This window comes from Micromonospora sp. NPDC051924, assembly GCF_055586005.1.
Map to the genome: position 1 here is coordinate 57,672 of NZ_JBVJJA010000026.1, position 50,335 is coordinate 108,006.

Here is a 50,335-nt window from a genome sequence, read left to right on the forward strand (position 1 = left end):
TCCGCAACGACTCGGCCCGCCAGCTGCGCGCCGGGCACAGCCGCACCGTCGCCATCGTCGTGCTGGACGTGGCCAACCCGTTCTTCACCGACGTGGTGCGCGGCGCCGAGCAGGTGGTCGAGGAGGCCGGCGCCATGCTCGTCGTCTGCAACAGCGGCGAGGACAACGCCCGGGAACGCCGGCACCTGGAACTGCTGGAGGAGCAGCGGGTCCGCGGGGTGCTCATCACCCCGGTCGGCCACGGCCGCCAACCGAACCTGGACAAGCTCGTCGACCGCGGCATCCCGGTGGTGCTCGTCGACCGGGGCTCGGGCCGGGCCAGCCGCTGCTCGGTGGCCGTGGACGACGTGCTCGGCGGCCGGCTGGCCATGGACCACCTGCTGGAGCAGGGCCACCAGCGCATCGCGTACCTCGGCGGCCCGTTCTCCATCGCCCAGGTCGCCGACCGGCACGCCGGGGCCGCCGCCGCCCTCGACGAACGCGGCGGCGGCGCCGATCTGCGGGTGGCCACCACCACCAGCCTCACCGTCGCCGCCGGGCGGCGCGCCGCCGAGGAACTGCTGGCCCTGCCCGCCCGGCAGCGGCCCACCGCCGTCTTCTGCGCCAACGACCTGATCGCCCTCGGCGTGCTGCAGGAGGTCACCGCGCGGGGCCTGCGGGTGCCCGCCGACCTGGCAATCGTCGGCTACGACGACATCGAGTTCGCCGGCGCGGCGGCGGTGCCGCTGTCGTCGGTGCGCCAACCCCGCGAGCAGCTCGGCCGCACCGCCGCCCAACTCCTGCTCGAGGAGGCCGCCGCCGGCGAGAAGCACCGGCACCGGCACGTGGTGTTCCAGCCGGAGCTGGTCGTACGCCGCTCCAGCGAGCAGCCCCGACGCACCCGGCGCTGACCGCGCGGGCGGCCCGGCACGACGACGCCGGCCGCGCCCCCCGCGCGGCCGGCGTCGTCGGCGTGCTCAGGTGGCGGAACTGCTGACGAACCGCCAGGTGCCCGCGCCGACGGTGTGCACGAGGTAGCCGTCCGCCATCCGCCGGGCGGTCACCAGGCCGCCCGGGGACGCCTCCACATCCTCGGCCCGCGCCGCGGGCACGTGCACCTCGGCGGTGGCGCCCACCGGCACCTGCACGGTCAGCTCGAACGTGCCGTCCTCGATCCGCCAGGCCGACGAAGCCCGGCCGCGGACCGTGTCCACCGCCGCCGACGCGGCGGACACCTCGGCGCGAGCGTCCGGCCGCACCACGACGCGTCCCCAGCCGTCGGCGACCGGGCGCAGGCCGGCCACGTGCTCGTAGAGCCACTGCACCACGGTGCCGTGGAAGTAGTGCTGGCGTGAGCGCGTCGACGTCGGCCACATCTCCCACATGGTGTCGGCGCCGTTCTCCACCCAGTAGCCCCAGCTCGGGTAGGTCCGCTGCAGGGCCACCCGGGCGGCCACGTCGGCGTGGCCGTGCGCGGTCAGCACCGGCAGCAGGACGCTGGTGCCGAGGCAGCCGGTGTTGAGGTGCCAGCCCCGGTCGCGGATGTCGGCCACCAGGTTGTCCACCACCGCGCCGACCAGCTCGTCGGGCACCAGCCCGAACGCCAGCGGCACCGCGTTGGAGGTCTGCCGGTAGCCGGGGTCGCGGGAGGTGCGGTAGAGGCCGCGTGCCCGGTCCAGGAAGGTCTCGTTGAGCCGGTCCCGCAGCCCGGCGGCCGCGGTACGGAACCGGGCGGCCTGCGCGTCCTGGCCGGTCAGCTCGCCGACCTCGGCGGTGGCCAGCAGCGCCCGGTGCAAATACGCGGTGGCGGTGAGCCGGGTGTCCTCGGGCGGGTTGCCGCCGGTGCCCGGCGACAGGTAGTCCCCGAGGGCGGTCACGGCCAGCCCGTCGCGCAGCCGGCCCAGCTCCCACTCCAGGTAGTCGGCCACCGGCTGCCAGTGCTGCCGCAGCAGCCGGTCGTCGCCGTACCACCGGTGCATCTCGCGCAGCAGGAACGGGTAGACGGTCGTCCACTCCGGCGCCGGGGCCAACTCCTGGTAGCCCCAGCCGCCGCTGGGCACGATCACCGGCACCTGCCCGGAGGAGACCTGGCTGTCGCGCAGGTCGCCGAGCCACTTGGTGAAGAACCGGGACAGGTCGAGCAGGCCCGCCATGGTGGGGGCGGCCACCTGCGCGTCACCGGTCCAGCCGTTCTTCTCGTACATCGGGGTGTCGGTGGGGATGCCGTGCAGGTTGCTGCGCACCGTCCGGCGCATCATCTGCTCGAACCGCTCGAACAGCGGTTCGCTGCACCGGAACTCGCCGACGTCGCGGACGTCGGAGTGCACCACCCGCATGGTGACGGTGTCCGTGGTCGCCGCGCCGGGCAGACCGTCGAGCTGGACATACCGGAAGCCCTTGTAGGAGAAGCTCGGCTCCCACACCTCCTCGCCACCGCCCCGGGCGACGTACTCGTCCTGCTGGAACCGGGCGCTCTGCACGTTGCCGTTGGCCGCCTCGACGGTGCCGTCCGCGCGCACCTTCTCGCCGTACAGGATGCGGATGGTGGTGCCGGCCGGGGCGGAGACGCGCAGTCGCACCCAGCCGGCGGTGGTCCGGCCGAAGTCGGCCACCCACACGCCGCCGCGGGGCGAGGTGAGGGTGACCGGGGCGACGGACTCGACCACCCGGATCGGCTCGTGCTCCTGGGCGCGCAGCGTGCCGGCCGGGGCGTCCAGGACGCTCGCCCCCGCCCAGTCGGAGTCGTCGAACCCGGAGGTCGACCAGCCCGCCGGCTCCTGCCGGGCGTCGTAGGTCTCCCCCGCGTACAACGAGTTGGACCGGGTGGGGCCCGAGGTGATCCGCCAGGCGTCGTCGCTGACGATCTCGGTGCGTGACCCGTCAGGGTGCGCGACGACGAGGCGGGCGAGCAGTCGGGGCTCGCCGTGCCACGGCGGCTGGTGCCAGCGCCACACGTTGCGGGTGGTCATGCCGTAGAAGCCGCGGCCCAGCTCGGCGCCGAGCACGTTCTGCCCCTCGGCGAGCAGGTCGGTGACGTCGTGCGTCACGTACAGGACGGTGTCGTCGTAGTCGGTGAACCCGGGGTCCAGCACCGCGTCCCCGACCCGCTTCCCGTTGAGGTGCAGCACCTGGTAGGCGAGTCCGCTGACGTACAGCCGGGCGTTGACCACCGGTTTGGTCAGCCGGAACGCGCGGCGCAGCAGCGGTGCGGGTCGCTCCTCCACCGGCGGTTCGATGCCGCTGCCCCACGGCCCCTGCCCGTACGGGGCGAGCACCACCACCGGCGACCAGGCCGAGTCGTCGTGCCCCGGCTGCTCCCAGCCGGACTCGAGGGTGCCGGTGGTCCGCCAGCCGGCGTCGGTGACCAGCACCAGCTCGCGGCTGTCGGCGGTGCGCACGACGAGCTTCGCGATGAGGCCGCCCGGGTTGACCGACGCGCCGGCCCGGTTGGTGGCGATCGCGGCCAGCACCAGGTCGCCGCCGACGGCCTTGCGGGCCGGCTCGGTGACGTCCACGATCCGGGCGGTGCGCCAGCCGTCGGTCTGCTGGGGTGCGGACAGGGTGAGCTGCCCGGCGAGGTAGGCGGTGAAGTCGTCGTCGGCGCTCATGATCAGCCGGGCGGACGCGACGTCGAGCCCCGCGGGCAGGGCCAGCCGGCCCCGGAACCAGCGCGGGCCGACGGGTGCGTTGTTCACCGTCGCGCCGGGTCCCCACACCCAGGACGCGCCAGCCAGGTCCAGGGCCCGGGGTTGGGGCACGGTGACGTTGCCGCCCCACGGGCCCTGCCCGTACGGGGCCAGCACGGCCACGCCGGTCCAGCCGGTGTCGTCGTACCCGGCCTCCTGCCAGCCGGGGCGCTCGGTGTCCGTGCTGCGCCAGGTGCCGTCGGTGACCAGCAGCAGCCGCTCGCCGGAGGTGGTCGTCACCACCAGCTTGGCCAGCAGGCCGGCCGGATTGACCGAGGGGCCGGGCCGGTTGGTGGCCACCGCGGCCAGGGTGAGCGTGCCGCCGACGGCCGCGCGGGCGAGTTCGGTGACGTCGGCCAGCTCGGCGGTCTTCCAGCCGTCGGTCTGCTGCGGGGCGTACAGCACCTGCCGCCCGTCGAGGTAGGCGGTGTAGTCGTCGTCGGCGGTGACGACGAGGTACGCGGCCGCGATCTCGACGCCGGCGGGGAGGGCGAGCCGGCCCCGGAACCAGCGGGTGCCGGCCGGCGCGTTGCCGGCGGTGGCGCCCGGGGTCCAGATCCACGACACGCCGGCGAAGTCCAGCGGCGCCTGCTCGAGGTCCGGCTGCGCGCCGACCCAGCGGGCCGCGCCGAAGCCCTCGTCGCGCAGGCCGGTCTCGAACCAGGTCGGCGTGCTCCAGCCGCTCTCCCGGCCGGCGCCGTCCCAGAGCCGTACCGTCCAGTGGTAGCGGGTGCGCGCGGCCAGGGGCGGGCCGGCGTACGGCACGCCGACGGATCGCGCCGAGGCCACCCGGCCGGAGTCCCACACGTCGGCGGCGTCCGGGGTGAGCCGGTCCGGGCTGCTGGCCACCAGCACCTGGTACGCGCTCTGGGTGGCGCCGTGGCCGAGGGCGGTGCCGGTCCAGGAGAAGCGGGGCTGCGCGACGTCGGTGCCGAGGAGCTGGTCGGCGTACTCGGTGCGGGCGCGGCCGACCGCGAGCGGGCCGGCGCCGGTGCCGGGATCCGGGGCGGCCGTCGCGGCCGGCGCGGCGGTGGTCGCGCCGAGCGCCACGGCGCCCGCTCCGGCGACGCCCCAGCCGAGCAGCGACCGGCGGCTGACCTCCGTACCCTGCGGCGGGACCGGTGGGGGTGTCTGCGCCATGGATTTCTCTCCTCGAGGCGATGGTGGTGTGGGTCAGGACGGCAGGGGCGCGGACCAGACGTCGGCGACGGACGGGTCGTAGCCGTCCCCGGTGTCGCGGAACCGCACCCGCACCACGCCGTCGCGGGTCGCGTCCGGCAGGTCGACGACGAACTGGTAGGTGACCGAGCCGACGCCGCCGTCGGTGCGTCGCCAGGAGCGGGCGTGCGCCACCACCCCGTCGACGACGACCTCGTAGTCCTTCAGCTGCGCCTGGTCGTACGTCTCGACGGCGCGCAGCACGAACGGTTCGCCGGGCGCGACGGCGAGGTCGAACTCGAACCAGCCGCCGGGGTAGCTGACGTTGGTGTAGCGACGGGTCAGCCCGGCCTCGGTGTTGGTGCCCGAGTAGGTCGAGGCGGAAAGGTGGTGCGCCTGCTCCGACGCGGCGTCGCCCAGGTCGACGTGGTCGTACGCGTCCGGCGGCGGGTTGGTGAACCGGACCGGGACCGCGAGCGTGCGGCGTTCCGCCTCCGTCCCACCGGTGGCGAGGGTGACCTGCGCCGGCCCCTCGGTCACCGTCACCGGCGCGGTGAGGACGGTCGACACGGTGGTCTCCGCGCCGGGGGCGAGATCGTATCCGATCGCGCCGGGCGCCACGTGCCAGCCGTCCGGCGCGGTGGTGGTGAGCCGCCCGGTGACCGGTACGGTGGCCCGGTTGCGCAGCACGGCGGTGACGGTCGTCGCGGCGGCGGGGGCCACGGCGGTCGGGGTCGCGGAGGCCGACACGATGACCACGGCCGGGGCGGTGGTGATCGTGCCCGCGACGGGCAGGGTCGCGGTGCCGCCCTGGTGGCGGTAGCCGGCGGACCCGTCGAGGGACACGGTCGCCGGCGACTGCCCGGCGGGGATCCGCAGCTCGTAGCGGTGAATCACGGTGGCGCCGGGGGCGACGGTGGTGGCCTGGTCGCCGACCGGGGTCACCGTCCAGCCGTCGGGTGCGCGCAGGGTGGTGGTCACCCCGGTCAGCGGTTCGGTGCCCCCGTTGGCGACGACGACGCCGGCGGGCACGACGTCGCCGGGCAGCCGCTCGCCGACCGGCAGGTCGAGCTTGACCACCGCGCCGACCAGGGCCGAGGATGCCGCGGAGAGCCGCTGGTCGACCCGGGCGAGCAGGGTGCTGAACCGATCGGCGCGCGCCGCGTCGAGCCGACCGACGCCGACCTGGGTACGCAGCCAGCGATCCAGGTCGGCGGCGGTGGCCAGGGCCCGGTGCACGTCGGTGGCGGCGGCGACGCTGTCGCCGGCGAGGTAGGCCGTCCGCGCCTCGCTCGTCTCCTCGGCGAGCTTGCCGAGCTGGGCGCGCAGGTGTTCGACCACCGGTCGGCCCAGGTCCGCCGCCAGCTCGTCGGTCAGCGCCGTCGCCGCCCGTACGGTGTCGGCGGCGTCGCCCAGGTCGCCCAGCACCCGGTCGACGGCGAAGGAGTAGGAGCCGGATCCGATCTCGTAGACGGCGACCGCGCCGTCCATCTGGACGAACCGCACGCCGTCGGCCTCGTCCGCCGGCCGCCCGCCCTCGGTGACCGCGTGCCGGCCGGGCGCCGGGATGCGCACGGTCGCGGTGGTGTTCCCCGGGACGGTGAGGCGCAATCGCATGTCGCCGCGGGCGTCGAGGCTCCAGTCGCTGCCGATGACCCCCTGGGCCGCCCGGTACGACGCCCGGGCCGAGGTGAGGCCGCCGCCCGGCTGGGGCGCGAAGGTGAGGTGGGCGTAGCCGGGGTTGTCGGGGTCGGGCTGGATGCCGGCGACGGTCCGGTACATCCAGTCCCCCACCGCGCCGTAGGCGTAGTGGTTGAAGGAGTTCATCGACACGTCGCCGAAGCTGCCGTCCGGCATGATCGAGTTCCAGCGTTCCCAGACCGTGGTGGCGCCCTTGCCGATCTCGTAGCCCCAGGACGGGTAGGTGTCGTTGAGCAGCAGCCGGTAGGCGACGTCGCCGTGTCCGGTGTCGCTCAGCGCCGGCAGCAGGTCCGGGGTGCCGAGGAAGCCGGTGGACAGGTGCCAGTCGTGCCGGCGCACGTTGGCGACGAGCCGGTCGGCGGCCTTGGCGCGCACCGGCTCGGGCAGCAGGTTCATCCCGATCGCCAGCACGTACCCGGTCTGGCTGTCGCCCTGCACGGTGCCGTCGTCGGCGACGTACGTGTCCACGAAGGACTGGCCGATGTCCTTCGCCAGCGCCGCGTAGCGGGCCGCGTCGGCGTCCCTGCCGATGGCGGCGGCCATCTCGCCCAGCAGGCGGATGCTGTACGCGTAGTAGGCGGTGCCGATGACGCCGGCGGGTGTCGGGTCGTCGAGGTTGAGCCAGTCGAGGTACGGGCCGGCGTTGGTGCGCCGGTTGCCGGAGCTGGTGCTCTGCAGCCAGGACGCGTACCGCACCATCGACGCGTAGTGCTCCTCGATGACCCGGGTGTCCCCGTAGCGCTGCCAGAGGGTGTACGGGACGGTGATGCCGGCGTCGGCCCATCCGGTCGCGCCGTCGCCGCAGCAGGCGCGCGGCGCGACGTCCGGGTACGCCCCGTTGGCCGACTGCGCGTCGCGCAGGTCCTGCAGCCACTTGCTGAGGAACGTCAGGCTGTCCATGTTGAACGTCGCGGTCTCGGCGAAGACGTTGATGTCGCCGGTCCAGCCGAGCCGCTCGTCGCGGGCCGGGGTGTCGGTGGGGATGGACAGGAAGTTGCCGCGCTGGCCCCAGGTGATGTTGCTGTGCAGCTGGTTCACCATCGCGTTGGAGGTCTCGAACTCGCTGGTGAGCCCGCCGTCGGTGTGCATGACCAGGCCGGTGACGGTGGCCAGGTCGGGGGTGCCCGGGAAGCCGGTCAGCTCGACGTAGCGGAAGCCGTGGAAGGTGAACGCCGGCTCGTAGACCTCCGCGCCGGCGCCGCGCAGCGTGTACCGGTCGGTGGCCCGGGCCGAGCGCAGGTTGGCGGTGTAGGCGGTGCCGTCGGGATTGAGCACCTCGGCGTGCCGGATGCGCACCGTGGTGCCGGCCGGGCCGTCGACCTTCAGCCGGACCTTGCCCACCATGTTCTGGCCGAGGTCGAAGATCCAGGTGCCGGGGGTGGGCTGGGTCAGGGTCCGGGCCGGCAGCTCCTGCACCACCCGCACCGGCGGGTCGGCCTGCGCGACGATCGGACCGGTGGCGCCGGGGTCGTCGACGGTGGCGGGTGACCAGCGGGCGTCGTCGAAGCCGGGTGCGTCCCAGCCGGCCGGCAGCCGCCGCGCGTCGTACATCTCGCCGTGGATGAGGTCGGTCTGCAGGAACGGGCCGGGCGTGGCGCGCCAGGAGCCGTCGGTGCGGACCGTCTCGGTGCGCCCGTCGGTGTAGTCGATGACCAGCTGCGCGCTCAGGTGCGGCCGGGACCCGTAGTTGTCGGTGCCGAACCAGGCGATGGTCCCGGCGTACCAGCCGTCGCCGAGCATCGCCCCGAGGGCGTTGTCCCCCTGGCGGAGCTGGCTGGTCACGTCGTACGTCTGGTACTGCACCCGCTTGCGGTAGTCGGTCCAGCCGGGCGCCAGCTCGTGGTCGCCGACCCGCCGGCCGTTGACCGACAACCGGTAGACACCGAGCGCGGTGGCGTAGACGCGGGCGCGGGCGATGTCCCCGTCGACCCGGAAGCCCCGGCGCAGCAGCGGGTTCGCGTCCAGCGCGGTGAGCATCGCCTCGGTGTCGCCGGTGACCCGCAGGCCGCCCGTGGTGGGGGTGCCGCCGCCGAACGGGTTCTCGCCGTCGGTGAGCGGGGCGGCGAAGAGGGAGTCGCCGCCCCGGGTCACGGAGAAGTCGGAGAAGACGCCGGTCTCGCTCCCGCTGGTGCGCAGGCCCACCGAGCCGCCGGCGTGGGCGGCGTTGCGGGTGACGTCGACCTGGGTGCCGTCGACCCAGGTGGTGAAGGTGTCACCGGCGGCGGTGATGCGCAGGGTGTGCGGGGCGGTCAGCGTGTCGGCCGGCACGACCGCGCCGAGCGGCACCTCCTTGAGCACGCTCCAGGCGCCGTCGACCCGGACGTGCGGGCGCAGTTTCGCGGTCCCGCCGGTGATGGAGAACTGCCACATGTAGGCGTTGGCGGGGCCGTGGGCGCGCAGGAAGATGCCGGCCGCGTCCCGTTCCAGGCGCACGGTCGTCTGCACGGTGTAGTCGGTCCAGGTATCGGTGGGTGGCGGCAGCCCGATCCAGTCGCCCTGCCAGCCCTCGGCGCCCCGTACGCCGGTCTCCCAGGAGGCGGGGGCGCTCCACCCGGAGGTGCGGCCCTCGGTGTCCCACACCCGGACCTGCCAGACATAGCGGGTGCGCGGCCGCAGCGCCGAACCGGCGTAGGCGACGAGGGTGCTCTGCCGTGACCTGACCCGGCCGCTGTCCCAGACGTCGGCGTCGTCGAGGCGGGCCGGACTGGTGGCGACCCGTACCTGGTAGGACTCCTGGATCACGCCCCGGGCGGCGGACTCGATCCGCCAGCCGAGGCGGGGCCGCGCCACGTCCAGCCCGATCGGGTCGGTCGCCCGTTCGGTGGTCAGCCCGACCGCCGCGAGCGGTGCGGCCGCCGGCTCGGCGGCGGCCACCGGGCCCGCCGTCACCGCCGTCGGGGTCAGCCCGAGGATCAGGGCGAGAACCGTGGCGAGCACGGGTCGGCGCCGCGTCGTGAGCGTCATGGTTCTCACCCTTCTGGGTGCGGCGGTCCGCACCGATCTCGTGGGCGGCGTCCGGGCCGGTCGGTGGCCGGGACGGGGTCAGCGGGGCTGGGCGGCGGCGTCGGCGACCGGGTGGAAGCTGGACCGGCCCGAGCCCACCTCGAACACGGCGCGGCCGTCCTCGATCCCGACGAAGGTGGCCCTGCTCGGACCGGCCGCCCGGTAGGACGTCCCGTCGCCGAGCGGCAGGGCGACCCGGGCGGTGACGTTGACCGGCACCTCGAGGTCGACCTGCAGGCCGGCGCCGGTGCGCCGCCAGTCGAGGCGCACCGGGCCGCGTTGGGTGGGCACGGTGCCGGCCGCGTGGTCGAGCCCGGTCGCCGGCGGCGCCACGTCGACCACGGCGGCGCCCGGGCTGGCGGTGCGGACGCCGAGCAGGGTCTCCTGCACGTCGACCAGGGCCTGCGAACCCCAGCCGTGGGACTGGCTGAAGTTGGTGCCGGGGTCGAGGGTCCACGCCTCCCAGGTGAAGGTGCCGCCCTGGGCGAGGATGTTCGCCCAGCCCAGGTCGTCCGGGTCGGTCAGCAGCCGCAGCACCGCGTCGGGCCGGCCGGCGTCGGCGAGCGCCCGGAGCAGCCAGTGCGCGGTCATCGGCCCCTGCTTCATGCCCATCGCCGCGAGCCGGTCGGCCAGCGCCGGCAGGTCGGCGCGCGGGGCCACGCCGTGGGCGATGGCGTACGAGGTGGCGTGCTGGCCGGCGTGGCCGCTCTGCTCGCCGGTGGCGGACAGGCCGTCGACGTAGCTGCCGTCGGCGCGGCGCAGCCGGGCGTTCATCGCGTCGGTGAGGTCGCCGGCCCGGCCGTCGTACGTGCCGACCTCGGCGGCGGGCCGGCCGAGCGCCTCGGCCATCCGGGCGGTGGTGCGCAGCACGTCGACGCCCTGGGCGTTGATGGTGGTCCGGGCGGCGGCGCTCATGTCGTAGCCGAACCGCCCGGGCTCGGGCCAGTCGACGATGCCGTAGCGGTAGGCGCCGCTGCCTCCGGCCAGCTCGGTGACCAGGCCGGCGGTCGGACCGGTGGCCGGGATGTGGCGCAGCACGTAGTCGGCGGTGTCCCGGACGGCCGGGTACGCCTCGGCGAGCAGTGCCCGGTCGCCGGTCTCGGTCCAGTACCGCCACACCCAGTCGACGAACATCAGCGAGTAGTCGGGGATGTCCCGCTTGCCGTCGCCGTTGGGGTAGACGGCGTTGTAGCGGCCCCGGTCGTCGCCGGTGGTCCAGTAGCGGGCGGCGGAGCGGAGGAACTCGCGGATGGCCTGCTGGGTGGCGTCGCGTTCGCCGAAGGCGCCCATGGTGGCGTACGAGATGTTCGCGGCGTCGCCGAGGAACTGGCCCTTCTCCCGGGTGGGCGTGTCGACGAACGCCTCTTGCACCGAGTACAGCGCGGAGCGCCTCAGCATCGTCCACACCGCGTCGAGGGTGGCGTCCGAGCTGGTGAAGGTGGCCTCCCGGCCGGCGGGAACGTCGGTGTGCACGACGACCGCGGAGATGTCGTCGAGCGTGATGTCCTCACCGGCGTCGGGGATCTCCAGGTAGCGGAAGCCGAGGTGGGTGAAGGCGCGGAACTCCTGCGGACCGTCCTTCTGGACGTACGGAAAGCTCATGTTGGTGCCCTGCGACTGCAGGGTGGAGGTGGCGACCCGGCCGGTCTCGGTGAGGGCGTAGCCGGCCCGCACGGTGACCGTGCGCCCGGCCACGCCGGCGTCGAACCGTACGGCCGGGCGGGCCGGGATGACCACGCCGAAGTCGGCGACCACCGTGCCGTCGTCGGCGGTGCGCAGCGCCACCGGGGCGACGGTGGTCTCGGCCAGCCGGGTCTCCTGGCCGATCAGGTGCGGGTACGTCGCGTTCGGGTGCGCCCCGACCACCTCGGGCGCGGTGAACGGCGCGACGCTGTCGTCGTAGCCGGGTCGGGTCCAACCGGTCACCTCGGCGCGCGCGTCCTGCCGCTCGACCCGGTCGCCCTCGCCGTTTCGGCGTTCGGCGCCGGCGACGAACCGGGAGTCCCGGGCGACCCGCCACGAGCCGTCGGTGACGAACACCTCCCGGGTGCCGTCGGCGTGCTCGACGACCAGCTTCATCAGCAGGCCGCGGGCGCCGGCGGGGCGGCCCTGGCCGCTGCCGTACCAGTGGTAGCGCACCCCGATGGCCAGCGGCTCGCCGGCGCGTACCAGGTCAGTGACGTCGGCTGCCTGGTAGTAGTCCTCGCCGGGGTAGCCGAAGGAGGTGCCACGGTCGGCGCGGGTGCCGTTGAGGTACAGCTCGTAGGTGTGGTCGGCGGCGGTGTAGGCGCGGGCGCGGACCACCGGGCTGTCGTTCGGGTGCACGTCGGTGCGGGCCAGGGTGTAGTCGTCGGCCTCGGTGGTGGCGCGGCGGATCCAGTTGGCGCCCTCCCACTGGGCGTCGGAGATGCCCGTCTCGAAGGCGCCGGTGCCGGGCGGGGACTGCTGGCCGGTGCGGTCCCAGGTGCGGACCGTCCACTCGTACGCCGCGCCGGCGCGCAGGGCGGGCCCGCCGTAGGGCACATAGGACTGCTGCGCGGAGGCGACCTTGCCGGAGTCCCACACCAGCTCGCCGCCGGCCGCCGTGACGGTGATCCGGTAGGCGGTCTGGGTCTCCCCCGGGTCGACGTCCCGGGGCGACCAGCCGAAGCGCGGGGCGCCCTCCACATTGAGTGGCCGGGTCCGGTCGTCCACGGTCAGCGCGGCCGGCGCGTCGGGGGCGTGGCCCGGGTCGGCCAGCGCCGGTGGGGCGCCGGCGACGACCGTGGCGAGAACGATCACGGCCGCCGCGACCACGGTGGCCCGGGACCGGAGCAGCGGCTGGGGTTCGGGGATCCGAGGGGTCACGCCTGCCTCCGCCGTCATGAATCGTTTCAGGCAGGCTACGTGGCGATGTTTCCCATGTGAAGACATCCTTCGTGGCCGGATCCGGACACGGCACCCGCCGCCACGTGGTGACCGGGCCCACACGGAAATTCGTCAGTCTGAACTTGTCAGTTCAGACTGACTATCTAGGCTGGGAGCCGTGCCTGGGACTCCCGATCCGACCGGTGGCGCGAGCGACGACCTTGCGCTCGTCGCCGCCCGTGACCTTGTCGTCGTGTTCAGCCGGCTGCGTCGGCGCCTGCGCGAGCTGCGCGGCGAGGACGGGCTCAGCCCGTCGCAGACCGCCGTGCTGAAGCGCCTCGAGGAGAGCGGCTCGGCGACCGCGAGCGAGCTGGCGGCGGCCGAGCGGGTGCGTCCCCAGTCGATGGCGGCCACGGTGGCCGTGCTCGTCGACCGGGGCCTGGTCCGCCGCGACCCCGATCCCGACGACGCCCGCCGCCAGCGCCTCGCGCTCACCCACGCGGGCCGCGCCTGGATCAGCGACACCCGCCGCCTGCGTGACGAGTGGCTGGCGACGGCGCTGCGGGAAGAACTCACCGGCGCGGAGCTGGAGACGGTCATCCGAGCGCTCGCCCTGGTGGAGCGGGCGACCCTGCGATGAGGGCCGCCACCACGCCGGAAGCCCGCAGCGCCCCGGCCGGCTTCGACCGCCGGTTGATCGCGCCGATGGTCCTCGGCGCGGTGCTGAACCCGCTCAACACCTCGATCATCGCGGTCGCGCTCGTCCCGATCGGGCGGGCGCTGGACATTCCCACGTCCCAGACCGCCTGGCTGGTCTCCGCGCTCTATCTGGCCACCGCCATCGGGCAGCCGGTGGCGGGCCGGCTGGTCGACGTGCACGGACCTCGGCGGCTCTTCCTCGCCGGCACGGTGCTCGTCGGGGTCGCCGGCGCCCTGGGCTCGCTCGCCGCCGACCTGCCCGTTCTCGTCGCGGCGCGGGTGCTGCTCGGGCTGGGCACCTGCGCCGGCTACCCCGCCGCGATGTACCTGATCCGCGCCGAGGCCCGGCGCACCGGCCGGGACAGCCCCAGCGGCCTGCTCACGGTGCTGGCGGTGTCGAGCCAGACCGTCGCGGTCGTCGGCCCGACGCTGGGCGGCCTGCTGATCGGTCTCGGTGGCTGGCGGGCGACCTTCGCAGTCAACGTCCCGCTGGCGCTCGCCGCGTTCGCGGTCGGCTGGCGGCGGATGCCACGGTCGGCGCGGGCGGCGACCCGCGAGCCGGTCGGCCTGGACGTGCCGGGCATCGTCCTGTTCGCCGTGACGCTCGGCGCGCTCCTGCTGTTCCTCATGGAGCCCACGGTCGCCGACCTCCGGCTGCTCGTCGGCGCCGTGGTCGCGGGCACCGGCTTCGTGGTGCGCGAACTCCGCGCCCCGGTCCCCTTCGTCGACCTGCGCGTGCTGGGTGGCAACCTCGCCCTGATCGCGACGTACGCCCGCCAACTGCTCGCCGGCCTCACCATGTACGCCGTCCTCTACGGCGTCTCGCAGTGGCTCCAGGACGGTCGTGGGCTGTCGCCCGCCCAGGCCGGCCTGCTCCTGCTCCCGCTCAGCGGCTCCGCCCTGCTGGCCTCCGCGGTGACCGGCCGGCGCCCGGAGATCAGGGCCAAGCTGGTGGTCGGCGCCGCCCTGCAGGTGGCCGGCTGCGCTCTGCTGCTCGTCGTGGGCGGCACCACCCCGGTGTGGTTGCTGGTGCTGCTGGTGGTGTGCTTCGGGATCCCGCAGGGCCTGCTCAGCCTCGGCAACCAGAACGCCGTCTACCACCAGGCGGACCCGGCGCGGATCGCGTCGTCGGCCGGGCTGCTGCGCACCTTCGCCTACCTCGGCGCGATCGGCGCCGCCGCCGCCACCGGCGCCTTCTTCGGCCCCCGCGCCAGCACCCCCGGCCTGCACGAGCTCGCCTGGTTCCTGCTGGCCGGCGCGGTCACGCTGCTGGTCCTCACCCTGCTGGACGGCTCCCTGCGCCGCGTGAGGGCCCGGCCCGCGTCAGATCACCCCGAGCACGCACTCCCGGAGGAACACCGATGACCCTCACCCTCGACCCGGCTCGCACCGCCCTGCTGGTGATGGACTACCAGCCGCTCCTGGTCGCCCGGATCCCCGACGCCGCCGCCCAGCTGGACCGCGTCCGGGCCGCCCTCGACGTGGTCCGCCGGCACGGCGGCCAGGTCGGCTACGTCCGGGTCGGCTTCGCCGACGAGGACTACGGGCGGGTGCCCGAGCACAGTCGCTTCGCGGCGCTCGCGCGGCAGCTGGGACCGGCCCTGCACGCCGACGCCCCCGGTACGCAGGTGCACGGCGACCTCGCCCCACAGCCGGGTGACGTGCTGGCCCGCAAGTCCCGGGTGGGCGCCTTCTCCACCACCGACCTGCACGAGCAACTGCGCGGCCGCGGCGTCGACACGCTGGTGCTCGCCGGCTGGAGCACCAGCGGGGTGGTGCTGTCGACCGTGCGGGAGGCCGCCGACCGCGACTACCGCGTGGTAGTTCTCGCCGACGGGTGCGCCGACCCCGACCCGGAGGTGCACGCGTTCCTGCTCGACCGGGTCTTCCCCGCCCAGGCCACCGTCGCCACCGTCGCCGACCTGGCCCCGGCCCTGGCCGCGGCCCGGGTCTGACCGGCGCGTCTCCCGCTACCCGGCGACGGAGGCCCGCGTGCTGGGCCGGCCCTCGTTGCCGCTGCGATCCAGGCCGGAGACGCAGTAGGACAGCGGGCCGTCGGCCGGGGCGGTCCGATCCACCCAGCCGGTGGACCGGGTGGTGCCGAGGAGCCGGGCGACCTCGCCGTCGACCCGGTAGACGGCGAAGCTCGTCGCGCCGGGCCCGCGCCAGCGCACCGCCACGCCGCCGGTGTCGTCGCGGCGCGCGCCGGTGACCGTGGGTGCGGCCGGCGGCGCGGCCGGCAGTTGCGCCATCGGGGGCAGCAGCGCCGGGCCGGCGTAGTGCGCCTGGCTGTACCGGCTCACGGCGCCGAGCTTGTCGGCGCGTACCTGCCGGGCGCTGAAGTGCACGCTCCCGCTCACCCCGTACCGCCGGTTGAGGGCGAGCTGGCGGTCCAGCTCGGCCGGGTCGCGCCAGGCGCCGCGCTCCCCCACCCGGTAGTCGGCCTGGCCGATGTAGAGCTGCACCCGGGTGCCCTGCACCGTGGCCGCCCACCAGGGCAGCAGCCGGGCGTAGTCGGCCTTGGCGAACCCGATGTGCCAGTAGAGCTGCGGCACGACGTAGTCCAGCCACTGCCTCCGTACCCAGAGCCGGGTGTCGGCGTAGATGTCGTCGTAGCTCTGCAGGCCGGCGGTCGCCGATCCGGCCGGGTCGGTGCGCGCGTTGCGCCAGATGCCGAACGGGCTGATGCCGAACTTCACCCACGGCTTGATCGCCTTGATCCGTTCGCTCATCTCCCGCACCAGCGTGTTCACGTTGTCCCGGCGCCAGGCGTGCTTGTCGGTGAACCCCCGGCCGTACCGGGCGAACGCGGCGCCGTCCGGGAAGTCCTGCCCGGCCTCCGGGTACGGGTAGAAGAAGTCGTCGAAGTGCACCCCGTCGATGTCGTACCGCCGGACCGCCTCCAGCATCGAGTCCTCGACGAACGCGCGCGCCTCGGGGATGCCCGGGTTGAAGTAGAGGCGGCTGCCGGGCCGGTCGGCGCTGGGATATGTGACCACCCAGTCGGGGTGCTGCCGCAGCGGATGGTTGGGCGCGAGCCGGTCCAGCCGAGGGCCGGGCCCACCCACGGTGGCCGGCTGGCCGCCCCGGTACGGGTTGAACCAGGCGTGGAACTCCAGGTTGCGGGCGTGCGCCTCGGCGACCATGAACTCCATCGGGTCCCAGCCCGGGTCGCGGCCGTCGCGTCGCCCGGTCAGCCACTGCGACCACGGCGCGTACGCGGACGGCCAGAGCGCGTCCCCGCTCGGCCGCACGTGCACGAAGACCGCGTTGTGGTTGCGCCGCACCGCCAGGTCCAGCCAGCCCCGGAACTCCGCCCGTACCATCTCGGCCGGCAGGCCGGGCCGGCTCGGCCAGTCGATGTTGTTGACCGTCGTGATCCACATGCCGCGCAGCTCGCGGGGCGCTCGGACCGGCCGGCCGGCGCAGACCGCCGAACCGCCGACCTGCGGCGCGCCGACGGCGGGCGCCTCGCCGTCGCCGACGACCCGGTCCCGCAGCGACCAGGCACCGACGCCGACCGCCATCGCGAGCGCGGCAACCACCGCGACGAGTTTCCGGGTACGGGGCCGGCGGTGGGTGGCGGGGACGGGCGCGGGCATCCGCTCAGTCTGCCCAGTGTTGTCGCCGAACGCACCAGTCGCCCCGGTTACTTAACGACCGGCTAAGGCTGGCTCCGGGCAGGGCCGGAGGCCGGCAGAACCTATTGACTTTCGATAGGTATCAAGTGATAGTCGATACATGGTCACAGAGCGTCGAGCGGTGTCCGCTCTCCGAGTCTTCCTCGTGGTGTTGTTCGGGGTCCTGGTCCCGTTCGAGACCCTCTCGCTGCCCGGGCAGTTCGCCCACATGGCCCGGGAGAACCCGGATCTGGCCTACCTGCGGTGGCCGGCCACCACCGTGACGGTGTTCTGGGTGCTGTGCGTCCAGGTGGTCATCGTGTGCACCTGGAAGTTGCTCACCCTGGTCAGGAAGGACCGCATCTTCAGCCCGGCGTCCCTGGTCTGGGTGGATGCCATCGTGTGGACCATCGCCGCCGCGTGGGTGGTGCTCCTGAGCGTGTTCCTCTACGCCGGCTTCCACGCGGACGACCCCGGCCTGCCGGTCCTACTGTTCCTGACGCTGATCGGCGTCGCGGTGCTGGGGCTGCTGATGGTGGTCATGCGCGCACTGCTGCGGCAGGCCACCACCCTGCAGACCGACATGGAAGCGGTGATCTGATGCCCATCGTCGTGCGCCTCGACGTCGAGCTGGCCAAGCGCAAGATGAGCGTGGGCGAGTTCGCCGAGCGGGTCGGGCTCACTCCGGCGAACGTCGCGGTGCTCAAAAACGGTCGCGCCAAGGCGATCCGCTTCAGCACGCTGGAAGCCATCTGCCGGGTGCTCGACTGCCAGCCCGGCGATCTGCTGGAGTGGGTCGAGGAGTGAATCATGAAGTATCTCCTCGCCCTCGTCGGCATGGCACTCGGCGTCGCCGGCATGGTGCACGGGGAGGCCGATGACTCGCCGGGTCTCCAACTCCTGGGCGGCGCGCTCGTCATCGGTGCGATCGCGTTCGGCGTGCGGGTCGTCCGGCGTGGCAGGTAGGCCGCCGACCGGGTTCGCCGCCGTAGCCACGGTGGCCGGCCGGCAGGTCACCATCGTGGGCGCCGTACGGCTGGAGCCGCCGGGCAGCTGGGATCGCCTCCGACACCATCGCTGACCCAGCGGCGGCCTGGCGACGCGTCCGCCCACCCATGGTCCGGTCAACGACAGCGCCAGACCACCGGGACAGGCAGCGCACCGCCGGCCGACCCGTCGCCCGCGATGAGACGCCCGTCCTGGCTGATCGCCACGGCAAGGTTGGCCATGCTGGTCCGGTGGTTGTTCAGGTCGGGCAGGAACAGCGCATCCCGGCGGCTGACCAGCGACGCGCGCCCCTCCTGGTTGCCGACGAGCCAGCCGTCCGAGCTCACAGCGCGGCCGCCGAAGCCCAGTTCGGGAAACGTCTTGACCTCTCCGGTGCGCAGGTTCCACAGTGTCGGCGCGTCGGCGCGCGGACCCTTCGCGATGCCCGCGACCCAGTCGCCGGCGATCGACCCCGCCCAGGACCCAAGGGCCTTCTCGCCTGCGATGACCGGTAACGGTAGCTGCCGCAACGCGCCGTCGGGCAACCAGGCGACTGCCTGCGGCATGCTGGCCCCCTGCCGGTTGAGCATGCCGACGATCGTGCCGTCCGGGGCGATGTCCCGGGCCTCGCCCTCCCAGACACCGCTCGGCGTCGGCAGTGCGGCCGGCTGCTCCGACGGTGACCGCCACACCACCGGTCGTTGACGGGTGTCCCAACCGACCACGACCCCCTCGTCGCTGATCGCGTTGGCGACGGTGGGCCGCTCGCCCGGCAGATACGTCACCGCGCCGTCCCGGTAGATCCAGGCCCGTCGGCCCGCGACACCGCTGGTGCCGACCGCCACGCCGCTGGCATTGATGTCCGCCGGCAACTGCTGGTCACCGGGCACCCGCACCACCTGCAGGTGGCCGTTGTCCCAGATCAGCATGTCGAGCCGGCCCCCCTTTCCGCCGGGGTTGGTCCGGCCCACGATGTAGCGCCCGGTCGGATCCATGTTGATCACCATGTCCATGACGCTGTGCGGCGGCACCGGCAGGCGCTCGACCGGGCACTTCGTGGGCAGGCTGCGCGGCGGCGTGTGGGACGTGGACGTGGACACCGCCGGCGCCGGCGCCGGCTCGACCGGACGTCGCACCGCGTTGGTCAGAGTGGGCGCGGCAACGATCGCCATCACCGTGAGGCCCACCGTCGTGGCAACGGAGATCCGGATCCGCGTGGTGCGGCGTCGAGCCGCCGAGCGTGCGGCATGCACGATGTCCTCCGTGGAGAATCGGGGTCCCTCCCCCACTGCCCCGGCCCGGCGCTCGAGCGTGCTGCCGAGCCGCTCCTCAACGCGATCGTTCACGGTGTCACCGACCCCACTTCTGCGTCCTGCCGCTCCATTAGGCGGCGCAGTGCGGCGAGGCCCCGGGAACTGTGGCTCTTCACCGTGCCCCGCGAGATGTCCAACACCTCGGCGATCTCCGCTTCGCCCATGCCCTCGTAGTAGCGCAGCACCAGCACGGCGCGCTGCTTCGCCGGCAGCGCCAGCAGGTGCTGCCACATCGTGTCCTGCTCCAGTCGCACGTGCAGCTCGTCCGCCCCGCTGCTCTCCGGCAGCGCGGCGAACGGTCGCTCACGGTACGGCCGGCCCCGCCACCACGAGCTGGCCGTGGTGACCAGCGCGCGTCGGACATACCCCTCGACCGCACCGGGGTCCCGGATGCGCTGCCACTTCACGTAGGTCTTGATGAGCACGGTCTGCAGCAGGTCCTCGGCTCGGTCGCGGTCGCCGACCAGCAGGTACGCGCTGCGCAGCAACGCCGCCGATCGCGCTGCGACGAATCCGCGAAACGCGTCTTCGGCTGCCTCGTCCACTGAACCTCCACCCGAGCCGATCCGGCCGCTCGGAGTAAGGACGCAACCGATCCGCGATCGGTTGTCCGCCGCCGGGCAAACTTTATGGCGCCGGTGAGTGGCGACTCTCGCGGTCCGATGCCGCCACGTCGTCAGCCATCCGCGTATGCCCGGTCACCATCGGTACGCCCAGGAAGGATGACGACGTGGACCGCTTCGAGGGCCGCTGCTGGCTGGACTGGTGGGCGAACGGCACCACCCTGCTCGGCAGCGCCGAGGTGGTCGTCGTGATCTCCGCCGAGGGCGCCGGCTGGAGCGGGCACGGCCACCTGATTAGCGACGAGGAGCCGGATCGCGAGGAGTTCGCCCTACTGTGCGACCTCGATCCGGTCTTCACGCTGCGATTCGAGGACGACAGCACGGTCACCGTCACCGTGCATCCCAGCCATGCCCATCGCCGGTTCACGCTGACCGAGTACGCCGGGCCGCATCGGCAGAGGTCAGCAGTGCTCCGGATCCGACGCTGACGAATCGCTGCGCTGCAGCCGCTCGCGTAGCCGCCGCGCCTCGCGGCCGCGGTAGACCCGCAGGACGCTCTCGAGGGTGTCGCGTACGTGCGGATCGGGATGATCAGCCAGATAGGCCAACTCCTCGGCACCGCCCCGTCGACCCCGGCCCAGCTCGCTGAGCACGTCGATGATCTCGTCGGCGGTGGTCGCCGTCCGCAGCCGCGTCATCAGCTCGCTCTTCGGCCCGGGTGGCTCGTCGTACGGGAACCGGCGGCGCAGCCTGGCCACCTTGTACCCGCCCCGCGGCAGGCAGGACGGACAGGGGCAGGGCCGCCGGCAGTGGGCTGCCGGCAGGTACCGCCAACCGATCCCCTGCGGAACGTCACGGATCCGTCGTACCTCGGCGGGACCGATCGCGCGGGGCACGAAGACCTCGTAACCGCGCGGATCGTCGAGTTCGCGGACCGCCGCGACCGCCTGGGCGGCGGTGGCCTCGCGCGGTGGGCGGCCGTAGTGCCCGACAGTCACCGGCTCGTCGTCGGGCAGCCGCAACTGCACCGCCACCAGCACGCCCGGGTGCCAGCGCCGCAGCTCACGCACCCACTGGTAGGTCAAGGTGAACGACGGCAGCATCGGCATGCAGTACACGCCCCGTCCGCCGGCGCGCCCGTGGCTGCGCGCGGCGATCCCCGATCGCTCGATCCGTCGAGCCGACCGCGCCCCGGTGATGTGCACGAACTCCGCCATCACCGGGGATGGTAGTCGGCCGAGGCGGCGCGAACCGTCGCCCCGTCGGTCACCGCTGATCGGCTGCCGCGTATTCGGCGAGCTGCGTGGGGTCGGCCGGCAACAGATGCCGACTGAGCAGCCCCTGCGGGCCACTGGTTCGGTGGGCGAAGGCCTCGGGATGGTGCCGCAGGTGGTCGATCAGCAGCCGCTGCGGTAGGCGGTGGCCTCGTAACGGGTGCCCTGGTGGTAGATGTTGCCGTAGAGCTCGTACCGGGCGTCGGCGCGCCGTGCATCATGACCGACGAGGCCGGGCTGCGGTGCCCCTGCCGCCATCGGGATGACGGCAGGAGCGAGCGCGTCGGTCAGCCCAGCAGCTCGCCGAGCGCGTCGGCGAAGACCTCGTGATGCCGGGCGACGTCCTCGACGGTGGTCTGCGGGCACATCAGCGCCATGTTGTGGAACGGGGTCATCAGGATGCCCCGGTTGACCAGGTAGACGTGCAGGTAGTCCTCCAGCTCGGGATCGGCGCAGGCGGCTGACGCGGTGCCGGTGCGGGGAGCCGGAGCGGCGAAGCGGTACTCCACTCGCGCGCCGAGCTGGCTCACCGACCAGGGCAGCGCGTACCCGTCGATGATCTTGCGGATGCCGCCGGCGAACACGGTCGCCACGTCGATCATGCCCGCGAACGCGCCGTCGGTGAGCACCTCCTGCAGGGTGGCCCGGGTCGCCGCGATCGACACCGGGTTGCCGGCGAGCGTGCCGCCCACCCCGCCCATGTCGACCAGGTCGAGGTCCGCCCGGCCGGCCAACGTGGCGGCGAGTTCGGCGGACAGGCCGTACGCGCCGACCGGGACGCCGCCGCCGATGGCCTTGCCGATCGTGACCACGTCCGGTGTTAGACCCCAGGCGGCCGTCGCGCCGCCCGGCACGGCGGAGAACGTGTGGGTCTCGTCGTTGACGAGGTAGGTGCCGTGCTGTCGGGTGAGCGCGCGAACCCCGTCGAGGTATCCGGGCTCGGGCAGCACGATGCCGATGTTGGTCAGCGCCGGCTCCATCAGCACCGCGGCGACGTCGCCGTGGGCGAGTTCCCGGGCCAGGCCGTCGAGATCGTTGAACTCGGCGACCCGACTGGTCGCGGTCACGTCGCAGGGCGCGCCGACGTTTCCCTCGCGGCTGCGCGGGCGCCCGTCCGGGCCCACCACGATCAGTGATTCGTCCATCGAGCCGTGGTAGCAGTAGCTGTTGACCAGGATGCGCGGACGGCCGGTGACCGCCCGCAGCAGCCGGATCGCCCACCGGTTGGCGTCAGTGGCGGTGAGCGTGAAGCTCCAGGCGGGGAGACCGAAGCGGCGGCTGAGTTCGGCTCCGACCGTCGCCGCCTCCTCGGTCGGCAGCATCGTGCTCGCGCCACCGAGATCGCCGAGTCGCCGGGTGACCGCGGCGACGACCGGGGCCGGGGAGTGTCCCGCCATCGCCCCGGTGTCACCGAGGCAGAAGTCGAGGTACTCGATCCCGTCGATGTCGGTGAGCCGGGCCCCGCGGGCCCGGTCGACGTACACCGGGAAGCTCGCGGCGTTCTTGTTCATCCAGGTCATCGGCACCTTGCCGAACAGAGAATCCGCGCGGCCGTACGCGGCGGCGGACCGGGGGTGCCGGTCGACGAACTCCGCCCGTTCCCGCTCCAGCAGCCGGCCGAGGCGGGCACGATCGACCTTGCCACCTTCGATATCCGTAGCCATTGCGCGACCGTATCAACGGAATCTCCATCGGAAAAGCGTCTGTGCGACTGATTCCATACGTCGGCGGCCACCACTCCACAAGCCAGGCCCTCCGCAACACACAATCGGACCCTTGATGCATTCAAGAAGAAAGCGGTGCATACTGCGCATTGTGGCCACGATCCCGGAGTTCCAACGCATGCTGCGCGGGGCCGCGCTCCGCGTGACGCGCCCACGGCTGGCGGTGCTGGCCGCGGTCCACGCGCATCCCCACGCCGACACCGTGTCGATCTTCGGTGCCGTGCGGCGGGAGCTGCCCGAGGTCTCCCACCAGGCCGTGTACGACGTGCTGCGGGCGCTGACCGCGGCGGGGCTGGTGCGGCGCATCGAGCCGCCCGGCCTGGTGGCCCGCTACGAGTCGCGGGTCGGGGACAACCATCACCACGTCGTCTGCCGGTCGTGCGGGGTCATCGCCGACGTCGACTGCGCCGTCGGCGAGGGCCCCTGCCTGACCGCGTCCGACAACCAGGGCTTCTCGATCGACGAGGCCGAGGTCACCTACTGGGGCGTCTGCCCCGAATGTCGCGCCGCACCGGCGACCAGTTGACACAACGAGACATCGAGACAGCAGGAAGGACCGACGTGCCTGAGCACGGCAGCGAGAGCGAGAACCCGGCAATCCCCGCCCCGACTCCCACGCCGAGTCGACCGAGGACCAATCAGGACTGGTGGCCGAACCAACTGAACCTGCAGGTTCTGCACCAGCACTCCCCCCGAGCCAACCCGATGGGCGAGGACTTCAGCTACAAGGAGGAGTTCGAGACCCTCGACGTCGACGCGCTGAAGCAGGACGTCTTCGAGGTGATGACGACGTCGCAGGACTGGTGGCCGGCCGACTACGGCCACTACGGGCCGCTCTTCATCCGGATGAGCTGGCACTCCGCCGGCACCTACCGGATCGAGGACGGCCGCGGCGGCGGTGGCGACGGCGCGCAACGCTTCGCCCCGCTCAACAGCTGGCCGGACAACGCGAACCTCGACAAGGCACGCAGGCTGCTCTGGCCGGTCAAGCAGAAGTACGGACGGAAGATCTCCTGGGCCGACCTGCTGGTCTTCGCCGGCAACTGCGCCCTGGAGTCGATGGGCTTTAAGACGTTCGGCTTCGGCTTCGGTCGGGAGGACGTCTGGGAGCCCGAGGAGATCTTCTGGGGCCCCGAGGACACTTGGCTCGGCGACGAGCGCTACAGCGGTGAGCGGCAGCTCTTCGGTCCGCTCGGTGCGGTGCAGATGGGCCTGATCTACGTGAATCCGGAGGGGCCGAACGGCACACCGGACCCGCTGGCCGCCGCCCGGGACATCCGGGAGACCTTCCGCCGGATGGCGATGGACGACGAGGAGACGGTCGCGCTCATCGCCGGGGGTCACACGTTCGGCAAGACCCACGGCGCCGCCGGCGCCGAGTACGTCGGCCCCGAGCCCGAGGGCGCCCCGCTCGAGGATCAGGGGCTCGGCTGGAAGAACAGCTTCGGCAGCGGCAAGAGCCAGGACACCATCACCAGCGGGCTCGAAGGGGCCTGGACGCCCACCCCGATCACCTGGGACAACAGCTTCTTCGAGACCCTGTTCGGCTACGAGTGGGAGGTCACCGAGAGCCCCGCCGGCGCGAAGCAGTGGCGGCCGAAGGGCGGCGCCGCAACGGACGCGGTGCCGGGGGCGCACGACCCCTCGATCAGGTACGCCCCGATGATGGCCACCACGGACCTCGCGCTGCGCTTCGACCGGACGTACGAGCCGATCTCGCGGCGGTTCATGGCGAATCCCGACCAGTTCGCGGAGGCGTTCGCCAAGGCCTGGTACAAGCTGCTGCACCGCGACATGGGGCCTGTTTCGCGTTACCTCGGCCCGTGGGTCCCCGAGCCGCAGTTGTGGCAGGACCCGGTCCCGGCGGTCGATCACGAGCTGATCGCGGACAAGGACGTCGCCGCCCTCAAGGCCACGCTGCTCGCCTCCGGGTTGTCCGTCTCGCAGCTGGCCCTGACCGCCTGGGCGTCGGCGGCGAGCTTCCGCGGCACCGACATGCGGGGCGGGGCCAACGGGGCGCGGATCCGTCTCGAACCGCAGCGGACCTGGGAGGTCAACGACCCGGCCGAGCTCGCCACGGTGCTGCGGACCCTGGAGCGGGTCCAGCAGGACTTCAACAGCGCGCAGTCCGGTGGGAAGCGGGTCTCGCTCGCGGACCTGATCGTCCTGGGTGGGTGCGCGGCCGTCGAGCAGGCGGCCCGGAACGCCGGACACGAGGTCACCGTCCCGTTCGCACCGGGACGTACGGACGCGTCCCAGGAGCAGACCGACGTCGAGTCGTTCGCCGTGCTCGAGCCGAAGGCGGACGGGTTCCGCAACCACCTGCGCGCCGGCGCGAAGCTGTCGCCGGAGACCCTGCTGCTGGACCGGGCCAACCTGCTGACCCTGACCGCTCCCGAGATGACCGTCCTCGTCGGCGGCATGCGGGCGTTGAACGCCAACGTGGGCCACACCCGGCACGGTGTCCTCACCGACCGTCCCGAGGCGTTGACGAACGACTTCTTCGTCAACGTGCTCGACATCGGCACGGAGTGGAAGGCGTCGGCCTCGGCCGAGGACGTCTACGAGGGCCGGGATCGCGCCACCGGCGCGGTCAGGTGGACGGCCACCGCGGTCGACCTCGTCTTCGGCGCGAACTCCCAGCTCCGCGCCATCGCAGAGGTCTACGCGGCGAGCGACGGTCAGGAGAAGTTCGTTCGCGACTTCATCCGGGCGTGGGTCAAGGTGATGAATCTGGACCGGTTCGACCTCGCCTGATCCGGAGGGGCCCCGGTCACCGAGGAGGTGACCGGGGCCCCTCCGCGCCCGGGCCCACGGCCCCGCTGCCGCCCGGGGCACATCAATCAAGCAGATTTGATGTAACCTCGACCCATGGGCTCGTCGAGTCACGCCGCCCCGGCGTTCGTACGCCTGGCCGGACACCCGCTGCGCTGGCAACTGCTGGCCGAACTCGCCCACAGCGACCTGCGGGTTCGTGAGCTGGTCACCCTCGTCGGCCAACCGCAGAACCTGGTCTCCTACCACCTGCGGCTGCTGCGCGACGGTGGCCTGGTCACCGTCAACCGCAGCAGCTTCGACGGCCGCGACAGCTACTACCACCTGGACCTCGACCGCTGTGCCCGGGAGCTCGCCGGCGCGGGCGCCGCCCTGCACCCCGCCCTGCGCCTGACCGCCGGCACGCCGGCCCCACCGGTCCGGGCCGGACGGCCGCCCCGCCTCACGGTGCTGTTCGTGTGCACCGGCAACAGCGCCCGCTCGCCGATCGCGGAGGCCCTGCTACGCCACCACACCGCCGGCCACGTGGAGGCGGTCAGCGCCGGCAGCCACCCCAAACCGCGGCTGCATCCCCACGCCGTGCGGGTACTGCGCCGGAACTTCGGCATCGACATCGCCGCTCAGCGCCCCAGGCACCTGGACACGCTCACCGGCCGCCGGTTCGACTACGTGATCAGCCTGTGCGACAGGGCCCGGGAGGTCTGTCCCGACTTCGACGGCCACGCCCGCAGGCTGCACTGGAGCATCCCCGATCCCGCCGCGGGCGGCACCGACCAGGACACCTACCCCGCCTTCACGCGCATCGCCAGCGACATCGACACCCGCCTGCGGCACCTGCGCCCCGCGCTCGCTGCCACTCGTCAATAGCCGACTCATGGAGGTCTCCGTCGTGGCCACACCCGACCAGTACGCCAGCGTCCGCTACATCGTCGACGACGTTCCGGCGGCCGTCGCCTTCTACACCACCCACCTGGGTTTCCGACTCAACCACAGCGCCGGGGGCGCCTTCGCCGACGTGGCCCGTGGCCACCTCCGGCTGCTGCTGTCCGGGCCCGCCAGCTCCGGTGCCCGCGCCACCCCCGAGGACTTCGTCACCCCTGGCCGCAACCGCATCCACCTGATCGTCGACGACCTGGACGCCGAGATCGACCGGCTGCGGGGCGCGGGCCTGGCCTTCCGCGGTGATCCGATCTCCGGGCCCGGTGGGCGCCAGATCCTGCTCACCGATCCCGCCGGCAACCTGATCGAGCTGTTCCAACCCGCCGGGGAGCGGGCCGCCCCACCCACCACCCCCTGACCGCCGCCCGCCCGGCCACCGGTCCCACCCGCTGATCGGTGTGGGTCGCCGGCCGGGTGGCGCCCGCGCCGACCGCCAGGTGCGCCTCGGTGGTCGTCTCGCCGCAGGAGACGCCCACCGAGTCACACGCCGACGCCGGCGGGGCGGCCGGAGACCGACCGCCCCGCCGGCGGACGAGGCGCGGCCGTCGAGTCACCGCCCTCCGGTGACCGGTCGCCGCTCCTCGTCGGACGGATCAGCCGACCTTCACCGGCGCGGCGTCGGCGGCCGGCTGCCGCCGCGCCGTGCGCAGGGTGAGCCCCGCGGTGACGGCGCCGACCACGGCGATGATCCCGGCGCCGAGGAAGGCTGCGGAGTAGCCGTCGGTCAGGGCGGGCAGGTCGCCGAGCTGGTCGGCGCCGGCGGCGGAGGCGACGGCGGTCATCGCGGCCAGGCCGAGCGCCGAGCCGACCTGGTAGCTGGTGTTGACGATGCCGGAGGCGAGGCCCCCCTCCTCCGGCCGGGCGCTGGAGATCGCCGTGCCGAGTGAGGGGATGAACGCCAGGGACATGCCCAGCGCCGCGACCAGCGAGGCGGGCAGGACGTCGACGGCGAAGCTGCCGTCGGGGCGGACCAGGGCGAGCCAGCCGAGTCCGACGGCGAGGACCGCGAGGCCGGTGACCACCATGGGCTTCGGGCCGAACCGGGCGATCGCCCGCGGGGCGAGCGCGATCATGCCGATCATGATGAGGATCGTCATCGGCAGCAGCGCGGCGCCGCTGGGGAAGGCGCTGAAGCCGAGAACCTGCTGCAGGTAGAGGTTGAGGAAGAACCACATCGGGATCCACGCCGCCCCGAGGAGCAGTTGGGCGACGTTGGCGGCGGCGAGGTTCGGGGCACGGAAGATCGACAGCCGGATCAGCGGCTCGCGGCGGGCCGCCTGGATCGCGACGAACGCGGCCAGCGCGACGACGGCTCCGGCGAGGACCAACCAGGTCTGCCCGGCGGCCCAGCCGACCTCGGGGGCGCGGACGATGCCGTACACGGCGGCGCCGAGACCGACGGTCACCGTCAGGGCGCCGAGGACGTCGAGCGAGCCGCGACGGGTGCCGCCGGCGGGCATCAGCGCCGGGGTGGCCAGCAGCGCGAGCGCGGCGATGGGGATGTTGACGTAGAAGACCCAGGGCCAGCTCAGGTATTCGGTGATGACGCCACCGAGGAAGACGCCGGCGGTGCCGCCGGCGGGTGCCGCCGCGCCGTACAGGGCGAGCGCCCGGGTGAGCTCCCGGGGCTCGGCGCCGAAGAGCATCATCAGCAGGGTGAGCGCCGACGGTGCGATCAGCGCCGCGCCGGCGCCCTGTACGGCGCGGGCGGCCAGTTCGACCGTGACGCTGTCGGCCAGGCCGGCGACGGCGGAGCCGACGAGCAGGACGAGCCAGCCGGCGGCGAACATCCGCCGGGCGCCGAGCAGGTCGGACAGCCGGCCGCCGAGCAGCAGCAGGCCGCCGAACGCGACGACGTAGGCGTTGAAGACCCAGGACAGGTTCTCGGGTGAGAAGCCGAGGTCCGCCTGGATGCGTGGTAACGCGACGCCGATGATCGAGGTGTCCATGATGACCATGAACTGGGCGAGGGCGATGAGTCCGAGAGCCCACCAGCGCTTGGAACCGGATGACATCGTGATCACTCCTTGGTTTACCCCTGGGGGGTATGGGTAGTGGCAAAGGTGTACCCCCCGCCGGTATCGGCTGTCAAGTGACCCGGCCCACGCGGGTCGGCCGCGACCGGGGACATGCTGCGGACTTGAGCCGGATACGGGGAAGGGGTATCTTCGGCGGGCCGGCAGGCACGACGCCGGCGAGCCCGAGGCGGCGCCGGACACGCGGCACCCGTTCCGTCCGAGCGACTTCAGGAGATCGACATGACCGGCGACGACCGTCCGCACGGCGACCTGCCCCAGGCCGAACTGGTGATGTACGGCACCGGCTGGTGTCCCGACGTCCGGCGCAGCCGGGCCCTGCTCGACGCCGCCGGCATCGCGTACGACTACGTCGACGTCGAAGCGGACCCGGCCGCGACCGACCTCGTACGCGGGTTGCAACAGGGACAACGGCGCGTCCCGACCCTGCTGTGGCCCGACGGGAGCTTCCTCGTCGAGCCCACCGACGACCAGCTCCGGGCACGCCTGGACCGCCACGGCCGCACGGCCGGCGACCTCGCTGGTTGACGCGCCACGGCGAGCCCGTCCCCGACGCCGGCCAGCACACGGTGCCGGCGATGGAACGACCCTTGACTTCAGGTCGACCTGAAGTCGGAGCCTGGCGCCATGACCGCCAACCCGAGGCCGACCGGAGCCACCGCCCAACTGATCACCCGACTCGACACCGCCGAGACCGAGCCCGCCGCGGTGCGGCTACGGCACCGCAGTTACGACCTGCTGGACCTCTCCCCCGGCGCCCGCGTGGTCGACGTGGGCTGCGGCGCCGGACGTGCCGTGGCCGAACTCGACCGACGCGGCGTCCGCACGGTCGGCATCGACCCGGACCAGGTGATGATCGCCACGGCACGCGACCGCTGGCCCGGGGCCGACTTCCGGATCGGCACCGCGCAGGCCCTGCCGTTTCCCGACCGGGCGCTGTCGGGCTACCGGGCGGACAAGGTCCTGCACGCGCTGCCAAACCCCGGCTCGGCGCTGGTGGAGGCGTACCGGGTGCTGTCCCCGGGCGGTCGGATCGTGCTGGTCGGGCAGGACTGGGACGCCCTGATCATCGACTCGTCGTACCCCGACGTCACCCGAACGATGCTGCGCAGCCAGGCCGACGCCTGCCCGAGCCCGCGGGCGGCGCGGGCCGGTCGAGGTCTGCTTCTCGACGCCGGCTTCCGGGACGTCACCGTCGAGGGGCACCTCGGGATCTTCACCGAGTCCGGATTCCTGCCCCTCGTCGAAGGGTTCGCCGAACGGGCGGTCGCCGCCGGGAGCGTCACGCGGGAGCAGGGCACCGGATGGCTGCGGGACCAGCGCGAACGGGCGGGCGAGGGGCGGCTTTTCCTGGCGTTCCCGATCTTCCTCGCCTCGGCCCGACGACCGTGACCGGCGGACGGGCCGTCCGCGCCGCGGCGGCGCCAGCACCACCCGCCGGCCGTCATGCGGATACGTGGGGTACGGGCCCTCGACCGATTCGCGCCTCCACCATCGCCTGGTAGTGCGGGCACGCGGTGAAGTCCTCGTGCTCGCACTCCAGGCCACCCTCGATGAACCGCAGGGAGTCGCGCAACGCGTCGATGCGCGCGACGAGGTCGTCGCGGTGGCGTACCAGGATCTCCCGCCGCCGCGCCGACCCGGCGGCGGTCAGCAACTCCCGGATCTGCTCCAGGGAGAGTCCGGCCTCCTTCGCGCGTAGGATCGTCGCGACCCGGTACACGTCCGCGGCGCGGTAGCGGCGGCGCCCGGCGACGACCCGGGCCGGAGCCAGCAGCCCGACCGACTCCCAGTGCCGCAACACGTGGGTGGCCAGCCCGAACCTGCCGGCGATCTCACCGATCGTCATCGTCGCGTCGTCGCCTGCCCGCATGCCGACATTAGGCCGCAGGTCACTCGCCCCCGGCAAGCGGCCAGGTCGCCGGCCCGGCGCGGCGACCCGTGCCCCGGGGCCGTGCATCCGCCTCGAGCAGCGGCGGGGGCGGCCAAAAAGTTTTGTGGGGTTCCTACAACTGGTGCCCTCTCCGGTTCGGTGGTTACGACATGGCGCTGCCCGCCGGCACGCGGAAAGGTGATCACTGCCGGGGGTCGCGGACTCGCGGCGCGTACATCACGTGTCTACCGGAGGGGTCGGTCGGGTGTTCAGCCGTGTCGCCATCGTCAACCGTGGGGAGGCCGCGATGCGGCTCATCCACGCCATCCGGGAGCTGGCCGCGGAGACCGGGGCGCGGATCGAGACCGTCGCCCTGTACACCGACGTCGACCGCACGGCCACGTTCGTGCGTGAGGCGGACATCGCGTACGACCTCGGTCCCGCCTCCGCGCGCCCGTACCTCGATCTGAAGGTGCTGGAGCGCGCGCTGGTGGAGACCGGGGCGGACGCCGCGTGGGTCGGCTGGGGCTTCGTGGCCGAGGACCCGGCGTTCGCGGAGTTGTGCGAGAAGGTCGGCGTCACCTTCGTCGGGCCGGGCGCGGAGGCCATGCGCAAGCTCGGCGACAAGATCGGTGCGAAGCTGATCGCCGAGGAGGTCGGCGTGCCGGTCGCGCCGTGGAGCCGGGGCGCGGTCGAGACCCTCGACGCCGCCCTGGCCGCGGCGGCCGAGATCGGCTACCCGCTGATGCTCAAGGCGACCGCCGGTGGCGGCGGGCGCGGCATCCGCGTGATCACGAGCGAGGTGGAGCTCGCGGACGCGTACGAGCGCACCAGCCAGGAGGCGGCGCGGGCGTTCGGCAGCGGCGTCGTGTTCCTGGAGCGCCTGGTCACCGGCGCTCGGCACGTCGAGGTCCAGGTGATCGCCGACGGCCAGGGCACCGCGTGGGCGCTCGGTGTCCGCGACTGTTCGGTGCAGCGGCGCAACCAGAAGGTCATCGAGGAGTCGGCCTCGCCGGTGCTCAGCCCGGAGCAGGCCGCCGAGCTCAAGGCCTCGGCCGAGCGGCTCGCCGTCGCGGTCGGTTACCGGGGCGCGGCGACCGTCGAGTTCCTCTACCACCCGGGCGACCGGCTGTTCGCGTTCCTCGAGGTCAACACCCGCCTGCAGGTCGAGCACCCGATCACCGAGTCCACCACCGGGTTCGACCTGGTCAAGGCGCAGCTGCACGTCGCCTCCGGGGGCCGGCTCGACGGTCGGCCGCCGGTGGAGCGCGGGCACGCCATCGAGGCCCGGCTGAACGCCGAGGACCCGGACCGCGACTTCGCGCCCTCGCCGGGCCGGATCGCGCGGCTGGACCTGCCCGCCGGGCCGGGCATCCGGGTGGACACCGGCGTCAGCGAGGGTGACACCATCCCCGCCGACTTCGACTCGATGATCGCGAAGATCATCGCCTACGGCGCCGACCGCGACGAGGCGCTCGGGCGGCTGCGCCGGGCGATGGCGAACACCACGGTGATCATCGAGGGCGGCGCGACGAACAAGAGCTTCGTGCTCGACCTGCTCGACCAGCCCGAGGTGATCGACGCCAGCGCCGACACCGGCTGGATCGACCGCGTCCGCGGAGAGGGCCGGCTCGTCGCGCACCGGCACTCCGGCGTGGCGCTCGCGGCCGCCGCCATCGAGGCGTACGAGGAGGAGGAACGCGTCGAGCGGCAGCGACTGCTGTCGACGGCGGCCGGCGGGCGCCCGCAGGTGCAGCACAAGAGCGGCCGACCGCTGGACCTCAAGCTGCGGGGCGTCGGCTACCGCATGCGCGTGGCACGGGTCGGCGCGCACCGGTTCCGCGTCGGCATCGAAGCGGGCGGCGACGTCCGCACCGCCGACGTCGAGCTGGACCGCTTCGACCCGCACACCGGGCAGATCGTCGTCAACGGCGCCCGGCACCGCCTGCTCACCGGGACGCACGGACCGATCCACCTGGTCGAGGTGGACGGCGTGACGCACCGGATCAGCCGCGACGAGGGCGGCGTCCTCCGCTCCCCGATGCCCGCCCTGGTCGTCGCCACGCCGCTGGAGGTCGGCGCCGAGGTCGAGGCGGGCGCGCCGGTGCTGGTGCTGGAAGCCATGAAGATGGAGACGGTGCTGCGGGCGCCGTTCAAGGCGCGGCTGAAGGAATGCAGCGTCTCGGTGGGCAGCCAGGTGGAGGCCGGCGCACCGCTGCTGCGGCTCGAGCCGATCGCCGACGAGGCCGACGAGGCCGCGGCCGGTCCGACCGCCGGGTCCGTCGAGGTGGACCTGCCCACCGCGGCCGAGGGGCTGCCGGCGCACACGCGCGCCCGGCGCGGCCAGGAGGACCTGCGCGGCCTGCTGCTCGGCTTCGACGTCGACCCGCACGACGACCATCGGGTGCTCGACGGCTACCTCGCCGCACGCCGGGCCGCCGTCGAGGAGGGCCACCGGCCGCTGGCCGAGGAGCTCGACCTGCTCAACGTGTTCGCCGACCTCACCGAGCTGAGCCGCAACCGGCCGACGGGTGAGGACGGCGGCGGCAGCCACGTGCACAGCGCCCGCGAGTACTTCCACACCTACCTGCAGAGCCTCGACGTCGAACGGGCCGGACTGCCGGCCGCGTTCCAGGCGAAGCTCGCCAAGGCGCTCGGGCACTTCGGGATCACCGACCTGGAGCGCTCCCCCGAGCTGGAAGCCGCCGTGTTCCGGATCTTCCTCGCCCAGCAACGCGCGTCCGCCGACGCCACGGTCGTCGCGACGCTGCTGCGCGCGTGGCTGCGGGAGTCGCCGCCGGACGAGACGCTGCGCGAGCCGGCCGGTCTCGCGCTGGAGCGGCTGGTGGCCGCCACGCAGGTCCGCTTCCCCGTGGTCGCCGACCTCGCCCGCGGCGTGGTGTTCGCCTGGTTCGCCCAGCCGCTGCTGCGCCGCAACCGGGCCCGCGTCTACGCCGAGGTCCGCAAGCACCTGCGCCACCTGGACGCGCAGCCGGACGCGCCGGACCGCGCCGAGCGCATCGCGGAGATGGTGCGCAGCACCGAACCGTTGGTGCGGCTGCTCGGCCAGCGGCTCGTCCGCGACCACCTCGACAACGCGGTCATGTTGGAGGTGCTGACCCGGCGGTACTACGGCAACAAGGCGCTCACCAGCGTCCGCACCCGCGAGGTCGCGGGCTGCACCTTCGTGGTCGCCGAGCGCGCGGGCTCGTGCGTGGTCTCCGCCGCGGTGAGCTTCGACGCGCTCGGCGCCGCGCTGCGCGGGCTCGCGGAGCTGGCGGGTGGCGAGGACGCCATCGACGCCGACATCTACCTCGCCTGGGAGAACCAGCCGGAGGACTTCGACGCGATGGCGGCGGCGCTGCTGGAGATCATCGCCGCGCACCCGCTACCGGAGCAGGTCCGCCGGGTCACCACCACCGTCGCGGGACGCGGTGGCGCCGTGATGCACCACCACTTCACGTTCCGCCCGTCGGGCAGCGGGATGGTCGAGGAGCGGCTGATCCGCGGCCTGCACCCGTACATCGCGGAGCGGATGCAACTGGAGCGACTGCACAAGTTCGACCTGACCCGGCTGCCGTCGGCGGACGAGGAGGTCTACCTCTTCCAGTGCGTGGCGCGGGACAACCCGTCCGACCAGCGCCTCGTCGCGTTCGCGCAGGTACGCGACCTGACCGAGCTGCGCGAGCACGACGGCCGGCTGGTCGCGCTGCCGACCACCGAGGACACCGTCGCCGCCTGCCTCGACTCGATCCGCCGCGCGCAGTCGCGCCGGCCGTCGAAGACCCGCTTCAACACCAACCGGATCGTGATCTACGTCTGGCCGCCCAGCGAGCTCACCCGGGAGGAGATGGAGATGATCGCCGGGCGGGTGCGCCCGACGACCGGCGGCGCCGGCCTGGAGGAGATTCTCTTCATCGCCCGGCAGCGCGACCGCGAGACCGGCGAGCTGACCAAGATCGGCGTACGGATCACCTTCGACGCCACCGGCGTGGCGAAGCTGACCATCGGCCAGCCGCCGGTCGAGCCGGTCGAGCCGCTCGACGACTACCGGCTCAAGGTGCTGCGCGCCAGCAGCCGTAACACCGTGTACCCGTACGAGCTGACCGGCCTGCTCGGCGAGTTCGTCGAGCACGACCTGGACGACGCCCACGCGCTCGTGCCGGTCGACCGGCCGAAGGGGCGCAACAGCGCCGCGATCGTCGCCGGCGTGGTCACCACGCCGACCGCGCGGCACCCGCAGGGCGTCACCCGGGTGGTGCTGCTCGGCGACCCGACGAAGTCGCTGGGCGCCCTGTCCGAGCCGGAGTGTCGCCGGGTGATCGCCGCCCTGGACCTCGCCGAGCGGATGCAGGTGCCGCTGGAGTGGTACGCGCTGTCCGCCGGCGCCCGGATCTCCATGACCTCCGGCACGGAGAACATGGACTGGGTGGCCGCGGCGCTCAAGCGGATCGTCGAGTTCACCCAGGCCGGCGGTGAGATCAACATTGTGGTCGCGGGCATCAACGTCGGCGCGCAGCCGTACTGGAACGCCGAGGCGACGATGCTCATGCACACCAAGGGCATCCTGGTGATGACGCCGGACTCGGCGATGGTGCTCACCGGCAAGCAGTCGCTCGACTTCTCCGGCGGCGTGTCCGCCGAGGACAACTTCGGCATCGGCGGCTACGACCGGGTGATGGGCCCCAACGGGCAGGCGCAGTACTGGGCGCCGGACCTGCCCGCCGCGCGGGACGTGCTGATGTCCCACTACGACCACACGTACGTCGCGCCCGGCGAGGACGCGCCCCGGCGAACGACCACCACCGACCCGGTCGACCGCGACATCTCCGACTTCCCGCACGCGGTGGCCGGCAGCGACTTCACCACCGTGGGCGAGATCTTCTCGGCCACGGCCAACCCGGACCGCAAGAAGCCGTTCGACATCCGGACCGTGATGCGGGCGCTCGCCGACCAGGACCACGCGGTGCTGGAACGCTGGGCGGGGATGGCCGACGCGGAGACCGCGGTGGTGCAGGACGTACACCTCGGTGGCCGGCCGGTGTGCCTGCTCGGCATCGAGTCGCGGTCGGTGCCGCGGCGGGGCTTCCCGCCCACCGACGGTCCGGACACCTACACCGCGGGCACGCTGTTCCCGCGGTCGTCGAAGAAGGCCGCGCGGGCGATCAACGCGGCCAGCGGCAACCGGCCGCTGGTGGTGCTGGCGAACCTGTCGGGCTTCGACGGCTCGCCCGAGTCGATGCGCAAGCTGCAACTGGAGTACGGCGCCGAGATCGGCCGGGCGATCGTGAACTTCCGCGGGCCCATCGTGTTCTGCGTGATCTCGCGGTACCACGGCGGCGCGTTCGTGGTGTTCTCCAAGGCGTTGAACCCGAACATGACCGTACTGGCGCTGGAGGGCTCGTTCGCCTCCGTGCTCGGCGGCGCGCCCGCCGCCGCGGTGGTGTTCGCCGGCGAGGTCGCCGCCCGTACCGCGGCCGACCCGCGCGTGCGGGACCTGGAGGCCCACGTGGCGGCCGCCGCCGGCGCCGACCGGGCCGCGCTGACGGCGGAACTCGACGAGCTCCGCTCGTCGGTCCGCGCGGAGAAGCTCGGCGAGGTGGCCACCGAGTTCGACCGGGTGCACAGCATCCAGCGGGCGGTCGAGGTCGGCTCGGTGGACGCGGTCATCCGCGCCGCCGAACTCCGGCCGCGCATCATCGAGGCAGTCGAGTCCGGGCTGCGGTGACCCGTCCCGAGATGACCTGAGCAGGCCCCGCGCGGGGTGGCCGACCGGCGGCACGGGCACCGCCGGTTGGCCACCCCGCGCGGCGGTTGTGGCCGCCATGACCCGTTCAGGCCGACCGGCCTCTCGGGCGGGCATCGACGACGGCTATGCCAGCCAGGACCGCGGTCGCGGCGAGGACCGCCAGCAGCGGTGACAGCAGGACCGCGACCGGTGCCATAGCCGCCAGGACGAGCAGCCCGATCAGTCGATCCCGGGGGATGCGCCCGAAGACCTGGTGCCCGAAGAAGGCCAGCCCCGCCAGAAACAGGAACGGACCGCCGTAGATGACGGTGATCCAGGTCGGTTCGGTGTGCCCGAGGGGATGGGCGATGACGGACTCGACGCCGACAGCGGTCACGACGACACCGGCCACCATGGGCAGGTGAGCGAACAGCGCCCAGCGGGCGAGGCGGTCCGGGTCGGATGCCATGGCGATGACGGCGGGCAGCAACTCCCCCGCACGGTAGATGTAGATCCGCCAGAGCAGCGCGGTGGTGGCGAAGAACACCGTGGCCGCTGCGGTCGGGGCGCGCGTGAAGCCACTGCTGTCGAGCGTCAGACCAGCGACGAGGACCAGCTCACCGAGCGCGATGATGAACATCTGCCGGTACCGCTCGGCCAGGTGCGCGGCGACGATCGGCCACTCTCGCGCGGGTGCACGGCCCAACCCGGGCGTGGGGTAGCGAACCGCGCCGGCGAGGTAGTCGATGCCCACGGCCACCGTCCACAGCGCCGCTCGCGCCGTCCCGGTTGCGAACCCACCCGCCATCCACGGCACGGCGGACAGGCCGAACCAGAACAGGAGCCGCACGGTTCTGCGTCGCAACGGGTGGCCCCGCAGGGCGACCAGGAAGAAGAGGTGGCGGCCGACGTTGATGGCGACGTACAGCCCCGCAAAGACCAGACCCCGGGTGCCGAACGCGTCGGGCAGCGCGGCCGCTATCAGGAAGGTTCCCAGCATGGTGGCGATGACCAGCAGCTGGATGGCCGGTTGCTCCGGGTCGTACAAGTCGGTGGTCCATGCCATGTTGGTCCAGATCCACCAGATGGCGAGCAGCAGCAACAGCGCCTGAGCGGCGCCGCTCCACGTGAGGTGTTGGGTCAGCGTTCGGGAGAGCTGGGTGAGCGACAGGACGAACACCAGGTCGAAGAACAGTTCCAGGAACGTCGCCTGCTGTGCCTCGTCGGGTCTGCGCAGCAGGTCGTCGGGCCGAGTCCTCATCGGTCCGCCCGCCCTGCGGACACGGGAACCGAGGCGAGCGGCAACAGGGCGGCGTGCGGTGCCGTCAACCGCTGTCCGACGCTGGCCATCAACGCGCTCCTCGGGTGAGCTCCGAGCGGCGGCCGGCACGGTGGCCGGTCGCCGGGATGGGGCCGTCTACCCGGTCCGCGCTGGCTCAGGCGGCCTGACGGCCCGGAGGCGGACCGGGTTGTCGGCGGACCGATGCACCGGGGGCGGGCCGGACCTGGGACCGACCCGCACCGCGATACGACGCCGGGCTGAGCTAACGCAGCGACCGGAAGGCCGCCCGCATCTCCTCGGAAAAGAGCTGCGGCTGTTCCCACGCCGCGAAGTGCCCGCCCCGGTCGAGCCGGTTGTAGTGGATGAGATTGGGATATGCCTGCTCCGCCCAGCTCTTCGGTGCCTCGAAGAGCTCATCGGGGAAGACGCTCACGGCGGCCGGGATCCGGACCCCCTTGGCGGCGAAGAAGGACAGCTTGTTCACCGCGTAGAGACGCGCCGAGGAGACCCCGGTGTTCGTCAGCCAGTAGAGCGTGACGTTGTCCACGACGTCCTGCGGAGTCAGGCCTCGGGGCTGCCCGGCGAAGGCCTCGGAGATCAGCTTCAGGCTGGCCGCGTCGTGGTCGATCATGAAGCTGGCCAGGCCGACGGGCGAGTCCGCGAGCGCGGTCAGCGTCTCCGGGCGAGTGTTCATGATGAGGGCGTACGCGGAGTGTTTCCAGAAGAAGTCCACCTGCTCGCAGGTGCGCTTCTCCTCCGCCGAAAGGTTGGCCGGCAGCTTGTCGAGCGGGTTGTTCAGCCCGGTGGCGCCGGTCTGCAGGAGCGCGTCGATGTCGGGCGGGACCACGCAGGGCATGTTGCTGTGGATGCCGATCAACTCCGGCGGTGCCTGCACACCCATCATGTCGGTGATGAGCGCGCCCCAGTCGCCGCCCTGCGCCACGAACCGGTCGTAACCGAGGCGCTTCATCAGCTCCGTCCAGGCGCGGGCGACGTGCTCGGGCCCCCAGTCGCTCGTGCTCGGCTTGCCCGAGAACCCGTAACCGGGCATCGACGGGATCACCAGATGGAAGGCGTCCGACGCGGCGCCGCCGTGGGCCGTGGGATCGGTGAGTGGACCGATGATCTTCAGTTGCTCGATCACCGATCCGGGCCACCCGTGCGTGACGATGAGCGGCAACGCGTCGTCGTGTTTCGAGCGGACGTGGATGAAGTGGATGTCGAGCCCGTCGATCTCGGTGATGAAGTTCGGCAGGCTGTTCAGTCGTGCCTCGACCTGGCGCCAGTCGTGCTCCTTCGCCCAGTAGCGTGCCAGCGCCTGGCTCGTCGCGAGCGGCACGCCCTGCGACTGGTCGCCGACGGTCTCCTTCTCGGGCCATCGGGTGGCCGCGATGCGCTTGCGCAGCGCTTCGAGCTCCGCATCGGGAATTTCGATCGTGAACGGGCGGATGTCCGCGGTCGGGCGGGTCATCGTCTCGGTTCTGACGGCCACGTGGGCTCCCCTTTCATTCGAGTCGGTTCGGCGGGGCCGGGCTGGAAGCTAGGCGGCCTTTTCCCCTCGGCGGGGGAGCTTCCAGTCGGGGCGGACGAAGTGGCAGGTGTAACCGCCGGGATTCCGCTCCAGGTAGTCCTGGTGTTCCGGCTCCGCCTCCCAGAAGGGGCCGGCGGGTGTGACCTCGGTGACCACCTTGCCCGGCCAGAGGCCGGAGGCGTCGACGTCGGCGATGGTGTCGTCGGCGATCTCCCGCTGCCGGTCGTCGCAGTAGAAGATGGCGGACCGGTAGCTGGCTCCCACGTCGTTGCCCTGCCGGTTCTTCGTCGTCGGGTCGTGTGCCTGGAAGAAGAACTCGAGCAGGTCCCGGTAGGACAGTTGATCGGTGTCGAAGACGATCTCGACCGCCTCGGCGTGCGAGCCGTGGTGGCGGTACGTCGCGTTCGGCACGTCCCCGCCGGTGTAACCGACCCTGGTGCTGATCACGCCCGGGCGTTTCCGGATGAGATCCTGCATTCCCCAGAAGCAGCCGCCAGCGAGGATCGCCTTCTCCGTCGTCATCGCTCCCCTTTCCCGTTCATCAGGACACGCGCTATGGGCCGAAGGTGAAGACGTGGGCCCGGAAGCCGGCCCGGTCGGCGACGAGGGTCAGCTCATGGTCGGCGCGGGACGCACCGGCGACGAGCCGGATCATGCGTGCGTTGTCGATCCGCGACACCGCGTCCGGGCCGACGTCGGCACCGCGCTCACCGTCGATCGGATTCCCGTCGAGCAGCACCCGGATCGCGGCCTGGCCGGCCGGTCCCGGGTCGACGACGAGGTTCACCTCGCCGGCGTTGAACGGCAGGGTGAGTTCGCCGCTGCCGTCGGCGACTTCGACATACTCGCCGTTGCTGCGCCAGTCGCCGGTCAGGGTGAACGTTCCCAGCTCCGCCCGCTCGGCGCCGAGGTACGTCTCCGGCGTGATGCCGAGGTAGGAGGGCTCCCCGGCGGTGGTGAACGCCGTCACCTCCGGGCTCACCGGCGGGAGCTTGGTGCGGGGCGCCCTGATCTCGAGGAGCCGACGGATCTCCGACTCCACCCGGTCGTAGTCGCCCTCCCCGATCCACCGCTCGACGAACCGTCCGGCCGCGTCGAAGACGTACTTGGCCGGCCAGGCGTCGTTGCCGAGGGCCCGCCAGAAGGTGAAGTCGTTGTCGAGCGCGACGGGATGGGTGAGGCCGTGGTCGCGGATCGCCCGCTCGATGTTTTCGGCGTGCCGGCCGAACCGGAACTCCGGCGCGTGCACCCCGATGACGGTCAGGCCCAGGTCGGCGTAGTCGCGGTGCCATGCCTTGACGTAGGGCGCGGTGCGGATCCAGTTGATGCAGGTGTACTCCCAGATGTCGATCAGCACCACCCGGCCGTGCAGATCGTCGGGCGTCAGCGGCGGAGAGTTCACCCACCGCTCGACCGTCACGGGAGGAAGCTGCGCGATCATGTCCGGCGTCCCACCGGCATGCCGGCGGCCGCGGCACCGACGATGGACTTGTCGTCGTCGTTCTGGACGTAGCCGACCACCGAGGCGTGTCGCGGATCCAGATCTTCCGGCACCCCGAGTTCCACGCGCCCCTGGGTCAGGTTCAGTTCCGCCGACGTGAAGGCGCGCACCACGTTGTCCTGACGCAGCCTCTGCCCGGCGTTCTCGCCCCGGGGAACGTCGTTCTCCAGGCCGCGTTCGACGACCGCCACGTTCAGCACCGCCCGCTCCGGCGGCTGCTCCGCCTGGTAGCCCACGACCACGCGGCGGCCGCCGCCCCCGTCCTCGACCGACAGCGTGAGCGGTGTCGTGGCCGCCGCCGCCAGGGCGGACCTGATCGCCGATGACGCCTGCCGCCGGTCGGAGCCGACGAACTCGACCGTGCCGTTGACGACCATCTGCGGCGTGTACAGCCCGGCGGAGCCGAAGGCGCGGGCGTACGCCTCCTGCCGGAGGGTGTGCGCCTCGTTGCCGAACGGGTCGGCCCAGCCAAGGTGGTCCCAGTAGTCGACGTGGAAACCGAGGGCGTAGACGGGCTGCCCCCGCTCCCGGGCGTCCCGATCGAGTTCCGACAGCACCTCCTCGGCTGGAGGACAGCTGTTGCAGCCCTGCGAGGTGAACATCTCCACGACGGCGAATCCGCCACCGGCCGGCGTCTGGGCACTGTTCGACCCGGTGCGCGATGTGTCCGTCACGGCGCGGCCTCCTCTGGCGGTCCTGCTGGCGGCCCCTGGCCTTCCCGTTCCGCCCGCGACCATGCCCGCCGTGCGGCCCGGGCGGCCGCCCGGCCGCTCGGCAGCCCGCGCACGGCTCGTCACGTGCGGGGACTGTTCCGGTAGCGGCGCCACCGACGGTGCGGAGGTACTACGGTGGCAACCGGGGCTCGGCCTCACCGGCGGTCCAGCCGAGGGCGCGTAGCAGGTCGACGAAGCGGTCGCGCACGAACGGCGCCGGCGATGAGGCGCATCGCGGCGTGGTTCAGCCCAGGGAGGCCACGATGAGCACGACGGTCCGCAGTCAGAGCGGGACAACCGCGATCGAGAACATCGACGTCAAGGTCGAGGTGGTCGTCATTCCGGTTTCGGACGTCGACCGGGCGAAGGAGTTCTACGGGCGCCTCGGATGGCGCCTCGACCGGACGCCGCCCGGCATCGTCCAGTTCACGCCGCACGGCTCCGGGTGCTCGGTCCAGTTCGGCCCGAACCTGACGTCGGCTGCGCCCGGATCGGCCCAGGTGTACCTGGTCGTGTCCGACCTCGAGGCGGCCCGGCACGCGCTGGTCGCCGCCGGCGTCGAGGTGAGCGACCCCTGCCACGTCGGCCCGGACGGCCCGGTGAGCGGTGTGGATCCCGAGCGCCGCAGCTACGTCTCGCGCGCCTCGTTCCGCGATCCGGACGGCAACAGGTGGCTGCTGCAGGAGATAACGGCGCGGCTTCCGGGGCGGGTCGAGGCTGCCGAGACGTCGTTCGGCTCCGCGGACGACCTGGCTAACGCGATGCGGCGTGCGGCGGCCGCCCACGGCGAGCACGAGAAGCGCATCGGCGGGACGGACCCGAACTGGCCCGACTGGTACGCGGAATACATGGTCAGCGAGCAGACCGGAGCAGCACCTCCCACGTGACCGCCGCTCGACGCGCACTGGAAACCCTGTCGACGCGCCGGTCGTCGTCGGGGGCGCACGGCCTCGGCGGACGCGCTCTCGCCGATCCCGCATGGCCGGGCCGGTGAAGTGGAAACGGGCAGTGGATGACGATCGGCGGTTGGCGCGGACTGGTGCAGGGACGGGAGGGGGAACTTCTCCTCGATCTGGTCTACGTCTTCGTGCTGACCCGGTTCTCCCAGCGCCTGATCGAGGATTTCACCACGGACCGTAGGGTGGTCCTGCCAGAAGTCGGTCAAACGGTGCTGTTGCTGCTGGCGGTGTGGATGATCTGGGTCCACGCGGCATGGGTGACCAGCAGGGCCGACCCCCGGCAACCGGTGACCCAGCTGTTGATCGTCTGGACCATGTTGGGCAGCATGATCATCGCGGTCACGTTGCCGCACGCGTTCGGGGCGCGAGGTCTGCTCTTCGCGGTCACGTACGTCGCCATCCAGGCCGGCAAGCCGATCATCCTGCTGCTCGCGCGCAGGGGCCGTGAGCGGCGCAGCCCCACCCGGCACCTCTGCTGGGCCCCGGTGTCCGCCGTGCCGTGGATCGCGGGAGCGGCGCTGTTCCCGCAAAGTCCCGCGCGCGGGGCGCTCTGGGCCCTGGCGATCGCCCTGGACTACGCGGGACTCGTGTTCGGTTGGCCGGTGCCCGGGCTGGGCCGGACCGGACCGGAGGACTGGCGGCTCGCGGGCGAGCACCTGGCCGAGCGCTTCCAGCAGCTCATCGTCATCACGATCGGCGAGACGATCCTGCTCACGGGAGCGACGTTCGCCGACAAGTTCACCCCCGACCGGGTGGTGCCGAGCATGCTGTCCTTCGCCACCGCGGTGCTGATGTGGCGGATCTACTTCCACCGGGCGGGGGCGGTGTTCTCGGCCGCCGTCGCGGCCGCCCCCCGTCCGGAGCGGCTCGGCAAGTCCGGCTACTACACCCAGCTGGCCATCGTGACGGGCATTCTCGCCGCGGGCGTCGGCTACGCGCTCGTCATCCGGGAGCCCGGCGGACACCAGGATCCGCTCTGGCTCGCGGTCATCCTCGGCGGGCCCGCGCTGTTCCTCGCCGGGCGGTCCCGCCTGGAGTACGAGGTGTTCGCCCGGCTCTCCCCGTCCCGCGTGATCGGACTGCTCGCGCTCGCCACGCTGACGCCGGCACTGCTGCACCGCACGCCGATGCTCGCCGCCGCTGCCGCGACCGCCGTCCTGGCCGGGGTCGCGGTGTGGGATGCGGTACGCGAACGGCGGCAACCGGGCGAGGCGCCCTCCCCGCCGTCCCAGACGAACCACCGCCGGCGCTGGTCCCGTGGCTGATCAACGCCGGCGGTGGGGTGCCGAGTGGCCGCGGTGATCGGTACGCGCCGTGCCCGCGGGCCGGTCATGCCTGATGCGCGCTGACCAGCCCTGTCTGGTACGCGATGACAACCAGTTGCGCGCGGTCGCGTGCACCCAGTTTCGCCATCGCGTGGCTGACGTGGGTGCGCGCGGTGGCCGGGCTGAGGAACAACTCGGCGCCGATCTCGGTGTTGCTCAGGCCCTGCCCGACCAGCGCCAGCACTTCGCGTTCGCGCTGGGTCAGCACCGCGAGCCGGTCCTCCGCGGCCCGGGTGGCGGTCCGGTGCGCGGTGAACTGGCCGATGAGGCGTCGGGTGATCCGCGGCGCGAGCAGCGCGTCTCCGGCGGCGATCACCCGGATGGCGTGCAGCAGTTCGGCCGGCCCGGCGTCCTTGAGCAGGAATCCGCTGGCACCGGCCTGCAACGCCTCGAAGACGTACTCGTCGGTGTCGTAGGTGGTGAGGACGAGGACCCGGACCTGCTCCAACCCGCGCGTCCCGGCGATCTGGGCGGTGGCCCGGATCCCGTCCAGCTTCGGCATGCGGATGTCCATGAGGACGACGTCGGGCCGGGTGGCGCGGGCCCGCTCGACGGCTTCGGCGCCGTTGGTGGCCTCTCCCACCACCGTGATGTCGTCCTCGACGTCGAGCAGGACCTTGAACCCGGAGCGGACGAGACCCTCGTCGTCGGCGAGCAGCACCTTGATCGGCGCGTCGGTCGACGAGGCGGCCGCGGCGTTCACAGGCGCGATCCGGTCGGTGCGAGGGGCAGCCGGGCCGTGACCTCGAACCCTCCGCCCGGAGTCGGCTTGGCGTCGAGTTCTCCGCCCAGCAGTTGACAGCGCTCACGCATGCCGACGATCCCGCGGCCGGGCTCGGCCGGGCTGCCCGGGCGTGTCGGATGCTGGGCCGGTAGGCGCGGGTCGGCGGGGCCACCACCTGGGTCGGCGCGGCGCCCCTCATCGGTCACGCGGATCTCCAGGACGTCCACCCCCGGGTTCAGCGCCACCGTCACCCGGGTCGGGCCGACGTGGCGGATCACGTTGGTGATCGATTCCTGCAGGATCCGGTAGGCAGCGCTGCCCACCGCGCTCGGTACCGGCGCCGCCGCCGAGGTCTCCTCGATGGTGATGTCGACCCCCGCGTCGCGCGCCTTGGCGGTGAGGTCGTCGATCTGCCCGAGCCCGGGGTACGGCACGCGCCCGTCGGTGTCGTCACGGAGCACCCCGAGGATGGCGCGCATCTCCCGTAGCGCCCGGGAACTGGTCTGCTCGATGGCCCGCAGCGCCTCCCGTGCCACGTCCGGCCGCTTGTCGAGCACATGCGCGGTGACACCGGACTGGACGTTGATGATGGCGATGGCGTGCGCGACCGTGTCGTGGACCTCGCGGGCGATCCGGAGCCGTTCGGCGTCCACCCTTGCCCGCGCCTCCTCCTCGCGAGTCCGTTCGGCCCGCTCGGCACGCTCCTGAGCGTCGGCCGCGATCACCCGTCGAGACCGGACGGACTCACCGAGGGCCGCGCTCATGACCGACGCGCCGATCCGGAAGAACACCCAGCCGATGGCGGCTCGTGGCTCGATGTCGGCCGCGGCGACCAGCCAACCGACGGCGAGCACCGTGGTACCCGCACCGGCGATCACCACTGACCGGCGCCCGTCACCGTACGCGGTCAAGGTGTAGAGGGCGACGAAGAGCCCGAGCCAGCCGGGCCCGTCCGGGAAGTCGAGGCTGAAGTAGACCAGGCTGGCGAGTGCGGTGGTGACGAACACCGGAACCGGCCACCGGCGGCGGACGGCCAGGACGAGACCACTCACCACCAGCAGCGCGAATCCGAGGTTTCCGAAGTCGGCGAGCGGGCGTGGTGCCCCGTCGATGGCAGCCTTGGCGACCGTGCCCTGCACCTGCATCACGGTGACGAAGAGGGCGAGCGCCACGTCTTGCGCCACCACACGCAGGGGGAACGACACGGCACGTGGTTGCATGCCGCGAGCCTACAGTTCCCGCCCACGGACGACGCTCCACTCAGACGCGCGCCCCGCTACGCCGACGGGCGTAGCCGGACACGAGCCCGGCTACGCCCGATTGCGTAGCCGCTGCCATCCGCGGTCCGAGGCCACGGCGGTCCCATCGGCGCGACGATCGCCGCCATGAACGATCACCCTCACCCACTTCGAGGAGCGCGCCATGCGTAGATTCTTCGCCGGCCTGGCGGCCCTGCAGATGCTGGCCGTCGTCACGCAGTTCTTCCTGGCTGCCAGCGGTGCTTTCGACACGGCACCCGACGATGAAGCCTTCCAGCCGCACCGCGCGCTGGGCGGCGGAATTGTCCTGATCGCGGTCCTGGTGACCGTCGTCGCCGCGACTGGTCGAATGCCTGGGCGGCTCATCGGGATGAGCGGCCTGGTCGCCGGGCTCGCGGTTGTCCAGTTCGTGATCAAGGGGATCGCCACGGCGCTCGACGGCACCGCCGGCGGGCTCGTCTTCGGCCTGCACGCGGTCAACGGTCTCGCCATCGTGGCAGTGACCGGGATGATCATCCGCCAGGCCAGGCAGCTGTCCAGGCCGGCCACGCCCGCGCGACAGGCGCCATGACCACCGGGCTGTGGATCATCCTGGACCACGTCGTCGCGCTGCTGAGCATCGCCGCGTGGTTCGGGGCCGGCGTCACACTGGCGCTGCGGCGTACCCGGCTGGCGCCCGCCGTCCTCGTCGCCGCGGTGCTCGTGACGCTTGTCCGGGTGGGCACCGTGGCGATGCTGGCCGGCCGGGGCTGGTGGTTCGTACAGGAGAAGGTTCTGCTCGGGCTGCCGCTGCTGGGGGTCGCCGCGGCGGCCGCCCTGCTGCTCGCCGGCCCGAACCTGCTCGCGGCGAGGCGGGGGCGGGGCGACGGCAGGTCGACCGGCGGCGTGGTCTCGGTGCTCACCGCGGCGTACGCGGCGCTGGCTGGTCTGGCGGTGACCTTCCTGGCCGGGTATCCGCTCACCTTGAGCACCGCCTTGATCACGGTCTCGTTCGTGGGCGCCGGCGCGTTGCTGACCGCACGAGTGGTCGCGCCGGCCGCCGGGGACATTGCGGACGTCGCGCCGGCGCCGGCGGTCCGGCGCGCGATCTCGCGCCGCCAGTTCATCGGCTGGACCGGTGGCGCGGTGGTGGTGACCGCCGCCGGCGCCGGCACCGGGCTGTCGTTCCTGCCCGCCGAATCGACGACCACGGGAGGCCGCCCGGGACGCCCGTCCGGAGCGGCCGTGTCGGTGGCCGACCTGCGGGGCTCCGGCTCGCCGGCGCCGGGTGGCACCGTGCGGCGACACGTGCTGACCGCGAAGAAGGCCACCGTACGGCTTCCCTCCGGACGCGCGATCGACGCCTGGACCTACAACGGCGAGGTCCCCGGCCCGGCGATCACCGCGACCCAGGGCGACGTGATCGAAGTGCGGCTGCGCAACGCCGACATCGAGGACGGGGTGACCCTGCACTGGCACGGCTACGACGTACCGTGCGGCGAGGACGGCGCGCCGAGGGTGACGCAGCCGGCCGTGCCACCCGGTGCGGACTTCGTCTACCGGTTCCGCGCCGACCAGGTGGGCACCTACTGGTACCACACCCATCACGCGTCCCACGTCGGCGTGCACAAGGGGCTGTACGGGACCCTCGTCGTGCACCCGCGCGACGGACAGCCACCGGAGCAGCTGGACCTGACCCTGTCCGTGCACACCTTCGACGGCACCGTGGTGATCGCCGGCAGCGACGGCCGGGCCGAACATTCCGCACCGGCCGGTACGCCCGTGCGGCTGCGACTGGTCAACACCGACTCCGATCCGCACCGGATCGTCCTCGCCGGAACCCCGTTCCGGGTGGCGGCCGTCGACGGCCGGGACCTCAACCAGCCCGGCGAGGTCAGCGACGTCGGACTGCGCCTGCCCGCGGGCGGGCGATGCGACCTGGTGTTCCGCATGCCGGACAGGCCCGTGGCACTCGTCGTCGACGACGACCGTGACGGCGGACTGCGCCTGCGCCCGCAGGGCACCTCCTCCAGCGAAGCACGCTTCGAGGACACGTCCGGCCTGTCGGAGCTCGACCTGCTGCGGTACGGAACTCCGGCCGCCGTACCCTTCGACACCCGCGCGGCCGACCGGCACTTCACCATGGTCCTCGACCGCGGCGTGGCCATGGTCGACGGGCGACCGGCGTACGCGCAGACCGTCAACGGTCGGGGCCACCCCACCATCCCCGACCAGCTCGTGGTCGAGGGCGACGTCGTCCGGTTCACGGTCGTCAACCGGAGCCTGGAGACGCACCCCTGGCACCTGCACGGCCATGCCGTGCTGATCCTGTCCAGGGACGGGACGCCGTCGACGGGCAGTCCGCTGTGGGTGGACACATTCGACGTCCGGCCAGGCGAGACGTGGGAGGTCGCGTTCCGCGCGACGAATCCCGGAATCTGGATGAACCATTGCCACAACCTGCCGCACGCGCATCAGGGCATGATGCTGCGACTCCACTACGACGGCGTCACGACGCCATTCGGCGATTCGCACGGCGGAGGCCCAGGCCATGGCCACTGACCCGACCCGCGTCGCTCGTCAGCCCACCGAGTGCGCGGACGGTCCCAGGTCGAACCTCCTTGCCCTGGTCCACCGGCACACCCGGGACATCATCGACGCCGAACTGCATCGGTTGGCCCGTCGAGCCCCGTCCCTCTCCCCTGCCGACCTGGACGTCATCAACACGGCGCTGGAAGAGCTCGCCGAGTCGGCGATTCTCGCCCCGCTACGAAACGCCCCAGGGGACACCGCGCTTCTGCTGACGCGAATTTTCGGCCCCGGAACAGGCACCGATGACATGAGAACGCTCAACCACGTGAGGAGAAGATGATGACAACCGAGGCTCCCCGTACGGATGGAACGCTGGCGGGACTTGCCCGGTTCTGTTACCGGCGCCGTCGCCTGGTCCTCCTGGCCTGGATCGTCGGCGTCATCGCCGTGGCGTTCCTCGGCTTCGGCTTCGGCGCCGCCTCCGACAACGACTACTCCGGCGGAGACTCCGATTCCGCCAGGGCGCAGATTCTGATCGAGAAGCATTTCCCCGAGCAGCAAGGGGACACGCTGACTCTCGCGATCAGGGCAGAGAAGGGGATCGACGACCCCGCCGCCCGGCAGAAGATCGAGAAGGTCATCGCCGATCTGGACGCCTCACCCATTACCGGACCGGTGATCTCGCCGTATCAGGACGAGAATCTGGTGACGAAGGATCGTCGTATCGCCCGTACGACCATCCCGCTGACCGACAAGGATGTGAAGAAGACTGACGTCAAGCCCCTGGTGGACACGGTCAAGGACGCCTCCGGTGGCGGCGTGACGCTGGGGTTGGGCGGGGACAAGGCGGAGAAGGCGGAGACACCCCCGCAGGGTCCGGCGGAGGGTGTGGGCCTCCTGACGGCAGCGGTGATCTTGTTCATCGCCTTCGGGTCGTTGGTGGCGATGGGCCTGCCGATCGTGACCGGACTGATGGCGGTCCTCGGCGGCATCGCCCTGATGAAGCTCGTGGGGCACGTGGTCCCCTCGCCGGATTTCACCGTGTTCGTCTGCTCGTTGATCGGACTCGGCGTCGGCATCGACTACGCCCTGTTCATCCTGACCCGCTACAAGGACAGCCTGCGGGACGGCGACGAGCCCGAGATCGCCACCGTCAAGGCCATCACCACCGCAGGTCACGCGGTGCTGTTCGCCGGCACGACCGTCGTGATCGCGCTGCTGGGCCTGATCGTCATGGGACAGAAGATGATGACCGGCGTGGCCGTCGGCGCGTCGGTGACGGTGCTGGTGACGATGATCGCCGCGGTGACCCTGCTGCCGGCGTTCCTGGGCTTCATCGGCCACAAGATCGACTCGCTGCGCCTGCCCCGCCGCACGTCTCGCCGGCACCGGGGCGAAGGTGACCCGTCCCGGGAGCGCCGTACCCCCGCGGAGCGCTGGGCCGGCGTGGTGCAGCGCAAGCCGCTGGTCGCCGCGCTTCTGGCCGGCGCGAGCCTGCTGGTGCTGGCCGCCCCCGCGCTGTCGATGCGGCTGAGCCTGCCCGACGCCAGTGTCCAGCCCCACGACCGGAGCAGCTATACCTCATACGAGATCCTCTCCGAGGGCTTTGGCCCCGGCTACGGGGCACCCCTGATCTTCGCCACGGAGGTCGACCCCACGGACGCCGATCTGAGTTCCGTCGTCGCAACGGTCAGGAAGACCGAGGGCATCGCCTACGCGACTCAGCCCCGGATCAGCAAGGACGGGCAGGCCGCCATCTTCATGGCCTTCCCCAAGACCGGATACCAGGATGAGGCGACCGCGGACCTGGTGCACAAGCTCCGAAACGACGTGCTGCCCAAGGCACGCGGCGGTGACGATGTCTACCTCGGCGGCCCGAACGCCGGCGCGATCGACTTCGCCGAGGACACCCGTTCACGTCTGCCCCTGATGATCACGGTCGTCATCGTGCTGTCTCTGCTGCTGCTGGTCGCGCTGGTCCGGTCGGTCACGATCGCGCTGCAGGCCGCCGTGATGAACCTGCTGTCGATCGGTGCCGCCTACGGCGTGCTGGTCGCGATCGTGCAGTGGGGATGGCTCGGCTCGGCCCTCGGCTTCCCCACCGACATGCCGATCACGACCTGGGTGCCGATGATGATGTTCCCGCTCCTGTTCGGCCTGTCGATGGACTACGAGGTCTTCCTGATCTCGCGGATCCGGGAGGAGTACGAGCGCACCGGCGACAGCCGGCGAGCCGTCACCCGCGGGCTGGCGCGGACCGCCAAGGTGATCACGGCCGCGGCCGCCATCATGATCGCCATCTTCACGACCGCCCTGCTCGGCCCCGACGTCTCGACCAAGCAGATCGGTCTGGGCATGGCCGTCGCCGTACTCGTCGACGCCACCATCATCCGGATGGTCCTCGTCCCCGCGGTGATGGAACTGTGCGGCAAGGCCAACTGGTGGATGCCCGGACGCCGGACGCCGGGGGCGACCTCGGCTGCACGGGCCGGGGTCGGGGAAGGGGTCAGCGCCTGACTCCTTCATTCAGGGGCCCGGGGGGGGGGGGGGGGGGGGGGGGGGGGGGGGGGGGGGGGGGGGGGGGGGGGGGGGGGGGGGGGGGGGGGGGGGGGGGGGGGGGGGGGG

The 50,335-nt window shown here is 72.5% G+C and carries 39 protein-coding genes (1 of these 39 running past the window's edge); 21 read left to right on the forward strand and 18 right to left on the reverse strand.

Translation table 11 applies throughout. From position 1 onward, the window contains the following. Positions 1-890, forward strand: partial view of a LacI family DNA-binding transcriptional regulator gene (locus tag ACZ6S5_RS21025; protein ID WP_466002835.1) — the 3' portion only. 142 nt of this gene lie to the left of the window's left edge; the window shows 890 of its 1,032 coding nt (coding positions 143-1,032); its start codon lies beyond the left edge, outside the window; its stop codon occupies positions 888-890. Positions 891-956: 66 nt separating this feature from the next. Here ACZ6S5_RS21025 and ACZ6S5_RS21030 read toward each other — a convergent pair whose 3' ends face one another. The 3 genes from ACZ6S5_RS21030 to ACZ6S5_RS21040 form a co-directional block, all read right to left on the reverse strand. Further along, entirely contained in the window at positions 957-4,805 is a 3,849-nt protein-coding gene (locus ACZ6S5_RS21030) for a family 78 glycoside hydrolase catalytic domain (protein ID WP_466002837.1), read from the reverse strand. A gap of 33 nt (positions 4,806-4,838) precedes the next feature. Then, complete coding sequence (locus ACZ6S5_RS21035; RefSeq protein WP_466002839.1) at positions 4,839-9,488, reverse strand: family 78 glycoside hydrolase catalytic domain; 4,650 nt, start codon at positions 9,486-9,488, stop codon at positions 4,839-4,841. A 78-nt stretch (positions 9,489-9,566) separates the two neighbouring features. Then, entirely contained in the window at positions 9,567-12,374 is a 2,808-nt protein-coding gene (locus tag ACZ6S5_RS21040; protein ID WP_466002841.1) for a family 78 glycoside hydrolase catalytic domain, read from the reverse strand. Positions 12,375-12,552: 178 nt separating this feature from the next. On the opposite strand from ACZ6S5_RS21040, the gene ACZ6S5_RS21045 reads away from it, so the two are divergent. The 3 genes from ACZ6S5_RS21045 to ACZ6S5_RS21055 are packed head-to-tail and all read left to right on the forward strand — an operon-like array spanning position 12,553 to position 15,028. Then, the gene (locus ACZ6S5_RS21045) at positions 12,553-13,014 is read left to right on the forward strand and encodes a MarR family winged helix-turn-helix transcriptional regulator (protein WP_466002843.1); all 462 of its coding nucleotides are present in this window, start codon (positions 12,553-12,555) and stop codon (positions 13,012-13,014) included. After that, positions 13,011-14,438, forward strand: coding sequence for an MFS transporter (locus ACZ6S5_RS21050; RefSeq protein WP_466002845.1), 1,428 nt, complete (start codon positions 13,011-13,013; stop codon positions 14,436-14,438). Before ACZ6S5_RS21045 ends, ACZ6S5_RS21050 begins: the two co-directional genes overlap by 4 nt. Next, positions 14,435-15,028, forward strand: coding sequence for a cysteine hydrolase family protein (locus ACZ6S5_RS21055; protein WP_466002847.1), 594 nt, complete (start codon positions 14,435-14,437; stop codon positions 15,026-15,028). Before ACZ6S5_RS21050 ends, ACZ6S5_RS21055 begins: the two co-directional genes overlap by 4 nt. Positions 15,029-15,043: 15 nt before the next feature. On the opposite strand, the gene ACZ6S5_RS21060 is transcribed toward ACZ6S5_RS21055, so the two are convergent. Beyond that, complete coding sequence (locus ACZ6S5_RS21060; protein WP_466002849.1) at positions 15,044-16,675, reverse strand: glycoside hydrolase family 10-like protein; 1,632 nt, start codon at positions 16,673-16,675, stop codon at positions 15,044-15,046. Between the two features lie 160 nt (positions 16,676-16,835). Here ACZ6S5_RS21060 and ACZ6S5_RS21065 point away from each other — a divergent pair, with 160 nt between their 5' ends. The 3 genes from ACZ6S5_RS21065 to ACZ6S5_RS21075 are packed head-to-tail and all read left to right on the forward strand — an operon-like array spanning position 16,836 to position 17,659. After that, entirely contained in the window at positions 16,836-17,294 is a 459-nt protein-coding gene (locus ACZ6S5_RS21065; RefSeq protein WP_466002851.1) for a DUF2975 domain-containing protein, read from the forward strand. Continuing rightward, the gene (locus ACZ6S5_RS21070) at positions 17,294-17,500 is read left to right on the forward strand and encodes a helix-turn-helix domain-containing protein (RefSeq protein WP_452308246.1); all 207 of its coding nucleotides are present in this window, start codon (positions 17,294-17,296) and stop codon (positions 17,498-17,500) included. Before ACZ6S5_RS21065 ends, ACZ6S5_RS21070 begins: the two co-directional genes overlap by 1 nt. 3 nt (positions 17,501-17,503) lie before the next feature. Continuing rightward, positions 17,504-17,659: a hypothetical protein gene (locus ACZ6S5_RS21075; protein ID WP_466002854.1), complete on the forward strand. Its 156-nt coding sequence runs from the start codon at positions 17,504-17,506 to the stop codon at positions 17,657-17,659. Between the two features lie 158 nt (positions 17,660-17,817). Here ACZ6S5_RS21075 and ACZ6S5_RS21080 read toward each other — a convergent pair whose 3' ends face one another. Next, positions 17,818-19,026 (reverse strand): hypothetical protein, encoded by a 1,209-nt coding sequence (locus tag ACZ6S5_RS21080; RefSeq protein WP_466002856.1) that lies wholly within the window; start codon positions 19,024-19,026, stop codon positions 17,818-17,820. Then, entirely contained in the window at positions 19,023-19,538 is a 516-nt protein-coding gene (locus tag ACZ6S5_RS21085; protein ID WP_466002858.1) for a SigE family RNA polymerase sigma factor, read from the reverse strand. Before ACZ6S5_RS21085 ends, ACZ6S5_RS21080 begins: the two co-directional genes overlap by 4 nt. A gap of 185 nt (positions 19,539-19,723) precedes the next feature. Here ACZ6S5_RS21085 and ACZ6S5_RS21090 point away from each other — a divergent pair, with 185 nt between their 5' ends. Then, complete coding sequence (locus ACZ6S5_RS21090; protein WP_466002860.1) at positions 19,724-20,044, forward strand: hypothetical protein; 321 nt, start codon at positions 19,724-19,726, stop codon at positions 20,042-20,044. On the opposite strand, the gene ACZ6S5_RS21095 is transcribed toward ACZ6S5_RS21090, so the two are convergent. The 3 genes from ACZ6S5_RS21095 to ACZ6S5_RS21105 form a co-directional block, all read right to left on the reverse strand. Continuing rightward, on the reverse strand, positions 20,018-20,773 hold the full coding sequence (locus tag ACZ6S5_RS21095; RefSeq protein ID WP_466002862.1) for a HEAT repeat domain-containing protein: 756 nt from the start codon (positions 20,771-20,773) through the stop codon (positions 20,018-20,020). The genes ACZ6S5_RS21090 and ACZ6S5_RS21095 overlap by 27 nt on opposite strands. Positions 20,774-20,953: 180 nt before the next feature. After that, positions 20,954-21,088, reverse strand: a complete 135-nt coding sequence (locus ACZ6S5_RS21100; protein WP_466002864.1) for a hypothetical protein — start codon at positions 21,086-21,088, stop codon at positions 20,954-20,956. Between the two features lie 29 nt (positions 21,089-21,117). Next, the gene (locus ACZ6S5_RS21105) at positions 21,118-22,494 is read right to left on the reverse strand and encodes a transaminase (RefSeq protein WP_466002866.1); all 1,377 of its coding nucleotides are present in this window, start codon (positions 22,492-22,494) and stop codon (positions 21,118-21,120) included. 178 nt (positions 22,495-22,672) lie between these two features. Between ACZ6S5_RS21105 and ACZ6S5_RS21110 the strand changes: the two genes are divergently transcribed. The 4 genes from ACZ6S5_RS21110 to ACZ6S5_RS21125 all read left to right on the forward strand — a co-directional run bounded on the left by ACZ6S5_RS21110 (position 22,673) and on the right by ACZ6S5_RS21125 (position 26,626). Next, the gene (locus ACZ6S5_RS21110) at positions 22,673-23,080 is read left to right on the forward strand and encodes a Fur family transcriptional regulator (RefSeq protein WP_466002912.1); all 408 of its coding nucleotides are present in this window, start codon (positions 22,673-22,675) and stop codon (positions 23,078-23,080) included. Then, positions 23,077-25,311, forward strand: a complete 2,235-nt coding sequence (gene katG, locus ACZ6S5_RS21115) for a catalase/peroxidase HPI (RefSeq protein ID WP_466002868.1) — start codon at positions 23,077-23,079, stop codon at positions 25,309-25,311. Before ACZ6S5_RS21110 ends, katG begins: the two co-directional genes overlap by 4 nt. A 114-nt stretch (positions 25,312-25,425) precedes the next feature. Then, positions 25,426-26,196 (forward strand): arsenate reductase/protein-tyrosine-phosphatase family protein, encoded by a 771-nt coding sequence (locus ACZ6S5_RS21120; RefSeq protein WP_466002870.1) that lies wholly within the window; start codon positions 25,426-25,428, stop codon positions 26,194-26,196. Positions 26,197-26,218: 22 nt separating this feature from the next. Beyond that, a complete protein-coding gene (locus ACZ6S5_RS21125) occupies positions 26,219-26,626 on the forward strand; it encodes a VOC family protein (protein ID WP_466002872.1) in 408 nt (135 codons plus the stop codon). Positions 26,627-26,861: 235 nt separating this feature from the next. On the opposite strand, the gene ACZ6S5_RS21130 is transcribed toward ACZ6S5_RS21125, so the two are convergent. Then, positions 26,862-28,283 (reverse strand): DHA2 family efflux MFS transporter permease subunit, encoded by a 1,422-nt coding sequence (locus ACZ6S5_RS21130; protein ID WP_466002874.1) that lies wholly within the window; start codon positions 28,281-28,283, stop codon positions 26,862-26,864. A 243-nt stretch (positions 28,284-28,526) separates the two neighbouring features. On the opposite strand from ACZ6S5_RS21130, the gene ACZ6S5_RS21135 reads away from it, so the two are divergent. Beyond that, positions 28,527-28,832: a glutaredoxin family protein gene (locus ACZ6S5_RS21135; RefSeq protein ID WP_466002876.1), complete on the forward strand. Its 306-nt coding sequence runs from the start codon at positions 28,527-28,529 to the stop codon at positions 28,830-28,832. Between the two features lie 99 nt (positions 28,833-28,931). Continuing rightward, on the forward strand, positions 28,932-29,696 hold the full coding sequence (locus ACZ6S5_RS21140; protein ID WP_466002878.1) for a methyltransferase domain-containing protein: 765 nt from the start codon (positions 28,932-28,934) through the stop codon (positions 29,694-29,696). Positions 29,697-29,748: 52 nt separating this feature from the next. Here ACZ6S5_RS21140 and ACZ6S5_RS21145 read toward each other — a convergent pair whose 3' ends face one another. Next, on the reverse strand, positions 29,749-30,177 hold the full coding sequence (locus ACZ6S5_RS21145; RefSeq protein ID WP_466002880.1) for a MerR family transcriptional regulator: 429 nt from the start codon (positions 30,175-30,177) through the stop codon (positions 29,749-29,751). Between the two features lie 307 nt (positions 30,178-30,484). On the opposite strand from ACZ6S5_RS21145, the gene ACZ6S5_RS21150 reads away from it, so the two are divergent. Next, on the forward strand, positions 30,485-35,905 hold the full coding sequence (locus ACZ6S5_RS21150; protein WP_466002882.1) for an ATP-binding protein: 5,421 nt from the start codon (positions 30,485-30,487) through the stop codon (positions 35,903-35,905). Between the two features lie 106 nt (positions 35,906-36,011). Here the strand turns inward: ACZ6S5_RS21150 and ACZ6S5_RS21155 are convergent, their stop codons facing one another. The 5 genes from ACZ6S5_RS21155 to ACZ6S5_RS21175 form a co-directional block, all read right to left on the reverse strand. After that, on the reverse strand, positions 36,012-37,166 hold the full coding sequence (locus tag ACZ6S5_RS21155) for a low temperature requirement protein A (protein WP_466002884.1): 1,155 nt from the start codon (positions 37,164-37,166) through the stop codon (positions 36,012-36,014). Between the two features lie 283 nt (positions 37,167-37,449). Beyond that, positions 37,450-38,679 (reverse strand): epoxide hydrolase family protein, encoded by a 1,230-nt coding sequence (locus ACZ6S5_RS21160; RefSeq protein WP_466002886.1) that lies wholly within the window; start codon positions 38,677-38,679, stop codon positions 37,450-37,452. Positions 38,680-38,727: 48 nt separating this feature from the next. Then, on the reverse strand, positions 38,728-39,240 hold the full coding sequence (gene msrA, locus ACZ6S5_RS21165) for a peptide-methionine (S)-S-oxide reductase MsrA (protein WP_466002888.1): 513 nt from the start codon (positions 39,238-39,240) through the stop codon (positions 38,728-38,730). Positions 39,241-39,271: 31 nt separating this feature from the next. Further along, on the reverse strand, positions 39,272-40,138 hold the full coding sequence (locus tag ACZ6S5_RS21170; protein WP_466002890.1) for a thioredoxin family protein: 867 nt from the start codon (positions 40,136-40,138) through the stop codon (positions 39,272-39,274). A gap of 17 nt (positions 40,139-40,155) precedes the next feature. Next, on the reverse strand, positions 40,156-40,893 hold the full coding sequence (locus tag ACZ6S5_RS21175) for a DUF1223 domain-containing protein (RefSeq protein ID WP_466002892.1): 738 nt from the start codon (positions 40,891-40,893) through the stop codon (positions 40,156-40,158). 302 nt (positions 40,894-41,195) lie between these two features. Here ACZ6S5_RS21175 and ACZ6S5_RS21180 point away from each other — a divergent pair, with 302 nt between their 5' ends. Together ACZ6S5_RS21180 and ACZ6S5_RS21185 are read left to right on the forward strand one after the other, a co-directional pair. Beyond that, positions 41,196-41,819 carry a VOC family protein gene (locus tag ACZ6S5_RS21180; RefSeq protein WP_466002894.1) on the forward strand — a complete coding sequence of 208 codons (624 nt, stop codon included), beginning with the start codon at positions 41,196-41,198 and terminating at the stop codon, positions 41,817-41,819. A 125-nt stretch (positions 41,820-41,944) separates the two neighbouring features. Next, on the forward strand, positions 41,945-43,156 hold the full coding sequence (locus tag ACZ6S5_RS21185; protein ID WP_466002896.1) for a low temperature requirement protein A: 1,212 nt from the start codon (positions 41,945-41,947) through the stop codon (positions 43,154-43,156). A 64-nt stretch (positions 43,157-43,220) separates the two neighbouring features. Here ACZ6S5_RS21185 and ACZ6S5_RS21190 read toward each other — a convergent pair whose 3' ends face one another. Then, positions 43,221-43,919 carry a response regulator gene (locus ACZ6S5_RS21190; RefSeq protein ID WP_466002898.1) on the reverse strand — a complete coding sequence of 233 codons (699 nt, stop codon included), beginning with the start codon at positions 43,917-43,919 and terminating at the stop codon, positions 43,221-43,223. Further along, a complete protein-coding gene (locus tag ACZ6S5_RS21195) occupies positions 43,916-45,160 on the reverse strand; it encodes a sensor histidine kinase (protein ID WP_466002900.1) in 1,245 nt (414 codons plus the stop codon). Before ACZ6S5_RS21195 ends, ACZ6S5_RS21190 begins: the two co-directional genes overlap by 4 nt. A gap of 202 nt (positions 45,161-45,362) precedes the next feature. Here ACZ6S5_RS21195 and ACZ6S5_RS21200 point away from each other — a divergent pair, with 202 nt between their 5' ends. The 4 genes from ACZ6S5_RS21200 (at position 45,363) to ACZ6S5_RS21215 (ending at position 50,227) form a co-directional block, all read left to right on the forward strand. Next, positions 45,363-45,770 carry a DUF6220 domain-containing protein gene (locus ACZ6S5_RS21200; RefSeq protein WP_466002902.1) on the forward strand — a complete coding sequence of 136 codons (408 nt, stop codon included), beginning with the start codon at positions 45,363-45,365 and terminating at the stop codon, positions 45,768-45,770. After that, on the forward strand, positions 45,767-47,740 hold the full coding sequence (locus tag ACZ6S5_RS21205) for a multicopper oxidase family protein (RefSeq protein WP_466002904.1): 1,974 nt from the start codon (positions 45,767-45,769) through the stop codon (positions 47,738-47,740). The genes ACZ6S5_RS21200 and ACZ6S5_RS21205 overlap by 4 nt, the downstream gene beginning before the upstream one ends. Further along, positions 47,730-48,050 (forward strand): hypothetical protein, encoded by a 321-nt coding sequence (locus ACZ6S5_RS21210; protein WP_466002906.1) that lies wholly within the window; start codon positions 47,730-47,732, stop codon positions 48,048-48,050. Before ACZ6S5_RS21205 ends, ACZ6S5_RS21210 begins: the two co-directional genes overlap by 11 nt. 107 nt (positions 48,051-48,157) lie before the next feature. After that, entirely contained in the window at positions 48,158-50,227 is a 2,070-nt protein-coding gene (locus tag ACZ6S5_RS21215; protein ID WP_466002908.1) for an MMPL family transporter, read from the forward strand. The last annotated feature ends 108 nt before the right edge of the window (positions 50,228-50,335 follow it).

Excerpts from the sequence above, each read along its gene's own strand:
- ACZ6S5_RS21070 (WP_452308246.1), top strand. The coding sequence starts at position 17,294 with ATGCCCATCGTCGTGCGCCTCGACGTCGAGCTGGCCAAGCGCAAGATG.
- ACZ6S5_RS21205 (WP_466002904.1), top strand. The coding sequence starts at position 45,767 with ATGACCACCGGGCTGTGGATCATCCTGGACCACGTCGTCGCGCTGCTG.
- ACZ6S5_RS21140 (WP_466002878.1), top strand. The coding sequence starts at position 28,932 with ATGACCGCCAACCCGAGGCCGACCGGAGCCACCGCCCAACTGATCACC.
- ACZ6S5_RS21155 (WP_466002884.1), bottom strand. The coding sequence starts at position 37,166 with ATGAGGACTCGGCCCGACGACCTGCTGCGCAGACCCGACGAGGCACAG.
- ACZ6S5_RS21210 (WP_466002906.1), top strand. The coding sequence starts at position 47,730 with ATGGCCACTGACCCGACCCGCGTCGCTCGTCAGCCCACCGAGTGCGCG.
- ACZ6S5_RS21055 (WP_466002847.1), top strand. The coding sequence starts at position 14,435 with ATGACCCTCACCCTCGACCCGGCTCGCACCGCCCTGCTGGTGATGGAC.
- ACZ6S5_RS21100 (WP_466002864.1), bottom strand. The coding sequence starts at position 21,088 with ATGGCGGCAGGGGCACCGCAGCCCGGCCTCGTCGGTCATGATGCACGG.
- ACZ6S5_RS21200 (WP_466002902.1), top strand. The coding sequence starts at position 45,363 with ATGCGTAGATTCTTCGCCGGCCTGGCGGCCCTGCAGATGCTGGCCGTC.
- ACZ6S5_RS21050 (WP_466002845.1), top strand. The coding sequence starts at position 13,011 with ATGAGGGCCGCCACCACGCCGGAAGCCCGCAGCGCCCCGGCCGGCTTC.
- ACZ6S5_RS21130 (WP_466002874.1), bottom strand. The coding sequence starts at position 28,283 with ATGTCATCCGGTTCCAAGCGCTGGTGGGCTCTCGGACTCATCGCCCTC.
- msrA (WP_466002888.1), bottom strand. The coding sequence starts at position 39,240 with ATGACGACGGAGAAGGCGATCCTCGCTGGCGGCTGCTTCTGGGGAATG.
- ACZ6S5_RS21075 (WP_466002854.1), top strand. The coding sequence starts at position 17,504 with ATGAAGTATCTCCTCGCCCTCGTCGGCATGGCACTCGGCGTCGCCGGC.
- ACZ6S5_RS21135 (WP_466002876.1), top strand. The coding sequence starts at position 28,527 with ATGACCGGCGACGACCGTCCGCACGGCGACCTGCCCCAGGCCGAACTG.
- ACZ6S5_RS21150 (WP_466002882.1), top strand. The coding sequence starts at position 30,485 with ATGCGGCTCATCCACGCCATCCGGGAGCTGGCCGCGGAGACCGGGGCG.
- ACZ6S5_RS21120 (WP_466002870.1), top strand. The coding sequence starts at position 25,426 with ATGGGCTCGTCGAGTCACGCCGCCCCGGCGTTCGTACGCCTGGCCGGA.
- ACZ6S5_RS21185 (WP_466002896.1), top strand. The coding sequence starts at position 41,945 with ATGACGATCGGCGGTTGGCGCGGACTGGTGCAGGGACGGGAGGGGGAA.
- ACZ6S5_RS21095 (WP_466002862.1), bottom strand. The coding sequence starts at position 20,773 with ATGGCGGAGTTCGTGCACATCACCGGGGCGCGGTCGGCTCGACGGATC.
- ACZ6S5_RS21030 (WP_466002837.1), bottom strand. The coding sequence starts at position 4,805 with ATGGCGCAGACACCCCCACCGGTCCCGCCGCAGGGTACGGAGGTCAGC.
- ACZ6S5_RS21145 (WP_466002880.1), bottom strand. The coding sequence starts at position 30,177 with ATGCGGGCAGGCGACGACGCGACGATGACGATCGGTGAGATCGCCGGC.
- ACZ6S5_RS21195 (WP_466002900.1), bottom strand. The coding sequence starts at position 45,160 with ATGCAACCACGTGCCGTGTCGTTCCCCCTGCGTGTGGTGGCGCAAGAC.
- ACZ6S5_RS21060 (WP_466002849.1), bottom strand. The coding sequence starts at position 16,675 with ATGCCCGCGCCCGTCCCCGCCACCCACCGCCGGCCCCGTACCCGGAAA.
- ACZ6S5_RS21035 (WP_466002839.1), bottom strand. The coding sequence starts at position 9,488 with ATGACGCTCACGACGCGGCGCCGACCCGTGCTCGCCACGGTTCTCGCC.
- ACZ6S5_RS21105 (WP_466002866.1), bottom strand. The coding sequence starts at position 22,494 with ATGGCTACGGATATCGAAGGTGGCAAGGTCGATCGTGCCCGCCTCGGC.
- ACZ6S5_RS21110 (WP_466002912.1), top strand. The coding sequence starts at position 22,673 with ATGCTGCGCGGGGCCGCGCTCCGCGTGACGCGCCCACGGCTGGCGGTG.
- ACZ6S5_RS21180 (WP_466002894.1), top strand. The coding sequence starts at position 41,196 with ATGAGCACGACGGTCCGCAGTCAGAGCGGGACAACCGCGATCGAGAAC.